A 55308-nucleotide genomic window follows, 5' to 3' on the forward strand; every position below is an offset into this window, starting at 1 on the left:
TATTAGGAGTGGCTTTTTTATTTGTTTTTATAACTAAAAAAGTTATGAAAAACATGAAAAATATGGCTTAGCTTTACTCACATGCTTGGAACCCTATATAATCTCCAACTTAAATTTATACATAAAATTTTTGTTATCAGTTGAGAAAAAAGACTAACAAAAAATTGTGCTTATATTTGTAATTTTTTAAATATATAGATTATATAGTAGTTAGATTGCATAATTAAAATTTGTAAAGAAGGAAAGTTATCCAAAGGGTTAGTCCCATCTAGAAGTTACTTTTTAATAAGTGAGAAAAATAAAAATATAAAATTAATGAATTTTACCAATGAAATATTCACTAAAAACTTATAATGCCTTGAAAATACTAAGTTTAAAAGGTATTTTACTTATTAACTTTAAAAAATAAAAATCACTGGTAAAAAAACAATAAAACCTAGTAAAATCAATAGTTTGGATGTATAATGGAAAATGAAGAATGGCTATTTTTCAATGGTTGAACCTTAACATAAGATGTATTTAAATATTATCTATAAAAAATAAATAGTTGTATTTTAGGTAGTTGAACCTTAACATAAGATGTATTTAAATATAGCCATTCTTCATTTTCATTATACACCTTAACCATGTTGAACCTTAACATAAGATGTATTTAAATTTGAATTAGGAGGTAATCATTATGAAAATAGGTGAGTTGAACCTTAACATAAGATGTATTTAAATACATCTAAAAATGAAATTATTAATATGAGCTATGATGTTGAACCTTAACATAAGATGTATTTAAATATCTAAAAAAGTAGAAGATTTAAGAAAAAGGTACGAGTTGAACCTTAACATAAGATGTATTTAAATGAAGATGTTGAGAAAGTAATGAATGATATGCTTGGTTGAACCTTAACATAAGATGTATTTAAATTAAAAAAGTTCTAAGTATTCTACTTCTCGTAGAACAGTTGAACCTTAACATAAGATGTATTTAAATTAATGATGATAGTCTTTTTAACTATAAAGTTGACCCGTTGAACCTTAACATAAGATGTATTTAAATGCATCATATCTAAAAAGATTATCTCCCCTATCTAATGTTGAACCTTAACATAAGATGTATTTAAATACATTATTATTTTCCATACTTGTTTACCCTCTTTCGTTGAACCTTAACATAAGATGTATTTAAATTTCATAGACTTTTCCACTATAGGTATGAAGTAACATGTTGAACCTTAACATAAGATGTATTTAAATTAATAAAATATGTTAACAATATTGCTCCAATCCTGTTGAACCTTAACATAAGATGTATTTAAATATTTAGTGTAGATGAATCAGGTGGAGACATCGGGACAGTTGAACCTTAACATAAGATGTATTTAAATCAATCTAAAATACAATTGCAAATCCTGCTATACTTAATGTTGAACCTTAACATAAGATGTATTTAAATATTGACCCATCCCATGAACCATATGCTCTAAATGGGTTGAACCTTAACATGGGATGTATTTAAATCACAAAAACATTTGACATTCATCATAAAAGATGATATGTTAAATGTTAACATGAGATGTATTTAAACATTATTACGTTTATTATTAGATTTGAACTTTAACATAAGATGTAAATACTGTTTTAAAAATGATGGCTTTTTAGCAGTATTTGTACAAAAAACAGAATAGTATATTAATTTAGTTTTAGAAGAATTATTGTTATAACTAAAAAAGATAGTTTAAATTTTACAAAATTTAAACTATCTTTTTTATATTAAAAATAAAAGCTGAAATTTAAATTAAAATTGTATTAGTAGGTTAGGTGGATATTTTAGCATTTTGGAAATATTAAACATGATAAATATTTACATTAAATCATTTATATGGTAATATATTTATAGGTATAAATCAATTATAACGTTAATTAAAGGGGAAATAAATTTGGGAGAAACAATTATTAAATTTATTGAATTTATTGAAAATAATAAACTTATGCTACTTACAGTAATGTTATTAATTTTTTCTATTTTTAATAGAAAAAAAGATATAACTTTAGTAAAAGAAGATAGAAAAGGATCTTTTCTTTTAGTTATATCTAATAACGAAAACATATAAAAGAGTTTACTTTTATATGTTTTGAAAATAGTTTATATAAGGTGAAAGTACTATTGGCGTTAAATTCACCTTATATGTTTTTATTATAACAAAATTATATACAATAAACTATATTAAATGATATTAAATGGTAAAAATGAAGAGGATGGAGGTGAGGCAATGAACGTATATGAATTAACACTAAAGATATTTCTTCTTAAGGATTTAACTGTGGACAAGTCTTATGAAAAATTAACAGAATTAATTGATAAATCTCTATGTAAAGATGATGAATTATTGGCTTTACATAATGAAAATAAGTATAAATACTATACTTTTTCATTACCTTATAAATTAGAAAAAGATAAAGTATATAAAGCCGGAAATATATATTCGGTAAAAATAAGGACTATAGATGAGAAAGTATTAAAAAATTTCAAAACTGAATTAATAAATATATACACTTCATTCATTAAAGCATTAACTATTGATGTAAAGGTTATTCCCCAAAAATATATTTCAACTATATATTCATTAACACCAGTAGTAATAAAAACAGATAAAGGATATTGGAGAGGGAAAGGTAATTTATCATTAAATGAGTATGAAAAAAGAGTAAAAGAAAATCTTATAAAAAAATATAATCAATTTTTCGGTGAAAAAATTAATGAGGATTTTCCATTATACGATTTCATAAGATTTGATAATAGAAAGCCTATTGGAATAAAGTACAAGAATATTATTATATTAGGAGACAAAGTCACATTAAATATAGCTAATGATGAAGTATCTCAAAAAATAGCTTATTTAGCATTAGGTGCAGGTCTTGGTGAAATGGGATCAAGGGGTATGGGATTTGTTAACTACAAATGGATGTAAGGGGGTGAGTATTATATGCTTAAAGATGCCATTGATACTTTTAAAAATATATATGAAAGAAAGGGAGAGTCTTTTATAACAGATTCTTATATACCAGTAGATGGAGATTATGTAATAGTTGAGCCTCATGAAAATACATTTAGACAATTAGATATAGTAAAAATAAAACAAGATAAAAAAACAAAAGAAATAGATAGAAGTAGTGAACACTTTAAATTTATTTGTAATGCTGATTATTTAAGTAAACTTATAGATATGAATAAGCCAATTGATGGTAAAAAAATAATACACAGTAATAATTATTTAAGCTTTTTTGTAAAAAAGGAAAATGTGAATAATGGAAAACTCAATGATGAAGTAATAGACTCTTATTATGAAATTTTAAAAAATCCTGAAATAAAATATTCTAAAGAAAAGCTTAGATTATATAAAGAAGTAGAGGATAAATATGGTAAGGTTAATGAAAATTTTATAGAAAATGTGAAGACATGGATTAAACATAATATTAAAGACTATGTTGATGAGGATAGCAAAGATAAATCATATTTAAAGATATTTTTTAAATATGAATTAGAAGAATATAAAAAGGAAAATGAGAAATATTTAATACCTAATATATTTAACAGTGTAGAGTTTAATGTGAAAATAGAAGAAGAAACATATGGACTTTCTAATGATAATATGGGGTTAAATTCTAAAAAGCCATATTTAGAGAATAAATCAAGAAAGACTAAGGTTCCTTACTTAATATCATTAGAAGAAGTATTATTACAAAAAAAGTTTTTTGATTATCTTTTAAATCAAGTTTCAATAGGAAAGACAAATATATATATAAATAAGAAAGGAATATATCCTAAAAGTGATAAAGAATCAATAGATAATGATTTTAATGGAATATATTTTAGAATAAAAAAAGGTAAAGAAGTAGAAGTACATGATTTTGATACAATAAACCATTACAAAGCAAATATAAAACCTATAAAGCTTAAAAATGTAATAGATATAGATTTAAATAAAAGTAATCTTACTTATAATATAAGCATTACAAAGCGTAATACTATTAAAGATTTAATAAATAAAGTATTTTTTAATAAATTTTTAAGTTCTAATTATTTTACAGAATCAAAAGATATGAATATAAATGATAATAGTTTAAAAAGAAACATATTACTTTCTAGAAAAAGTTTATTTAATTGGTTTTATAAGGGGAATGAACTTACTGTATGGAAAGTTTTTGGACATAGTAGCTTAAACTTAATAAAAGGCTCTATAGAAAATGGATATATATTTAAAGCAGGAGAACAATTCAATTTAAGATGTGCTTTAAAAGAATATTTTGTAGGAGGGGAAAGTATGGCTGATGTGTTACTAGATGTTAAGGCATCACTAAGAGATAAAATATCTCAAGAAAAGACAGCATCAATAGACAATAACAAAGAATATTATTTTGCAGTAGGTCAAGTTGCAAATTATTTAATATCACTAAGTAAAGCGGCTAAAAAGACTCATTCTTTAGCTAATCCAATTATTAATGCTAAAAGTGATGAGAGAATCAAAGTAGAATTAAAAAAATTATTTATGAAATATAATTATGCAATAGATAAAAAAATAAGTAGAAGATTTGATAATCTCATGTATATGGTTTCTGCTTATATACCAGAAGGCAAGGTTAATGATGATTTAATAATAGCAGGATATCTTCATAGTAGTTTAATATATGAAAAATCAAGCAAGGAGGAAAATAAAAATGAACAGTAGAGTTTACGGAGTTTTAGGTATAGTTTCAAGAATGAGTAATTGGAATGCTGACTTTACAGGATACCCAAAAACAACATCCTCAGGAGATATATTTGGCAGCGATAAGGCTTTTAAGTATCCAATTAAAAAAATGTGGAATGAACAAGGTGAAAAAGTTATATATATAAAATCTATGAAATTGCAAGAAGACAAAAAGGGAGAAATAGAGTTTATTCCAAGATCTTTAAAGGAAAGATATGAATACTTATTTAAGGGAGAAGATTTAAAAAAGGATAAGAATAGTAAAAAGGTTTTGACAAATTTATTTTCAGCAATAGATGTAAAAAATTTTGGAGCTACCTTTGCAGAAGAAGGAAATAATATATCAATAACAGGGGCAGTTCAAATTGGACAAGGATTTAATAAATATTCAGATAGTTTTGCAGAAGAACAACAAATATTATCTCCTTTTAGAGATCCTAATAATAAGAAGAATAATAAAAAAGAAGAAGAAGAGAAAGAAGCAAAATCCTCAACTTTAGGAACAAAAATAGTGAGTAATGAAGCGCATTATTTTTATCCAGTAACAATAAATCCTAAAGCATATGATGGATTTAAAGAGCTTGGTATTACAGAAGGATATACTGAGAAAGATTATAAAAAATTTAAGGAAGCATCTATGATAGCAGCGACATCTTTTTCAACAAATGCTAAAATAGGCTGTGAAAATGAATTTGCTATGTTTGTAGAAACTGATGAAGATTTATATTTGCCAGATTTATCTCAATATATTATATTTGAAAAGTATGCTGATAAGGGGAAAATAGAAATAAAATGTAATAATTTACTTAAAGATTTACAAAATAGAATAAAATCAATTGAGATTTATTATAATCCATATACAACAAATATAGATAAAAATATAGAAAATGCTAAATACTTCAATATTTTTACCAAAGAGGAAATATAAAAATGGATACTTTAAAATTTAGTTTAAAAGGAAGGACTGCATTTTTTAAAAAACCAGATGTTAACACATATTTTTATTTTACTTATGGGAATATTCATAAGGTAGCACTTTTAGGCATTTTAGGAAGTGTTCTTGGATTAAGAGGTTATAATGACCAAAATGAGAATGATAAATATCCAGAATTTTATGAAAAACTTAAAGGATTAAGAATAGGTATAGTACCAATTAATAAAGAAGGATATATTCCTAAAAAAATTCAGACATTCAACAATTCAGTGGGATATGCTTCAAAGGAACAGGGCGGAAATTTAATTATTAAAGAGCAGTGGCTTGAAGATCCTGAATGGGAGATTTATATTCTTTTAGAAGGAAATATAGAAGACAAATTAAAAGATAATATATTAGATAGAAATTTTAAATTTATTCCTTACTTAGGAAAGAATGATCATATGGCTACTATAGAAAATATAGAGATTATAAAAGATGTACAAAAAATAGATAATATAAAAAGAATAGATAGTTTATATATTAAAGACTATTTCTCTTTTAAAAATAGTAAATATGACTTTGATGAAGAGGATGATTTAGAAGATACTTGGAAATATGAGGAAATGCTTCCGATGTCGTTAGAAGAAAACACTAATAAATATAATCTTAAATCCTTTGTTTATACAAATTCATTAGTTGAGAGTGCATCTTACGAATCAATATATGAATGCAATAATAAAAATATATTTTTCTTTTAGAGGGTAACTATATAGGAATTTAAAATTTGATTTATCCGATGACTATTTGATTTAGTAATTTTATTTTTAAAAAAATTAGAATGAAAATCTTACATGTCATTGGATAATCCTTTTTTAGTTTTTAAGGAAGTAAAGGTACCATCTAAATGTAAAGATTCTATTCATGAAATCAATTAAAAAAATGGGGGGATTAATATATGTATTTTCTTGATGTAAAAAAATTCCCAATAGATAAATTTATAAAAAAGAATTCAAATATATATGCTCATAAGAGCGAAAATAATAGTAGATTTGAAACTTTAAAAGAGCACTTAGAACTCTCAGAAGACTATTTATATAAAATAATTAAAGCTAAAAATTTGGACAATGTATTGATGAACTTTCAGAATTATTTGTTTGAAGAAAATTGTAGCAAAGGAACAAAAATTTTTAAAGAAATGATATTTAATATAATTTATATGCATGATATAGGTAAAATTAATTGTTGCTTCCAATATAAAAAAATGGATAATGAGTTTTTTAAGGATTACGATGGGATAAACTTTAATTACTCAAATCATTCAATGTTATCATCTCTTATTTATATTAATTACTATTTTAAAAGAATAAAAGAGTTGAAAAATGTAACATCTGATATAAAAGACAAATTAAGATTTTTCATGATGATAAATTCATATATAATATCTAGACATCACAGTCATTTAGATTCTTTTAATGAATATAAAAATAAGTTTTTAGAGGATGATGGTGAGGGAAAAAAACTTTACTTTGAGCAATTATCCATATTCAAATATTCTTATGATGATGATATAGTGTTTGAAAAAAAGCCCAAGCTTATGAAAAGACTCTTTGAATTAACAGAAGAATATTTAAATAACGAGTTAGTTAGTAGTAAGAAAAAAATATATCTTTACATATATGAAAGATTTTTTGCATCATTATTACTTGGTTGTGATTATTATTCAACATCACAATTTATGAATAATTGTAAACTTAGTTATTTTGGAGAAATAACGGATATAAATAAATTCTATGATGGTTTAAAGAAAACTGAAATATATAATAAAATAAGAGATTATGAAAAAGAAAAATATTTAAAATATGATAATTTCAATGATGTAAAGGATATTAATATTTTGCGAAATGAAATGTTTTTAGATGCAGAAAAAATGTTAGAAGAAAATATTGAAAGTAATATATATTATTTAGAAGCTCCAACTGGAAGTGGAAAAAGCACTGTGTCATTAAACTTAAGCTTTAAATTAATAGAACAAGATAAAAATTTAAATAAAATATTTAATGTATATCCTTTTAATACATTAGTTGAGCAAAATATAGCTAGCTTAAATAAAATATTTGATTATGATAAAGAATTACTTGATGAAATAGCTGTTATAAATTCATTAGTACCAATAAAGGAAGTAAAGAAAAAAGAAATAGAAGATGAAGAAAATGAAGAAGTTAATTATGATAAATCGTTACTTAACAGACAGTTTTTAAATTATCCTATAGTATTGAATACTCATGTAAGTATGTTTAATTATTTATTTGGTACAGCTAAGGATGATTTATTTCCTCTTATACAATTAGCAAATAGTGTAGTAGTCTTGGATGAAATACAAAGTTATAAAAATAATATATGGAAAGAAATAATTATTTTTTTAAATTGCTATGCTGAAGTTTTGAATATAAAAATAATAATTATGTCTGCTACATTGCCGAGTTTAAATAAACTTATAGATTATGATGATTTTAATACAATAAATTTAATTAAAAATAGAGATAAATATTTTAAGAATCCTTTATTTAAAGATAGAGTATCAATAGATTTTTCTCTTTTAGGAAAAGAAGATAATACCTATGAAGATTTAAAGGAGCATGTCTTAGATACATCAAAAAATACAGAACATAATATACTTATTGAATTTATAAATAAAAAGCGTGCTTCAGAATTTTATAATGATTTAATTGTGGAATTAGGCAATAAAAAGAAGGTAATGCTTATAACTGGTGATGATAATAGTATAGAAAGAAGTGACATAATAAAAAAATTAAAGAGTGAAAAAAATATTGTGTTAGTAGCTACTCAAGTTATTGAGGCTGGTGTGGATATAGATATGGATATAGGATATAAGGACATATCTATGTTAGACAGTGATGAGCAATTTTTAGGAAGAATAAATAGATCATGCAAAAAGCCTAAGAGTATCGTATATTTTTTTGATTTAGATTCAGCATCAAGTATTTATAAGGGTGATTATAGAAAAGAAAAAAATGTAACTCTTAAATCAGATGATATACGAGATATTTTAATAGAAAAGGATTTTCAAAAATATTATGATTTAATTCTTAAAAGAATTAATGATGAAAGTTCAAGTTATAATGAAAATAATATAGAAGATTTTATAAATGAGAAAATAGGTAAATTAAGTTTTCTAGAAGGAGAGAAGAAGATGAAATTAATAGATGATGATAAAGATGAAGTAACAGTATTCTTATGCAGAAATATAATATTGGAAAATGGACAAGAATTAAGTGGAAAAAAAGTATGGAAGGATTATAAAGAATTACTTAAAGATGGAGAACTAAGGTATTCTGAGAAGAAGGTAAAACTTTCAAAAGTATCAAGTAATCTTAACTATTTTATATATAAGGTTAAAAGTAGAGATTTTCCTTACAATGATAGACTAGGAGAATTTTATTGCATATATGATGGAGAAGATTATTTTACTAATGGTAAGTTTGATAGAAAAAATTTTACCACAGGGGCATCTAATTTTATATAAATAGATAAGCAGCCTTTTATTCATATTAAGATTTGGGAAATACGTATCTTATATATCCTCTTTGCTCTCATTTTTAAGAAGATGGAAACATTAAATTAGGTAAGTTCTTAGATGAATTATATTAGTAAAGTTTATAAATAGTATTATAGGACTAGTTGAAATAGTTGGAATATTATAAAAGTGTTTATATAGAAGTTCCTTTTAAATATTTAATAGTTATAGAAAAGGAGTATATTATGAAGGTTAATGGCACATTAATTAACTATTATTTTCATTGCAAGAGACAATGTTATCTGCATGGTAACAGGCTAAATTTAGAAGATAATAGTGAAACTGTAAAAATAGGAAAAGCTATTCATGAGGAAAAAAGTAAAAGAGGTAAAAATAGAGAAATTGCAATAGATAATATAAGAATAGATATGTTAACAGAGGAATACTTAACAGAAATAAAAAAATCAGATGCAGATATTGAGGCTAGTAAATGGCAACTTATATATTATTTAAAGGTTTTAAATGATAAAGGTGTGAAGCGTAAAGGAAAGCTAGAATTTGTTGAAAAGAATAAGGGTGATAAAAAGGTACTTTATTTTGATTTAGATGAAAAAATTTTAAAACAGCTAGATTTACATGTAAAGGATATAGAAAACTTGATAAGTAATGATATAGTACCAAATGTTTTAAATAAACCGAAATGTAAAAAATGTTCTTATTATGAATATTGTTATATATAAAGGGAGAATAGAATGGGAAGTACAAGATATATAACTTCTATGGGGGAGTTAACAAGAAAAGATAATTCATTATGTTTTAGAAAAAATAATAAAAATGTATATATACCAGTAGAAAATACAAAAGAGATATATTGTTTAAATGAGATTAGTATAAATTCAAAACTATTAGATTTTTTATCATCTAATAATATAATAGTACATTTTTTTAATTATTATGAAGGGTATAGTGGAACGTATTATCCTAAGAATCAGTATAATAGCGGTAAGCTTTTAGTAAAGCAAGTAGAAACTTTTCAAACTAAAAGATTGGAAGTATCAAAGGCTATTGTAAGCGGAATAGGAAATAACATACATGAAGTTTTATATCATTATTATAAGCATGATATAAAAGAGGTAAAGAAAACTTTAAATTGGATAAAAGATATTTTTTATCAAAGAGTTAATAATTCAGAAACAATAGAGGAACTAATGGCAACTGAAGGGGAATTATGGCAGAGATTTTACAGTGAGTTTGAAAATATTTTACCAGAAGATTTTGTAATGAACAAAAGAGTAAAGAGACCACCGGATAACCCTATAAATGCATTAATATCTTTTGGAAATACATTATTATATACCAAAACTATATCAGCTATATATAGAACACATCTTGATCAGCGAATAAGTTTTTTACATGAACCATCTGAGGGAAGATTTTCTTTAAGTTTAGATATAAGTGAAGTATTTAAACCAGTAATTGTATATAAAACAATATTTGAATTAGTAAATAAGAGAAAGTTAAAAGTTTCTAAACATTTTGATAAAAAAGTTAATTATTGTTTGCTGAATGAAGAAGGAAGAAATATATTTATACAAGCATTTGAAGAAAGATTAGAATCTGTTTTTAATCATAAAAAATTAAAAAGAAAAGTTAGCTATAGAACTGCTATAAAGTTAGATTGTTATAAACTGATAAAATTTATAATGGAAGATAAGAAGTTTGTACCATTTAATATAAAGGAGAATATGTAAAATGGGTAAGAACATTAATTTTAATTATGCATTTGTTTTTTATGATGTTAACGAGAAACGAGTACAAAGAGTTTTTAAAGTATGCAAGAAATATCTATCTCATTTCCAAAAATCAGTATTTAGAGGAGAAATAACACCATCAAAGCTAATAGCTTTAAGAAAAGACTTAAATAGGGTTATAAATAAAGAGGAAGATTTTATTTGTATAATAAAACTTATGAACGAAAATGTATTTGAAGAAGAAATATTAGGCATTCAACTTAATAACACTGGTGAAGATTTGATTATTTAGTTGTAAAGATAAGAAATTAAAATGAATTTTACCAGCAAAATATTCATTAAAAACTTGCAGTACTTTGAAATTACTGAGTTTAAAAGGTGTTTTGCTGGTTTGCTTTAAAAAATAAAAATCACTGGTAAAAAAACAATGAAACCTAGCAAAATCAATGGTTAAGGTGTATAATGAAAATGAAGAATGGCTATTTTTCAATGGTTGAACCTTAACATAAGATGTATTTAAATGGTAATAAAGGAATAGCTTGCGGACTTGGTAATGTACAGTTGAACCTTAACATAAGATGTATTTAAATTGCGTTGTATATGCATAAATACTCGATGGCGTTGCGTTGAACCTTAACATAAGATGTATTTAAATGCTTCATATATATGCTCTATGCTACCAATCTTCTCAGTTGAACCTTAACATAAGATGTATTTAAATAATCTGCTCTAAATATTACTGGTGGATTTATATTTGTTGAACCTTAACATAAGATGTATTTAAATGATAAAAGCATAATACTTGAAGAATTAGTTGATTGTAGTTGAACCTTAACATAAGATGTATTTAAATGATGAAAGAATTTATTGAAGAAGAAAAAGAGGTTGTTGAACCTTAACATAAGATGTATTTAAATCATAATCACCACCTTTAGAACGGTATCCTGTGTTGTTGAACCTTAACATAAGATGTATTTAAATCACAAATAGCTAGGGTTCTTATATGCATAAATTTTGTTGAACCTTAACATAAGATGTATTTAAATGATTCAATTCCATCATCTATTTCAGGAACTACATGTTGAACCTTAACATAAGATGTATTTAAATAATGTTAAGTTCAAGTCCTCCATTGCATCTAAAGGGTTGAACCTTAACATAAGATGTATTTAAATAAGGTTTGGGGGTAAAAGTTGGTACTGGGTTAAATGTTGAACCTTAACATAAGATGTATTTAAATAAAATCATTTTGCTTTCTAAAATATGAATAAGCTCTGTTGAACCTTAACATAAGATGTATTTAAATCTCGTAAACTTTTTAAATTATAACCTAATAAAATAGTTGAACCTTAACATAAGATGTATTTAAATTTTGATAGAATAGAAATAACTTCTTCATTTCTGTTGTTGAACCTTAACATAAGATGTATTTAAATGGAAAAACAACAGAACTACAAAGACAAGGAGAAAGGGTTGAACCTTAACATAAGATGTATTTAAATTAACTTCTTCTCCACGTGATGAAGGAAAGTATGTTGTAGTTGAACCTTAACATAAGATGTATTTAAATTTTCTTGTTAACATATAAATCCACCTCTTAAACAGTTGAACCTTAACATAAGATGTATTTAAATGCTTTTCCAGTTTGCTTATTCTCTATTTTTGATTCGGTTAAACCTTAACATAAGATGTATTTAAATGTTGACTTTACAGTTAAGTCTGCACTTAATGCTCTCAGTTGAACCTTAACATAAGATGTATTTAAATAATGGTATCAAAATGAAAATAGTAACAATGTTAGAGTTGAACCTTAACATAGGATGTATTGAAGTTTCATTTTCTTATCACCATGTAATTGTAAACATTTAAGAAAGGTTATTAAATTTTAATACATATATAAATTTTCAAGTTGACTTCTAAATTTATTCATTTGAAAACGTGGATATCCAAAACAGTTAAAATGCCATACTACATTATATATAAAAAATATTTTAATGATATTAAACAAATTTAAATGATGATTGTATCTTTATAAAATTAAAGTCTAATTAAAATTTAAAAATTAAATAGAAAATATAATTTAAATCACTGTTTAATCAGTGGTTTTTTTATTATAAAATTCATCACATTTATGGTATAATATTCATAAATTAGTAAAAAATGAGGTGTTGTGTTGAATTTTGTAGAGTTAACGGTTACAGTTATGTTGAATAAAGATATTTACTTTGCTGACTGTGGATATGTAATTGGAAAAAATATAAATAAAGCAATGTTATTGGATGAAAGTTTAAAGGAACTTCATCCTAAGAAAGAGTATAAAAATTATGTATTTAATCATTTCTATCCATTAGAAAAAGATAAAATATATAAAAAAGATAGATTATACATATTTAAAATTAGAGGATTAGATTACAACTTTATAGATAAGATAGCAGAAGTGTTACCATTTCTTAAAAGTTATGATTTTAAGATTATAGCCGTTGAAAAAAGAGAAATTAAGAATACAAATATAAAAAATTTATATACAGTTATACCAACCATAGTAACAATAGATAACAAACCATGGTTACAAGGTGATGATATAGAATTATTTAAACAACGATTAGAAGCAAACTTAGAGAAAAAGTATAAAGTTTTTTACAATGAAGATATAAATATTGTAGGCAATTTTATAGAAACTATAGAATTTAAAAATAAAGTAGTTATGTATTTTAATTATAAAGGAGTAAAGCTTTTAGGAAACAAAATAAATATAAAAATTTATGCTAATGAAGAAGCACAAAAAGGAGCATTTTTAGCAATGGCAACAGGCCTGGGTGAAAAAAATTCAATAGTAGGTGCTGGATTTTGTGAATAGAAGATGAGGTGAGCCTTAAGAAGTTTTGTATGAAATTTTAAGGGGGAGTATTTATGTCTGAAGGAAATAGTAAGATATACAAGTTAAAAAACATAACAGATTTATGTTCTAATAATGGATTAAATAAACCAGAATTTAGACTTACTGAGATAAAATCATTAATGAGATTCTGGTGGAGAGCATTAAATTTTTATACAAATGCTAGTACAATGAGAAAAGAAGAAGAAAATATATTTGGGAATTCAGATACCCATAATTCACCAATTATATTTAAGACAGAGTCTAATGGATTTAAATATAATGATGGAATCCATGAAGTACGTAAGAATAATAAACCAATAAATTGTTTTAAATCAGGAAAAATAGTTGAAGTAAAATTAAGTGTATATAAAAGGAAAATAAGTCAGAAAGAATATATAAATAAGGAATTATATTTTTATGATAATTTATTAAAAATATCATTAATTTTAGGTGGCATTGGTAAAAGAAGTAGAAGAGGCTGTGGAGTTTTTATGCTTGAAGAAAATGATAAAGAATGTAATTTAAAAAATCAAATAAAAAGTTATATGGAAAATTTAAATGTTAATAAGTACTATGAATTTTCTAAAGAGAATAATAAATACCTTGAGATAGTGAGAAAAGATGAATATAGAAATAAAGAATTTAGATATCCTTACATAGAGGAAATTATTATTTCTAAAGAAGCTGTAAGTGAAGAATACTTTTATATTAAGATAAAAGAAAGCATAGATGCCACAAGAAATGAAAAGTTTCAGTATAAGGACTACAAATGCGGAAAGCTTGCATGCCCAGTATATGTTACTTGTTATGGTGATCCAAATGAATTATACCCTATAATAGTAAAATTATATAATACAAATCCACATGAAACTTACGATAATTATTACAAAAAATTCAAAGAGGTGATATTATGCAGCAAAGAATAATATTATTTTCTATAGGTTCAATACAAAGTTTTATAATAAATTCAAGAAAAGTGTCTGATTTATTTAATAGTAGTAAAATATTATCTAAATTAATAAGCAATGGAATGGAGTTTATAAAAGTTAAAGGAAATGGCAAATTGTTATTGCCTCAATTATTGGACAAAAGTGAAGGGTTACCTAATTATTTTATTATGAAATATGAAAGTAATAAGCATTTAGGGAAAGAACTTGAAGAATATATAAGACAAAATTATATTGATATGCTTATGAATGGTAGCATTAAGACTAGTTTAGAAAAATATAAAAATCAAATAGAAAGGCAGTTAAACTCATCATTAGACATTTATTGGGTTGAATACGATTTAGAGGAAAGCTTTGATTTAAATGATTCTCATAAATATGTGCAAGTATATTATGAGATTTATAAATATTTTGAAGCTGTTAAAAATGTAAAGAAATTTAATAATATTTGGGAGGAAGGGAAAAAATGTTCTATATGTGGAAGTAGAAATGCAATAGTGGTTAGTTCTAAGAATAAAAAAGAGCCTTTCGGAATTCAAAAAATATATAAGTATCAAAATTTTGAAGAATATAGTCTTTTTGAACTGGTAGAAAAATTAAAAAATAAAGATATCAATTTACAGCTGGATGAAATTAAAAAAGTTAAAAGATATGCTAAAAAAAATAACTTGGAATCAAAAGATATAGATATAAAATTAAAAGAAAATGAAACGCTTTGTGGAGTTTGTTTATTAAAAAGAATTTATAAAGGAGAAAAAATACCTTCGCTTGCACAAATAACTTTATCTAGTTGGGTTGAAAATGAAAAAAAACATAGAAGATATAATCAATATAAAGAAGTTATAGATAGATTGAATAAAGAAGATAGTAATTTCGATGATTATGAGTGTATGTATAAAGAAAATTGGGACAAGATATTAAAAAATTTAAAGGTAAATAATAAAGGTGAATTAAAAGAAGAACTTATTCAAAAGTTAAGTAATAAAAATTTGCCTAAATATTATTGTATGTATCGCATGGACATTGATAATTTAGGAGAATGGATGAGTGGTAAATATAAGAATAATGATAAAAACCTATATGAACATCAAATTGATTTATCACAAAGAATATATAAATTTTTTAATAAACTAAGGGAAAATTATTTTAAAGAAAATTCAAAAGGTATTTTAGTATATGCTGGTGGAGATGATTTATTAGCATTAATACCTGTAGATGAAATATTTAAATTAGAACAAAATGTAAGAGCTTGTTTTAAGGAAGAAGTGCAAGTTGAAGAGTATAAAAACATTACATATTCAAAAGGAATATTTGTTGCGCACTATAAAACACCATTAGGAGAAATTACTAGAGTTTCTAAAGAAGAACTTGAAAAGGTTAAAGAGAAGTTTAAGGAAAAAGCAAATGACTTTGATAAAGAAAAAAACGCTACGGTTATATCTATAATGACGGAAGGATATAGTAACAGGAATGTATATTTTAAAAATAATTTGAATGGGGAGGAAACAGTTGAATTTATCTTTGAAGAATTAGTAAATTACTTTAATAAAGGTGGATCAACTTATTTTCATGAGCAATTGCAAAGTGAATTTTGGAATTTAGGCAGAAATATTGATAAAGGTTATCAAAGGGACATACTGATAAATATGTTTGAAGTAGAACAAAAAAGATTAATGAAAAGAAGCATTTAAAAAAATAGTATTGCAGAAGAGAAAATAGATGAGGTAAATAAAAAACTTATAAATTTTTTAGAAGTAAACTCATCAAAGGAATTAGAAATAGATTTTGAAAATTACTTTAACTTATTTCATATAATTAGAAGTTTAAAACAGAATATGGAGGTGAAGTAATATGAATTTTGATAATATTATGCAAATAAAGCCTAATGATAATTTGTTTTTAGGAAGTGGGAAAAACTTTTCTAAAGGAGAAAATACTTGGTTAGGTACAAGAATGATACCATATCCTTCTGTTTTTTATGGGGCAATATGTTCTACTATGCTAGTTCAAGATGAAGAAAGAAGAAAGAAGTATATAGATAATAAGGATTTAGATTCAGATCCGAGAAAATATCTAAGTTTAGGAAATGTGTATTTGTATAATGAAGAAGATGATGAAGTTTATATGAATGCACCTTTAGATTTATATTTAGATGAATATAAAGAGTGTCATTACGCAATCATAAAAAAGATAAAAAATAATATTAATTGTTCAGAAGAAAGAATGTCACATTTATTTTTTTATGATATAGAAGGAAAAAGTCAAAGAGCAGATAAGAGGTTTATAGAACTTGATATTTTTTATGATTCTTACTATGAATTTGATGGAAGTATTGAATTAAGAGAATATTCTGATATCGTAGCTAATTCTTATAAAGTTGGAATTGAAAGAGATAAAAACTACATAGCTAGAGAAAAACATCTATATAGGATAGATTTAACTGAATTCAAAAAAGAAAAGTGGAGCTACTTAGTTGAATATAATATAAAAGATTCTTGGTGGAATGGAGAAGCTAAAAATATTAAAGATGGATATTTAAAACTTGGGGGAGAAAATAAAGTTTGTAGATTTTATACCTATGAGAAAAATAAAAAATTGATGGTATATAATAATCTTTATAATCAAATAAATGATACGGAATATGTCAAAATGATAATCACATCTCCATGCATATTTGAAGGAAATGATTATATTCCAAAATTTAAAAATACAGAAGTGATAGCAGCATCCACTGGAAAGCCTTATGATATTGGGGGATTTGATATGGCATTTAATATTCCAAAACCTATGAGCAAAGCAGTACCTGAAGGTTCAGTATATATTTTGAAAAATAAGGATTTTAATAACACATCACTAAAAGAAATAAGAAAAATTATTGATGATGAGGTTTTAATAGATAAAACATATAAAAAACAAGGTTTTGGCATGTTTGAATTAGTTCCATTAGATAAATCACAATTTGAGGGAGAGGAAATGCATGGATAAAAAAATAAAATTTGATTCAATGGTTATTTGTTCTACTTTAAATCAAATGGTAAATTATATTGTTATAAAAGAGCATAACATAAATATTAATGATATCTATAATATAAGATTAAAAAATGGAAGTGAAAAGTTTAATTATGATAAGTGGGATGAAAATCTAACAAGTTCTTTAAGTGGAAAATTTGATAAGGATAGAATAATTGAATATAGTGAAAAACAGATCTCAAATCATAAAAACATTGTTAAAAAACTAATAAAAAAGTTTGGAAGTGCTAGTTCTGAATTTGGAAGCTATCCATTAAAAGAAGAAAAAATATTGTGGAATATAACAGGTGGACAAAGACACTTTGTTATGGCTATAACTGAATATGTATATAATCATAGACCAGAAGATGTAATAGTGTATTTTGAAGGTGATAAAGAAAAAATGTACTATTTTGCTAAAAATAAAAATATTCAACAGGAAGATATACTAGGATATAATATGACTATTCCAATAGCATTAAGACTTATGGGATTTGAGGTTTCACAAAGGGAGGTTAATAAAGTTTCTGAGTATTATAATTTTCTAATATCAAATAATGCAAATGAGTTTCGAGAAAAGTGTATATTACAGGATAGAAGGAAAATTAACGATAAGAAACCAGAAGACTTTTACGAACAACTAGAGTCGGAGCTTAAATGGTATAAAAAGTTTTATGATATATATTGCAATAGTGAAATATTAAGAAAGATTCTTATAAATTCAAATAGATTTAAAACAGATAGTACAAATGAAAAAACTAAGTTTGACATGATAACAGAAGATATTGAAGCATATATAAAGGAAATTGATAATGAAATAAAATCAAAAAATGATACTAATGTTAATATTAATGATATTTTTGATGAAAAAGGTTTTGATATATTAAAGAAAAGTATAGAGAATCACTTAAATGGAAAGGTATTTGGTTACATATTAGAGCATATGACACTTTATAAAGTATTAGACGTAATAAAAAGTAATAAGAGATTGTTAGAAAATATAGCAGATATAGACACAAGCGTAAAAATAAAATATGGAACTGATAAAAGTAAAGACAAGCTTGGATTGATTGATGAATTTGATATTTTAATTGTAACTAAAAAAGGTAAGGTTATTATGCTTGAATGTAAATCTGGAGGAATGTCAAGTGATAATGCTAAAAGCCATAATTATTCTATTTATGCGGTAGCAGGAGTTTATGGTGCGCCTATATTAGTGTGCCCCATAAAGGATGGTGACGTTGGTAAAAAAGAAACATTTGATACAAAAGCGATTGTATCAGGTAAAAAAGCATGTGAAGAAAATACTGATGTTTATGAACATGTTAGAAGTGCTAAATATGCTGCAGATAAAGCAAAATTAAGTATCTTTTATATAGATAAGATAGCAGAGGATATAAAAATAATAAAAAGATAGAAGGAGGAAGATTTAAGTGTTTAAAGGAGTAAATAAAATATTAATAAAGGCAATAACACCTATACATGCAGGAGTAGGTAGAGCTTTAGGACTTATAGATATGCCTATTCAAAAAGAAAAGCATACAGGAATACCTAAGATAGAAGGTTCAACAATGAAAGGATCTATGAGAGAAAGCTATAGGTTAAAAAAGTATAAAGAAAAAAATAATGAAGATATAGTAAGAAAAGAAGTAGATAAACTTTTTGGACCAGAAGATGGACATGAGAGTGCTGGAATAATAGGATTTACTGATGCTAAACTAATATTTTATCCAGTAATAACACTAGATGGGATATTTGCTTATGTTACCTGTTCTTATTTATTAAATAGATATTTTGAAGATAAAGCCCTGATAAATAATACAGAGTTTAATAATAAATTTAAAGATTTATTAGAAGGAGAATGCAAAATATTAAATAATAAATGTGAGAATGTAAAAGATGAAATAATACTTGATGAATATTGCTTTCAAGAAACTGATAAATCAAATAAAGTATATGAGGACTTAGACTTAAGAGAATTTAATTTAGATTCCCAAAAACATGTTGTTGTTATATCAGATAATGATTTTATAGAAATTATTAGCTTATGTAAGGAAATAGTTACAAGAAATAAAATAAATCCAGAAACAGGAGTAGTCGATAAAGACGCAGGATCATTATTTACAGAAGAGTATTTACCAGCAGAATCTATTTTATATGCTTTAGTATTGCAAAATGGTATAGAAGATAATGAAAATTTATATGATACATATATAGAAAATGACCTACCTAAATATGCTCAAATAGGTGGAAATGCTACAATAGGAAAAGGAATAGTAAAAATAACTAACAATTCACAAGGTGGTGAAAGCAATGTGTCAAACAATTAATATTAAAGATTTAAAAAGAAAAAAAGCAAGTTTTGCATTTAATTCAATAGAACATATACAGTCGATAGGAGATAAGGAGTTTAAACGTCAATTTAAAAGTCATTTAGGAAATATACCTATGTATATATATACTAATGGACTTATAGCCACCATAGCTTTTATTCTTAAAAAAATGGGGACTGAGTGTGAAAGAGAAAAAGGAAAAGATAAACAAAGCTATTATGAAATAGGTAAAATATTAAGAGATTATTTTAATAAGGATTTTATAGAATATGGTGATAGATTCAAGGAGAAATTATTAGAGGATATAATGAAAGAACTTATAAAATGCGATTCTAAATCATATAGGAGAATTACATTAGATATTTTATCAATTTTAGAATGGCTAGTTAGATTTTCAGATGCTATGCTTGAAGGTGAAGGTGACAGTAATGAGCCAAAATAAATTAAATAGAAGTTGTATTAAGCATAATGAAAATATTAATATAGAAGACAAGTATCCGATTGAAGTTAGCAAAAATGTATATAGAAAAGGTACGGAGAAGTTTATTTTTTATAGAAATCTGGATATAAGTAACTTCAAGAGATCAAAAGAAGATGAATGTAATTTAAGATATTCTTTACAAAAAAATGTTGTAAGAGAAAGTGGTAAAAAAGAAAGAAGATATTTAGGAAAAATAAAAACTAATAATGAAAAAATAAAATGTATTGGAGAATTAGAAAGATTAAAGCCTAACTATCACCAATCAATAGTTAAGGAATATATAGAATCAATTAAAAAATATTGTAGTGAATTAAATTTTTCAGTGAATAAAATAGAAGGTATTACTTCATATAGGCTTGTGGTAGGACTAGGAAACCCAAGTGTTACAGAAACGTCAATGACTCTTCATAATATATATGGAATACCTTATATTCCTGGACAAGCATTAAAAGGTATAATAAGAAGTTATTTTTTACAAAAATATTTTGATATAGAAAAAAAGGAATTTGGTATAATTAAAATTAATGCTGCTGAATTTAAAGCGAAAGAATTATATAAAATTATTTTTGGTGATGACTATTATGGAGAAGCCAACGAAAAAGGAAGTATAATCTTTTTTGATGCATTTCCAGTCAGTAATGAAATAATAATAGAAAAAGATGTAATGACTCCACATTATAGTAATTATTATGGGAAGGGATGGAACCCTACAGATGAATTTAGTACTAATCCAATACCATTTTACACAGTAAAAAATACTAAATTTAATTTTATATTTGCATTGAGTAGGCAAAAAATTAATGTAAGTGAAGATAAACTTATTTATGCTCAAGATTTAAAGGAGTTTATTTCAAAATTAATGAAAGAAGCTCTTCAAGAACATGGAGTAGGATCAAAAACTTCTGTAGGATATGGATACTTTAATGATGTTAAAGCGATTGAGGATAAAAAAAGTAAAAAAGAATCTTTCCCAAATGATATTCAAATTGAACTTGATCAAATAAATAAAATTTTAGATAAAAACAAGAAACATGAGACTATCATGAATTTTTATGGTAATAATGATGTAAGCAAACTAGGAAAAGAACAAAAAAGGCAATTAGCTAAATACATGAAAGAATGTTTATAGAACCTGCATTAGGAAAATAAAAATGATGTAAACATTAATTAAATATTTATTAGAGTTAATATAAGATATAGCAGACTTGAATTTATTAGTTATTAGGGGGAATTATTATAGATATAAATAGTATAAAAAGTTCATTATTTATTGGAATGAAAATTCAAAGACCAAAGAAAGAAACAGAAATAATAAAAATTATAGATGATGGATTTTATTATAAAATCGGAGAAAAAAACAAAAAGAAAGTTACTTACGATGAAATAGAAGAAGCTATTAAAGAGATAAGTGAAAAAGGAATAATAACTAGACAATGGTATAAAGACAAATTCCCCAAAACATCTAAAAATAATCCATGCAATTTTACTACTATTGGTGGAATATTAGTTAAAGTTGAATTAGCTGAATATACAGTGGGAAAATATTTATATAAAAAGAATAAAAGTAATAATTAATATGTAGACTGTACTAAAAATACGGTTATGGAAACTTTATTAAAATATCAAAGAGAGAAATTCCTTCAAAATATGAGACAAGCTTTTGTTTATGAAGTGAAATGAAGCTATAGATAAACAAGTTGGCATTTAAATTTATTCAATGACTTTAAAATACTTTTATATGAAATAGATTATTGAATTTTAAGTGTTTTCAAGCATGCCTCACTATTTTGGATATACAAATTTGGAATAAGTAAATTTAACAGTGAATTTAAAGTTTCATATATATTTCCAAGTACTACTAAGTTATAATATCTCCATAAGTGATATAGCCCAAGGATTAAAAATAGGAAAAGTAACAAAAATAAATTAATTGTAAATGTATTAAATTTTATTTGAAGGATGATTACAAGTAACGTAATGATATTTCAACAATAAAGTTAAACTTATACTATTAATGAACTAATTTATAAATAAAGTGAATTAAAAATTCCAACCTATTCTAACTGATGAAATAAAAGACTTAGAGTAGGTTTTTATTGTGAATGAAATATATTTTACTTATAAAAGAATAGTGGTTTTGAATTGAAAAAGTATAAAAAATAATGAATTTTACCAGCAAAATATTCATTAAAAACTTGTAATGCGTTGAAGATACTAAGTTTAAAAGGTATTTTATTTATTAAGCTTAAAAAATAAAAATCACTGGTAAAAAAACAATAAAACCTAGCAAAATCAATGGTTTAGATGTATAATAAGAAATAAAGAATGGCTATTTTTCAATGGTTGAACCTTAACATAAGATGTATTTAAATTTAACCATATTTGCTCCAACCGGAAAAGGTATTAATGTTGAACCTTAACATAAGATGTATTTAAATGACTATACATTAGGAGTTGAAACTGGTAGCTCTAAGTTGAACCTTAACATAAGATGTATTTAAATCCAGTAGATACATCTTCAATTATTGTACTACGTGTAGTTGAACCTTAACATAAGATGTATTTAAATTCTATAGAATGATAAAAAAGCCTTACTGGTTGATTAGGTTGAACCTTAACATAAGATGTATTTAAATTCATTACAAGGCATAATTTTAAAGGTCACAAACAAAGTTGAACCTTAACATAAGATGTATTTAAATTATGATATTGCTTTAACACCATCATAATTATTTCTGTTGAACCTTAACATAAGATGTATTTAAATTCGAATATAGCTGAATAATTTCCATCTGATAATGTTGTTGAACCTTAACATAAGATGTATTTAAATTAAGTTATTTGCATGTATTTCTCATCTATATATTTTGTTGAACCTTAACATAAGATGTATTTAAATAAGAATATTCCAGCAAGTGTTATACCTTGAATTAAAGTTGAACCTTAACATAAGATGTATTTAAATTCAAATTCATACATATAACTAAAATCTGGAGGTTCGTTGAACCTTAACATAAGATGTATTTAAATTTAATCTCTTTGAGTTTTTGATTCTTAAATAAAACTGTTGAACCTTAACATAAGATGTATTTAAATAGGTTTAAAGGTTCGGAATATGTTGACAGTATTGAAGTTAAACCTTAACATAAGATGTATTTAAATCAAACCACAACTTTATCACAATCTTTACACATTTTAGTTGAACCTTAACATAACTTAAATACATAAACTAATCAAGCAAATTGATAATTTATGTATTTAATTTATTTTAAAAAGGACTCTTATTTTTTAGGATAAGGGTTTTTATTTTAACATTAATTTAAATTTGAGCTTGTTTCCCTATATATATCAAAGATACGTTAAAAGTAACTTAATTTTTTATATGTTTAAATATATTATTCTATGATAATGTAATAGAATAAGGAGCGTGAAAGTTATATGAAAAAGAGATTTAATGTAACTGGAACCTGTATACCAGAGAGACATTATATGGTTGATATATCTAAAAAATTAGATAGTATATTAAGTTTAATAGATAATCAAGAATATTTTATTATAAATAGACCAAGACAATACGGTAAAACTACTACTTTATATTTATTAAATAGATATTTAAAAACATCTATCGAGTATATTCCTATAAAAATAAGCTTTGAAGGAATTGGAGATTTGATCTTTGAAGATAAAAAAATATTTTCAAAAGAATTTTTACAGATAATATCTGATGCACTTTTTATGAATAATCTAAAATTATCTAAATATTTAGAGGAGCAAAAGAAAGATGTAGAGAGCTTTATTGATTTATCAAGAGCCATAACTAAGTTTATTATAAAAGCTAATAAAAAAGTGGTATTAATGATAGATGAAGTTGATAAGAGTAGCAATAATCAATTATTTTTAAGCTTTTTAGGAATGTTGAGAAATAAATATTTATTAAGAAATGAGGGCGAAGATTACACCTTTTATAGTGTGATTTTAGCAGGAGTACATGATGTTAAGACTTTAAAATTGAAGATTAGATCAAATGAAGAACATAAATATAATAGTCATTGGAACATAGCTTCGGATTTTGATGTAGATATGAGTTTCTCTATAAGTGAAATAAAAACTATGTTGAATGATTATGTAGAAAATAAAAAGGTAGCTTTAGACAAAGATTATTTTGCAGAAAAGATTTATTTTTATACCTCAGGTTATCCTTTTTTAGTAAGTAAACTTTGCAAAATTATAGATGAAAAAGTGATGGATATAAATAAATTAGAGTGGAAAAAAGAATATTTAGAAAGTGCTATAAAGGAACTTTTAAAAGATAGCAATACTAATTTTGATAGTTTAATTAAAAATATAGAAAATAATCAAGGATTATCTCAATTAGTAGATAATCTTTTAATAAAGGCAATAAAAATAAATTTTAACATTCATAATCCAGATATAAATTTAGGATGTCTATATGGAATATTTAAAGAGGATAAAGGAAACTTAAAAATAAATAACAGAATATATGAGCAACTTATATATGATTATAGAATATCAAAAATTCAAACATCTTCTAATTTTTATAATTATAATAATAAAGAAGCCTTTATAGACACCAATGGAGATTTAAATATAGAAAAAATTTTATTAAAGTTTCAAGAATTTATGCAGCATGAATATTCCCAAAAAAGAAAAGGTTTTTTAGAAGAAGATGGTAGATTGGTATTTTTAGCATTTTTAAGTCCAATTATAAATGGTAGCGGATTTGCATTTAAAAAGGTAAAGGGTGGAGAAGAGAAAAGATTTGATATAGTAATAGCATATAATAAAAAAATGTATATTTTAGAACTTAAAATATGGAGAGGTGAAGAATATCATAAAAAGGGGTTAATACAGTTAGCAGAATATTTAGAGCAATATAAACTGGATAAAGGATACCTTTTAATATTTGATTTAAGAAAATCTGCAAATTCAATAAAAGAATTAGAAGAAGATTATATAGATATAAAAAGTAATAGTAAAAAAATAATACAGGTTTATTGTTAAAAAGTATAAAACCATTAAAATTTATTTCCAATATAAAAAAAACTATTCTAACTGATGAAATAAAAGGCTTAGAGTGGGTTTTTATTGTGAATGAAATATATTTTTATTTTAAAAGGATAGTGGTTTTGAATTAAAAAGGTATAAAAAATAATGAATTTTACCAATGAAATATTCATTAAAAACTTGTAATGCTTTGAAATTACTGAGTTTAAAAGGTGTTTTGCTGGTTTTCTTTAAAAAATAAAAATCACTGGTAAAAAAACAATAAAACCTAGCAAAATCAATGGTTAAGGTGTATAATGGAAAATGAAGAATGGCTATTTTTCAATGGTTGAACCTTAACATAAGATGTATTTAAATTTAAAAAAAATATTATCTATTTCTTCTGGATTTAAGTTGAACCTTAACATAAGATGTATTTAAATTTGTAAGTCTTCTTATAATATTCTAATTTGTTATCAAGTTGAACCTTAACATAAGATGTATTTAAATTCAAAAGTTAATTTTTCAACTACATCTTTAGATACTCGTTGAACCTTAACATAAGATGTATTTAAATGACTACCAATCCTAACAAAATCCGTATAGTGCCAAGTTGAACCTTAACATAAGATGTATTTAAATTTATATTTATTTTATACTTATTCAAGACTTTCATAAGTTGAACCTTAACATAAGATGTATTTAAATCTTCTACTTTTAAACCAAGCTCAACGCATTTTTTTGTTGAACCTTAACATAAGATGTATTTAAATAGACTGTGCTTTGCCTATTTCTAAACTCTATAGCCGTTGAACCTTAACATAAGATGTATTTAAATGAGAATTCTTTGAACACCCAACAATCTTTCATCGTACGTTGAACCTTAACATAAGATGTATTTAAATGATAAATCATGTCTTCGCAGTTCGAGTTGATTTTGGTTGAACCTTAACATAAGATGTATTTAAATAAAGGAACAGGAGCAATAAAGAGTGTTAAAGGTAAAGTTGAACCTTAACATAAGATGTATTTAAATTATATATTCTCTATTAAAGGTAATATATAAGCTTCAGTTGAACCTTAACATAAGATGTATTTAAATGAAAGAATATGCTATAAATGCAGCACAAGGTATGCAGTTGAACCTTAACATAAGATGTATTTAAATATTATGTATTTACATTTCCATAATTTTCATGTATGTTAACCTTAACATAAGATGTATTTTAAATTACATTAATTTTATGAAGTAATTATAGATTTAAATTTTATTAACTAATAGAATATGCCTATCCTAAAGTGTTATATTTAATACTTAGGATAGGTTTTTATTTTAAAAAGATTTTAATATATGATGGATATTAAATGTATAATTAAAGTAGTAAAAAATATAAAAATTTTACCGATAAATACCTAAAGTTGCTTTATGCAGAAAGGGGTAAATTATGAAATATAGTATTACAGATTTAGCAGAAATTCTTGGATGTACTACAAGTGCTATTCACTATTTTGAGAAAGAGCATTTAATTGAAGTGGAAAAAGGAAAAAACGGTCATCGTTATTATAATGTTGTAGATGTATTTCGATTGCTTTCCTATACAAAGTATCGTTCAATGGAAATGCCTATGAAAACCATCATTACACAATTTGGTGGGAAGGAAAATAATTATAAGTTGATAGAAGAAAGAGAGACAATGTATCAATTAGAAGCTTTAAAAAAGGCTGAATATTATATGAATTTAGCAGATGCTATTGGAGAACATCTTATTAGTATAAGAAGAATTAAAGAACTATTAAATAAATATGAGTTTGCAAAATCACCTGAAATAACAATTATATGTGATGATGAATGTGGATGGCTTTCAAAAAAACGTAACTCCCAAAAGATAATTCATCAATGGGTAAAAGCAATGCCTACAGTTCAATTAGGGGTATTTGATTCAAGAATGGGAATGAGCAGTTTTGGATATTTAGTGAAGACAGAAAAGAGGAAGGAACTGAACTTACCATTAGGATTACATACCAAGGAATTGAAAAGTACATCTTGTATACATACAATTGTAATGGCAGATGAGGATTTTACACAATATCCTCAAAAAGTATTTAAAGAAGCCTCTGAATTTATAATGAAAAAGGGGTTGGAATTAGGTGAAATAGCCTGGGGGAAGATATTATTAGTTGAGGTTGAGAAAGGCTCAAAGTTACATCCTTATATAGAATTATGGATTTCGATAAAAATATAACAATATCCTCTTGAAAGTAAAGTTCCTTTATGCTCTATACTGAAATTAACAGGAAAACATTAAAAATATAAATGTGAATTCAGAAAGGAGAAAGAAAATGAAAGATAAATATAAGGTGCTTTATGACCCAATTAAAATTGGAAAATTGGAGATTAAAAATAGATATGTTTTAGCTCCAATGGGACCAGGTGGAATGTGTAACGCTGATGGTAGTTTTAATAAAAGAGGAATTGAGTTTTATGTAGAACGTGCAAAAGGTGGAACTGGATTAATTATGACAGGTGTAACTATGGTGGAGAATGCCATTGAAAAATGCGCATTACCATCTATGCCATGCCCAACAATTAACCCTTTAAATTTTATTACAACAGGTAATGAGATGACAGAAAGAGTTCATTCATATGGAGCTAAAATCTTTTTACAATTATCAGCAGGCTTTGGTAGAGTCAGTATACCATCTATTGTAGGAAAGGTAGCTGTAGCACCTTCTAAAATTCCACATAGATTTTTACCAGGAGTGACATGTCGTGAATTAACTACAGAAGAAGTAAAAGAATATGTAAAAGCTTTTGGAGATTCAGCAGAAATTGCAAAAAAAGCTGGATTTGATGGAGTTGAAATTCATGCAGTACATGAAGGGTATTTATTAGATCAATTTGCAATTTCTTTCTTTAATCATCGTACTGATGAATATGGTGGGTCACTTGAAAATCGTTTAAGATTTGCATGTGAAATTGTGGAAGAGATTAAGCAAAGATGTGGACAAGACTTCCCAGTATCTCTTAGATACAGTATAAAAAGTTTCATTAAAGATTGGTGTAAAGGTGGATTACCAGGGGAAGAGTTTGAAGAAAAAGGAAGAGATATTCCAGAAGGAATTGAAGCTGCAAAGATACTTGTTGCAGCAGGATATGATGCCTTAAACGGAGATGTTGGATCTTACGATTCTTGGTATTGGAGTCATCCACCAATGTATCAAGAGAAAGGGCTATACCTTCCATATAATGAAATACTTAAAAAAGCAGTAGATGTACCTATTATTACAGCAGGAAGAATGGAAGATCCAGAATTATCAAGTGATGCTATATTATCAGGAAAAACAGATATGATAGCTTTAGGAAGACCACTTCTTGCAGATGCAGAAATTCCAAATAAGATTTTTGAAGGTAAATATGATAAAGTTAGACCATGTTTATCTTGTCAAGAAGGATGTATGGGAAGATTACAAAACTTTGCAACGGTATCTTGTGCTGTAAATCCTGCCTGTGGACGTGAAAAAGAATATGGATTAGAAAAAGCTGAATGTATTAAAAAGGTACTTGTTGTAGGTGGCGGTGTTGCAGGAATGGAAGCAGCAAGAGTTGCAGCTATTCGTGGACATAAAGTTACATTACTTGAGAAAAATGGTTACCTTGGAGGCAACATTGTACCAGGAGGAGTTCCAGATTTTAAAGATGATGATCGTGCACTTGTTAAGTGGTATGAAGGTACACTTAAAGAGTTAGGTGTTGAAATAAAATTAAACGTGAATGTATCAAAAGACAGTATTAGAGAGTTTGAAGGTTATGAGATACTTTTAGCAACAGGTTCTACTCCAAGAACACTTTCTATTGAAGGTGCTGATAATGTTTATTCAGCAGAAGATGTTTTAATGGAAAGAAAGAATGTTGGAAAAAAGGTTGTTGTAATTGGTGGAGGTCTTGTTGGATGTGAAACAGCTCTTTGGTTAAAACAACATGGAAAAGATGTTACAATTGTAGAAATGCAAAAGGATGTTCTACAAGTAGGTGGCCCTTTATGTCATGCAAATCACGATATGCTTAATGATTTAATTAAATTTAATAATATTAATGTTAAGACAAATTCTTATATAAGCAAGAAAACAGATAAAGGTTTTGTGTTAAATACAAATGGAGAAGAATCAATTATTAAGGCTGATAGTGCTGTTGTAGCTATTGGATATTTATCTGAAAAAGATTTATATAATGAAGTTAGATTTGATATTCCTAATGCAAGGCTAATTGGAGATGCTAATAAGGTTCAAAATATTATGTATGCTATTTGGAGTGCATATGAAGTAGCTAAAAATATTTAAGATGTCTTTATGAAAACTAGATATGGATATATGTCCATATCTAGTTTTCATTTTTAAGGATTATTATTATAACTTTTGTTTTTTTATATTTATTATTTAAATAAAATTCTTGTTTGAATAATTTTTAGTATATTAGATATAGCATATGAATTTTTACACATGTTCTAACTATTGAAATAAAAATTCAAAGTAGGTTTTTATTGTGAATGAAATATATTTTACTTATAAAAGAATAGTGGTTTTGAATTGAAAAAGTATAAAAAATAATGAATTTTACCAATAAAATATTCATTAAAAACTTGTAATGCCTTGAAAATACTAAGTTTGAAAGGTATTTTGTTTATTAATTTTAAAAAATAGAAATCACTGGTAAAAAACAATAAAACCTAGTAAAATCAATAGTTTGGATGTATAATAGAAAATAAAGAATGGCTATTTTTCAATGGTTGAACCTTAACATAGGATGTATTTAAATTATCATCTTCGGTTAATCTATTTCGAGGCATTATTAAGTTGAACCTTAACATAGGATGTATTTAAATTACACACTCAGGAATAGTTGTTTCTATATGTAAAACGTTGAACCTTAACATAGGATGTATTTAAATTCTTCAATGTAAGAGCCAAGCTCTGCATTTTTTTTGGTTGAACCTTAACATAGGATGTATTTAAATTTTATTAATTGTAGGGGAAAGTGGGTCAGGTAAGGTTGAACCTTAACATAAGATGTATTTAAATAATTTAAGGTTATTGTATTTAAAAAACATATTAATGTTGAACCTTAACATAAGATGTATTTAAATTCTTTATTGTAAAGCATACATTTAGTATCTTTATGTTGAACCTTAACATAGGATGTATTTAAATATTTTTGAGTTAGGAGGGGTAAAAAATGTTTAGTAGTTGAACCTTAACATAAGATGTATCATGAAATATATTGAATTTTATTTACTTAGAAATTCTTTTTTATAAAAACTAATATTTTAGGTAAGAATAAACTCAGGATTATGGAATAGTGGATAGTTATAATAAGGAGTGAGTTTATGCCATTAATAACATTTGAAGATATAAAAAATAATAAAGAATTTAAAACTTACATAGAAATAGGTGATAGACACTTAGGTGTAAAAGGATATACAAAACACGATTTTGGGCATGTAATAAAAGTTGCAGAAACTGCAGGTAATATATTAGAGCATTTAGGATTTAGTAAGAGAGAAGTCGAACTTGCAAAGATTGCAGGATATATACATGATATTGGAAATATGGTAAATAGACAAGAGCATGCTCAAACAGGAGCATGTATTTGTTTTAATATTTTAACTAGATTAGGTATGAGTCCAGAAGAAATAGGTATTATAGTATCTTCAGTTGGAAATCATGATGAAGAAGTCGGAATTCCTATAAATCCAGTAGCTGCAGCATTAATATTAGCTGATAAAGTTGATGTAAGACGATCAAGGGTAAGAAATACTGATTTTGCCACATTTGATATACATGATAGAGTAAATTATGCTGTAGAAAAAGCAGATGTAAAAGTTCATAAAATAAGCAGAAAAATAGAGTTAGCATTAACAATAGATACTACTATATGTCCGCTGATAGAATATTTTGAAATATTTCTTACTCGTATGTTACTTTGTAAAAAGGCAGCAGACTTTTTAAAGGCTGAATTTAACTTAATAATCAATGAAACTAAAATGTTATAGGGTTCCAAGTTGACTTTTAAAATTATTCATTCCAAAACTTGGATACCTAAAATAGTGAGACATGCTCCAAATCATTTAGAATTCAATGCTGAATCTTGCACGAAAATATTTTAAAGTTATTGAATAAATTTAAATTTGAGCTTGTTTCCCTATATGATTAAAAGAATTAATATTAGAGTTATATAATGATAATCTTATAAAATTACCATTATATAGCTCTTTTTTATGTAATGAAAATAAAATTTACTAAGAATAAATTTCAAAATATAAAAAAATACAAATATAGTGGTTTTGAAAGTAATGGTTCTAAGATGGGGTTTTAGGAAGTTTAAGACAAAATTGTTACATTTAATGAATAAAGTATACTATTTTGTTTAAATATGTATTAAAATACATATATAAGAATTTATATAAAACTATAAAAATAAAATAATTATAGGGTTCCAAGTTGACTTTTAAAATTATCCATTCCAAAACTTGGACACCCGAAATAGTGAGACATGCTCTGAATCGCTTAGAATTCAACACTACATTTTGTATAAAAATATTTTAAAGTTATTGAATAGATTTGAATTTGAGCTTGTTTCCCTATATATAACAATAACTAATAATTATGTTAAATTTATATTAAAAGATGGGAGAATATTATGGGAGATTTTAAAGTTAAAGAAGTAATTAATAAATGTTTTGTTTTTGGAACTTTAACATTGTCTTTTGCTAATTCTATATGGCTATATTTTATGTCTCAACATAATGCTATAAGTGAGTTTTTAGCATGGATAGCAATAGCGATAGCAGCTATCTCTACAGCTATAATGTTTTGTTTTTATATTAAAGATAAGGGGAATGAAAAGGTAAGGCAATTAGTAAGTATACCTTATGCTATAATTTATGCTATCGGCTTATTTGGAAGTAGAAGTACGTTGTCACCAATACCTATACTTTTACTAGTTGTCATTTGTATGGTTTATTTAGAAGAAAAATTTTTATTAAGGATTTTAATAGGTGCATCAATATTTAATATTATTTGGATTATATTAAATATTGGAAATGTAGCTATACAATCAAAGGTTATTTTTTTAGAAGTAATTATATTTTTATTCTTTATATTATCATATGTGGTAACAAAAATTTCTAATAAAGTTAGAAAAGCAGGATTACAGGAAAAAGAAAGGACTATTAAACTAGTAAGTGAACAAAAAGAAATAATAGAGCAAATGAAAAAGGCAACAGAGCTTTTAAATACTAATAGTAATTCTATTGAAAATACATTTAATATAATAGAAAAATCTTCTGATACTATTCAAGTTGCAATAGAGGAAATTTTAAATGGTTGTGAGGTAACAGCAGTAAGTATAGAGGATCAAAATGTTGCATCAAATAATATAAAAAATGATATTGAAAGTACAGTAAAAGAATCTATTGAAATGGGTAATCATTTTACTGAAAGTAAAAATACTTTTATAAACACTTTTAATATAGTTGAAGAGTTAGGCAATAAATCAAAAATAATAAAAAGCAAAAATGATAATGTTCACAATATATCTAAGGATTTAGTATCAAAAACCAATAAAGTTATTTCTATAATTAATATTATTGAAGATATATCAGATAAAACTAATTTATTAGCGTTAAATGCTGCTATAGAATCAGCTAGAGCAGGTGAATATGGAAAAGGTTTTTCTGTTGTTGCAGAAGAAATAAGAAAGCTTGCAGAGCAAAGTAAAGAATCTTCTCAAGAGATAAGTAACATTATAGGAAGTTTAGAAAGTGAGGTTTTAAATGTTTCTCAATCCATAACAGATGTTTCAAATATAATGGGTGAGGAAGATACTTTAGTAAAGACAACTACTGAAAATTTAGAGGCATTAAAAACAGAAATGATTACTTTGGAAGGAAAAGTTATAAAAGTTAATGGAAGAATAAATCAAATAAATGATGATAACTTAAAAATTAATGACAGAATAGAAAATATGGCATCGATTTCAGAAGAAACCTTAGCTAACTCTCAAAGCACCAAATCAGAAGTAGATATGCTTTTTGAAGAGGTGAAGAATGCTAAAAAATATTTAGAGGAATTATTAGTTTTAGCGGAACAGATGACAACTTACATTTAACATTCTAAGTTAGAATTTTAATTTATAAATTTGGCAAATTAGAAAATTGAAAACTATCCATTTCAGTAAGTGGATAGTTAAAAAGCTACTGTTAGCAATGCTTTTTAACTGTCCACTTTTACTTAAGATTATTAATTTAAAATAAAAGTTATATTATTATTCTCTTGTAAGTTTTTCTATGATATTCTCATGTTCTGGATATTTACTCATTAAATCACTTCTTGAGAAAAGTTTAAAATCATCAAAGTGGAATCCAGGAGATACCATACATCCTACTAAAGCAAATCCATCTTCATTCATGCTTGAACCAAATATGTATCCTTTAGGAACTAAAACCTGTGGTGATTCGCCTTTTTCTATATTTAAACCTAATTGTTTTGTTATTAGTTCACCGCTAGGAGAAATCATGTATATTGTTAAAGGGGAACCACTGTGGTAGTACCACATTTCATCGGATTCAAGAATATGAAAATTAGAAACTTCTCCAGTTCTTAATAAAAAATATATACTGGTCCAAAGGTGTCTAGAGTCATTAGTATGATTAACTTTTATGTTTTCATCAGATTGGAAACATTCTTTAAAATAGCCTCCTTCAGGATGAGCAATCATATCTAAAGATTTTATAAAATAGTCTGCGTTTCTTATCATTTTTGCAATCTCCTTTATCAATTAAAATATTTATAAACAATATTAATACATTTGTTATGAATTTACAAGAAAAAAATATAACTAATAAATAAAAACTTATTTCAGTAATGGTTTTGTGTAAAATAAGAACTTTATGTAATTTAAAACATATTATGTATATAGAGTATTGAAAAGGGAGTTTTGTTTATGTTAAGAGAAATTTGTATTGATAAAAGATATTTAGAAAATATATCTGGAGGAAATGACAGGTATAAATCTAATGATTATATTATTCAAAAACATAATGGTCTTGAGATTTGGAATAGTTTTTATAGGCAAACATCAGGAAATATGGTTCAAATGGATTTAGTTAAACAAGCAGTAAAGGGAACTTTTGAAAAAGCTTTTTTTGAACTTGCAAAAATTTCAGGAAGGTTAAGTAATGATGAGGTTTTAAAATTTCATGTAAACTTTTTTGAAAATATGTTTATGCAACATGCAAATAACATACCATGCTTTAAAAAAGTAAAAGAAAAATCACCGGATAAAATGGAGTTTCAAAGAATAGTAGAAACTCATGTAAATAGATTCAGAAAGACATTTCAATTTCATGTTGAAAAGTTTCAGTGTAATAAAACTATGAATCCTTCAGAAAATATGGATTTAACCAATGAACTAAATAAATGGTTTGATGATTTTAATAGTAAGCTTAATGAGTTTATGGCATTGAGTAAGGATTTAACTTTAGACCAATCTATGGAGTTACATGATACAATGGTGGAAACCATAATTAGATTACATGTTGAAAATTTAGAATGTTTTAAAAATCTTAAAACAGGTGCTGTAGATGGTATGAATTTAAAAGATATAATAACTAATCATCAAAAGAGATGTAGAAATGTATTTAATATGCATGTAAATATGTTTAATTGTGAATAATATAGGGATGCAATCTATAACTTAAATTTAAAAATACGTTGAGAATTACTAGGAACAAAGTGAGTAGAATAACCTCAACTGTTCACTATTCACTATTAACTCTTAACTAAAATAATCTGTTAGTTATTGAAAAAATATTAATTTAAGTTTTCTCATTTGATAAATGAATAAGTTTAAGATTTAATTTGGGAACTCTATATAAATATATTTAAAATGTAAAATTTTAATAAAAATCTATTGACACTTTTCTTTAAACCATTTATAATCACTAAAAAGTAGTAACTTCGTATAACTCCAATAATATGGTTTGGGGGTCTCTACCAGGTACCGTAAATTCCTGATTACGAAGAAGAGAGTGTAACATTATCTTCTTCGTAATCAGGAATTTTTTTGTTATGCTACATAAAATATTTTATATAATAGGGGGAATTTATTAATGAAAAATTGTTTGCCAAAAATAGATTTACATTGTCATTTAGATGGAAGTGTTAGACCAGAAACAATACTAGATTTAGCTAAAAAGGAAGATGTTAAACTATTTTCATATGATATAGATGATATAAAAAAGGCACTTATAGCACCATTTGATTGTGAGTCTTTAAATGAATATTTAGAAAGATTTAAAATACCAAATGATATAATGCAGTCAAAAGAAAGTTTAAAAAGAATAACCTTTGAATTATTAGAGGATGCAGCAAAGGAAAATGTTAAATATATAGAAATAAGATTTGCACCATTACTTCACACATTAAAAGGGTTATCAGTAGATGAGATTATACAAAGTGTAATTGATGGTATAAAACTTGGGGAAGAAAAGTATGAGATAAAAGGAAATTTAATATTAAGTTGTATGAGAAATATGGGCGAGGATGCAGCTATAAAAGTTATTGAAGAAGGAAAAAAATTCTTAGGAAATTATGTTGTTGCCATAGATTTATGTGGACCAGAAGAAAAGGGATTTGTACATGATTTTGTAAAAGCCATAAGACTTGCTAGAGAATATGGATATAGAGTAACTATTCACGCTGGTGAAACAGGATTTGGTATAAATGTTTTAGATGCAGTAAAACTTTTAGGTGCAGAAAGAATAGGTCATGGAATATTTATAACTAACTGTGATGAAGCTTATAAAATAGTAAAAGAAAAAGGGATAACTCTTGAAACATGCCCAACAAGTAACGTTCAAACTAAGGCTGTAAAATCTTTTGATAGCCATCCGTTTTATGATTTTTACAAAGATGGAATCAACGTTACAATAAATACAGACAATAGAACAGTTTCTAATATAGATATGACAAATGAATGTAATATTGCCTTTGAGAAATTTAAAATAAATAATGATGATTATAAGAATATATATTTAAAAACAGTGGAAGCAACATTTGCAGACGAAGACACTAAAGAGTGGTTAAAACAGTTTATTTAGTTAAATGAATTGTTTAACTTAGAAAAATTAAAAATAATAATGAAAAGCCTGTGTTTAAAATAAAATTTAAATTTTTAAACACAGGCTTTTTCTATATAAAATTATAGGTTAAGAGTTATTTATTACATTTAAATTTTTACAAAATGCTAAAATAAAAACAGAATATTATGAAAATTATATATATTAATATAGTATATATTTACCAAATGAACTATAATATATATTATATATTCTAAAGCGAGATGAAAGGAGGAAAAGTTTTGGAACTTTTAAGAACTGAATATTTAACTAAAAGTTATGGATTTAAAGAAACGGAAGTTAAAGCTTTAAAACCTACAGATTTTAGTATAAATGAAGGTGAATTTACTGCCATTATCGGTCCAAGTGGTTCAGGAAAAAGTACACTACTACATCTTTTAGCAGGTCTTGATAAACCATCAAGTGGTAAAGTGTATATTAATGGAAAAGAAATATATTCTATGAGTGAAAAGGAGCTTTCTAAGTTTAGAAGAACTAATATAGGATTTATATTTCAGTTTTTTAATCTTATTCCTATACTTTCTATAGAAGAAAATATTAAATTACCAATTTTAATGGATGGAAGAAAAGTTGATGAAGATTATTTTAATGAAATAATAGAAACTTTAGGACTTACCGATAGAAAAAGACACCTTCCTGGAGAAGTATCAGGAGGACAACAGCAAAGAGCATCAATAGCACGAGCGTTAATTACAAAACCTTCAATAATATTTGCCGATGAACCTACTGGAAATTTAGATAGTAAAAATAGTGAAGAAGTAATGGACCTACTTACAATGTCAATTAAAAAATATAATCAAACTTTAGTTATGATAACACATGATCCTAAAATAGCAGAAAGAGCAGATAGAATAATAACTATATCTGATGGCGAGATAAGTGGAGATAGGAGGACTCATTAATGAAAAGTTTTTGGGGGCTTATTCCACGTAATATATTAAAAAATAAGAAAAGAAATTTTTTAATAGGAGTATCAATTATGCTAGCAGCAGCCCTTATTACCTCTTTAAGCATAATTGAAAGCTCTATAATTAAAAATGCAAAACAGGGATATATAGATGCTTCTGGCGGAATTTATGATGTTCTGGCATATGAAAATGGATGTAAAGATATAAGTAAATTCAAAGAAGATGAAATTTTTAAAAAAGCAACGATGGTTACTAATGTTGGTATTCATAAAGTTAAACATTCCAAAACAGAAATATCAATAGATGGTTATGATGAAAATGCAAAGTATATTTTAAACTTTAAACTTTTAAAAGGTAAATATCCAGAAAAAGAAAATGAAATAGCAATTGAATCTTGGATTTTAGATGAAATTCTTCCAAACTATAAATTAGGTGACAAGATAAATTTAAGTTATGAAAATAATAGTTCACAAAACAAGAAATTAACCGGTGAAAATGAGTTTACCTTAGTAGGTGTTATAAAGTACACAAGAGAAGAAGATTCATTAAAAAATAGAGGTAAGGCATATATAACTGATGATTATGCTAAAAAAATAGTTAAGTATTTTCCCGTAAAATATAGTGCATATGGAATAAAAAAAGATAAATATTCTTTAGAAGATATTGATATTATATTAGGCGTTACTAAGGATTATGAACAAATGTCTATATACCATAATTATTTTAAAGAATTTGCCTTAGATGGAATAAAGGTTTTAAATGGAACATTTAAAATGATATTTTGGATTGTGGGAGTAGTAGCAGCAATTGTTATTTATAATATCTTTAACATAATGGTTACAGAAAGAACTAAAGATTTTGGTATATTTAGGGCTTTAGGTACATCACCAGGAAAAATTAAGGTTTTAGTTATTTTAGAAGGTATTGCTTTAGGGGTGATATTTATACCTATAGGTATATTAATTGGAGGAGCTTTTATTACATTACTTATAAATAATGTTAATTTATCTAATTTTTATATACCTAGAGATGGATTAAAATGGTCTTGCATAGTGGGATTCTTATCTATAATAGGTGGTTCGTATTTCCCTGCTAAAAAAGCTTCAAAAATAACACCTATGGAAGCTATTTTTTCAAATAATAATTTAGAGTTGAAAGGTCATATGTTAAAACCAGGATTGGAACCAGAAGAAAAATTTAGAAAAAATTTTTCATTTATATCTAATATGGCCTATTTAAATTTAATTAGAAATAAAAAACGTTTTATAACAACAGTCATATCTTTTAATATAACAATAATAATGTTCTTTGCAGTCAATTATATAATAACTACTATAAATCCTGTCAAATCTTTCAAAAAAGATTTTTCGTCAGATTTTATTATAACAACGTCTACAGATAAAAGAATAAGTGAAACTTTTATAGATGATATATCAAATTTATCATCAGTAAATGTAGTTTCAAAAGACAAGGTATTAAGTTGTAATGTACAGATTCCTAAAAGAGCTTTAACTAAATCAGGATATAATTATTTAAAAGCTGAATCTAAATCAAATAAATCTGAACTTGATAATTTAAATAATGGAATATATAAATTTATTAGTGATATCCATGGATATGATAAAAATGAAATAGAAAGGTTCAAGGAGTTTGTTATAGATGGAGAAATTAATTTAGATGATATGCAAGAAAAACCATATGCAATATTAATCCAAAATCAATATAGTAAAGTTAAAGTAGGAGACCTTGTAGAAATCATGGCTCCAACATACGATAATGACGGTAACATTAAGGGAAATAAAATTATTGATTTTGTAGTTGTAGCATTGTTAGATGAAAATAAGGTAAAAATAGGTGAACGTTCAATAATGCCTATAATATCTAATAAAGCAATGACGAAATATTTGAATTTATCAAATTATAATAATATAAAAATAAATATAGATTATAAAGATAAATATGAAGATATAAAATCACAATTAAATGAAAAAATAAAAAATAAAAAGGAACTATCATTGTTAGATTATAAATCTGAATTAGAAAAGATAAAAAAAGATAGCAAGGCTAGAGTATTTATACTATATAGTTTTATAATAACTGTTTGTATAGTTGTAGTAATAAACATTGTAAATGTAATGAATATGAGCGTGATTTTAAGAAAAAAAGATATAAGTATGCTAAGAGCTATAGGAATAAGTAATAAAGGTGTAAAAGAAATGATATTAAAAGAAGGATTTTTTTATGGTATTTTTTCAGGGGTATCAGGTTCTATATTAGGAACTATAGTTTCATTTTTTATGTATAGTATAATAAAAAAACATATAAATGCAACAGTATCATGGAATATACCAATTATATCTATCATGGTTGCAATAGTTGTATCATTGATAATATGTTTATTAGCATCATTATTACCATTAAGAACTTTGTTTAAAGATAGCATTATACAATCTATAAGAGATATAGAATAGATTTATTAAAAATATTATATATATTTTAAAAGGGGATGAGTTTTTGGAACTTTTAAGAACTGAATATTTAACTAAAAGTTATGGATTTAAAGAAACGGAAGTTAAAGCTTTAAAACCTACGGATCTTAGTATAAATGAAGGTGAATTTACTGCCATTATAGGTCCAAGTGGTTCAGGAAAAAGTACACTACTACATCTTTTAGCAGGACTTGATAAACCATCAAGTGGTAAGGTGTATATTAATGGAAAAGAAATATATTCTATGAGTGAAAAAGAGCTTTCTAAGTTTAGAAGAACTAATATAGGATTCATATTTCAGTTTTTTAATCTTATTCCTATACTTTCTATAGAAGAAAATATTAAATTACCAATTTTAATGGATGGAAGAAAAGTTGATGAAGATTATTTTAAGGAAATAATAGAAACTTTAGGACTTACTGATAGAAAAAGACACCTTCCTGGAGAAGTATCAGGAGGGCAACAACAAAGAGCATCAATAGCACGAGCATTAATTACAAAACCTTCAATAATATTTGCAGATGAACCTACTGGAAACTTAGATAGTAAAAATAGTAAAGAAGTAATGGACCTACTTACAATGTCAATTAAGAAATATAATCAAACTTTAGTTATGATAACCCACGATCCTAAAATAGCAGAAAGAGCAGATAGAATAATAACTATATCTGATGGCGAGATAAGTGGAGATAGGAGGACTCATTAATGAAAAGTTTTTGGGGACTTATTCCACGTAATATATTGAAAAATAAAAAAAGAAATTTTCTAATAGGAGTATCAATTATGCTAGCAGCAGCTCTTATTACATCTTTGAGCATAATTGAAAGCTCTATAATTAAAAATGCAGAACAGGGATATATAGATGCTTCCGGTGGAATTTATGATGTTATGGCATATCAAAATGGATATAAAGGTATGAGTAAATTCAAAGAAGATGAAATTTTTAAAAAAGCAACAATAGTTACTAATGTTGGTATTCATAAAGTTAAAAATTCTAAAACAGAAATATCAATAGATGGTTATGATGAAAATGCAAAATATATTTTAAACTTTAAACTTTTAAAAGGTAAATACCCAGAAAAAGAAAATGAAATAGCAATTGAATCTTGGATTTTAGATGAAATAGTTCCAAACTATAAATTAGGTGATAAGATAAGTTTAAGTTATGAAAATAACAAAAAATTAACTGGTGAAAATGAGTTTACCTTAGTGGGTGTTATAAAGTATACAAGAGAAGATTATTTACTTAAAAATGAAGGTAAGGCATATATAACTAATGATTATGCTAAAAAAATAGTTAAAGATATTCCAGTAGAATATAGTGCATATGGAATAAAAAAAGATAAATATTCTTTAAAAGATGTTGATATTATATTAAAACTTACTAAGGATTATGAGCAAATGTTTATAAGGCCAAATGATATTAAAGAATTTATGTTAGATGGAATAAAAGTTTTAAATGGAACATTTAAAATGATATTTTGGGTTGTAGGAGTAGTAGCGGCAATTGTTATTTATAATATCTTTAATATAATGGTTACAGAACGAACCAAAGATTTTGGTATATTTAGGGCATTAGGTATATCACCAGAAAAAATTAAAATTTTAGTTATTTTAGAAGGTATTGCTTTAGGGGTAATATTTATACCTATAGGAATATTAATTGGAGGAGCTTTTATAACATTACTTATAAATAATGCAAATATATCAAATTTTTATATACCTAAAGATGGATTAAAATGGTCTTGTATAGTAGGATTTTTCTCTATAATAGGTGGTTCATATTTCCCAGCTAAAAGAGCTTCAAAAATAACACCTATGGAAGCTATTTTTTCAAATAATAATTTAGAGTTAAAAGGTCATATGTTAAAACCAGGATTGGAACCAGAAGAAAAATTTAGAAAGAATTTCTCATTCATATCTAATATGGCCTATTTAAATTTAATTAGAAATAAAAAACGTTTTATAACAACAGTTATATCTTTTAATATAACAATAATAATGTTTTTTGGAGTGAATTTCTTAATAGGAACAATGGACCCTATTAAAGATTTTAAAAATAAATTTGGTGGAGATTTCATAATTCAATCTTCTTCAATAGAAGGTAATCAAGGAATAAGCAAAGAGAACATTGAAAATATAGCTAAAATGCCTTCTGTTAATATAAAAGGTAAAGAGAAATATATAAGTAATGGATTAGAAGTACCTAAGGATAATGTAACTAGTGCAGGATGTGAATACTTAAAGGCTTCCTGTGGAGGTAATAAGTTATTATTAGATAATTTAAATAAAGGAATTTATAGATTTTATTCTGATTCATATGGATATGAAAAAGATGAAATAGAAAAGCTTAAGGAGTTTGTTAGACTTGGAGAGATTGATTATGAAAAAATGAGAGAAAATCCATATGTAATTTTAATACAAGACAAATATAGTAAAGTAAGTGAAGATGATTTTGTAAAGTTTAAAATTCCTTTATATGATGAGAATGGAGAGTTTAAAGATGAGGATACTGTGGAATTTAAAGTTATAGCAGTTTTAGATAAAAGTAAAGTAAATTTAGGTCAAAGAAGTATAACAGCTATAATGTCTAATGAGGCTATGGAAAGGTATTTAAATATAAAAAACTATAGAGAGTTAAAAGTAAGCTTGAGTGATGAAAACCAGTATGGTAATGTAAAAACATTAATCAATAAAGAAATAAAAAATTCAAAGGAAATAACTCTTCTAGATTATAAAAGTGAGCTAGAAAAACTGAAAAAAGATAGCAAAGACCAGTTGACGATATTATATAGCTTTATAGCTATTGTTTTTATAGTTGTAATAATAAACATTATAAATGTTATGAATATGAGTGTTATTTTACGAAAAAAAGATATAGGTATGCTAAGAGCTATAGGAATAGGCAACAAAGGAGTAAAAGAAATGATATTAAAAGAAGGATTGTTTTATGGCATAGTTTCAGGACTCTCAGGGTCAATTTTAGGTACAATACTAGTGTATATATTATTTGATATAGTAAAGAAAAGTGAAAATCAAATTATAGCATTTCATATTCCAATAGTCTCAATAGTACTTTCCTTAATTATATCTATAACAGTATGTGCAATATCAGCATTATTACCATTAAGAAAAGTGTTTAAAGATAGTATTATAGATTCATTAAGAAGTATAGAGTAATTAATTTGTTTTTTACAGATAAGGCTTTTGAAAATAATTTAAAAGTCTTATCTGTTTATTTTAACTTTTAACTATAGGGTTCCAAGTTGACTTTTAAAATTATCCATTACAAAACTTGGATACCTAAAATAGTGAGACATGCTCAGAATCACTTAGAATTTAACACTGCATCTTGTATGAAAATATTTTAAGGTTATTGAATAAATTTAAGTTGGAGCTTGTTTCCCTATAAATATAATTTGATGTTAAAGTTATACAAAAGTTATAAAAATTAAGTATAACTTTAATTTCACTATGTGTTAAAAGGAGATGAGTTAGTAAATGAATAGTTTTTTTTCCATAATTCCTAAAAACATATTGAAAAATAAAAAACGAAATTTTATTATAGGAGTTTCTATAATATTAGCTGTTTCATTGGTTATGGCTTTAAGTATTATAAAAGATTTAACTATAAAAGAATTAAATAATGAAGTGATAAATTTTTCAGGTGGAGTATATGATATTCAAGGAGCATCTAATGATTATAAAGATATAAGCAAATTTAAAAATGATCCTCTTTTTGGCAAGGTTACATTAGTAAATGATGTTGGAGTTTATAAAATGCCTAACTCTAAAACTGAGTTACAAATAAGTGGATATGATGATAATTTAGAGGAATTATTAAATTTTAATTTAATAGAAGGAAGATATCCTAAGAATGATAGTGAGATAGCAATACAAGATTGGGTATTAGAACAATTTCCTATAAGTTATAAAATAGGAGATAAAATTAAATTAGAGTATTCTTCAACGTATATGTCTAAAAATGGAATGAATATATTTAAAGATGAAAGGGAGTTTATATTAGTTGGAAAAGTAAGTTTTACAAGAGATGAGTTAATAGCTAAAAATAAAGGAGTGGCATGTATTACTAATGAATTTGCTAGAAAAATTTTAGGTGAAATTAATGTACAAACACTAGCATATGCTACAAACTCTAATCGATATTCATTAGATGATTTATTTATTGCTATAGGAATGATAGATGAATATAGAAATATTAATGTAAGAAATAATATGGGTAAATATTTTTTAGGTGGTACAATTAGGCTTGTTACAGTTACTTTTCAAATTTTATTTATAGTTATAGCCATAGTTGCAGGAATAGTAATTTATAACATATTTAATATAATGGTTACAGAGCGGATAAAGGAATTTGGAATATATAGAGCATTAGGTGCATCATCAAATAAGATAAAAATTATAGTTGTTTTAGAAGGTATTATGGTGGGGATAGTATTTATACCTATAGGAATATTAATAGGAACTTTCTTTATAAATATAGTAGTAATAGGATTAAGGAATAGTAGCAATAATTTATTAAACTTATTTAATGCACCTTTAAATGGTATTATTCAATCCTTTTTAATAGGAATTTTAGCTATAATAATTGGATGTTATTTTCCAGCAAAAAAAGCATCAAAAATATCTCCAATAGAAGCAATAGTATCTAATAACAATTTAGAGTTAAAAGGTCATATGTTAAAAGAAGGTTTAAATCCTAAAAAAAGCATAAGAAGAAAACTAAATTTTGAAGGTAATATGGCATATTTAAATTTAGTTAGAAATAAAAGAAGGTTTATAACAACTGTTATTTCTTTTAATATAATAATAGTTTTGTTATTTACAGTAAATTATTTAATAGGAACAATAAATCCTATAAACGATTTTAAAAAATCTTTTAATAGTGATTTTATTTTAAATTCCTATAGTACTAATGGAAAAGATGGTATAACAGAAAAAACTATAAAAGATATAGAAAACATGGGGAATTTATATATAGATAAAAAAAGTAAAATTAAAAGTAGTGGCATGGAAATTCCACCGGATACAATAACATCAAAAGGATATAAATTTTTAGAGTCTGTAGTAAAGGGTGATAGTAATTCTAGAGAAAATTTACAAAAGGGTATATATAATTTTCCTATTAATGTATATGGATGTGATGAAAAAGAATTAAAGGTATTAGAAGAATATACAATTTTCAAAACTGAAGATATTAAAGGAATTAAAGATAAACCTTATGCCATAGTTTTGCAAAATGGGTATACTAATATTCAGGCTGATAATTTTGTTAAATTTAAAATCGATAAATTTAATGAAGATGGAGATTTTTTAGGAAGTGATACAGTACAGTTTAAAGTTGTAGGAATAATTGATGGGAGTAAGGTTGATGTAAGTTTAGATAGGGTTGCTCCATTTATAAGTAATGAAGCTATGAGCACATATTTAAATGAGCAAAAATATAGTGAAGTTAGAGTTAATTTAAGCAATAAAGGCTCTTATGAAACTGTGAAAGAAAAGTTAACAAATCAATTAAGAAATTCAAAGGAAATAGTTTTAAAAGATTATAAAGAAGAATTAGAAAAAGAAAAAGTTAAAAATAGAAATAAAACAGCTATATTGTATGGTTTTTTGGTTGTTATATCGATAATTACAGTAATAAATATTGTTAATGTAATGAAGATGAGCGTTGTTTTAAGAAAAAAAGATATAAGTATGTTACGTTCTATAGGATTGGATAATAAAAAAGTTAAGAAAATGATAATTTATGAAGGCTTATTTTACGGAGTGATATCTTCAATATCTGGATGCATAATTGGAACTTTTACAACTATAATAATTCATTTTATAAGCAAAGATATTATAAACACTACTTTAATATGGAAATTTCCGTTATTTACAATAATATTGGTTTTCTTTAGTTGTATTGTTATATGTTTGTTAGCAGCGTTAATGTCATTAAAAAATATTTACAATGGAACCATAGTTGAAAGTATAAAAAGTATAGAATAATTAAACCCTCATTATAACTAAATGATAAGCTATAATGGGGGTTAAAGCTTATATATTATTCATCTTTAAGTGGTAAGGTTTCATATATATTGTAATATTCGTCACCCCAATACTTATTTATAAATTCATCACGACCAGATCTTTCACGATCTTTTTTATATTCTTTAGAGTTCTTTTTATAAAAATTTTGATGATATTCCTCAGCATTATAAAACGTAGTAGCAGGCAAGATTCTTGTTATTACTGGTTTTTCAAATCGCTTGGAATTGTTAAGGTTTTCTTTTGACTCTTCAGCTATAAGTTTTTGACCTTCAGTTAAATAAAATATTGCAGCTCTATATGAATTTCCCCTATCTTGAAATTGTCCTTCATCATCTGTTGGGTCAATTTGACGCCAAAATACATCTACAAGATCTTTATAAGATATTACTTTAGGGTCGAAGATAACTTCTATAGCTTCATAATGACCAGAACTTTGACTTTTTACATCTTTATAAGTTGGATTATCTAAGGTGCCTCCGATATATCCAGAGGTAACTTTTATGATTCCATCTAAAATATCAAAAGGTGATACCATACACCAAAAACATCCACCAGCAAATATAGCTTTTTCATAATTTTTAGTACACATAATAACACTCCCTTTCATAATAAGTTATAAAAATTTTATCACTTAAATTCAAAAATTTACAGCATAATATATAGGATGCCAAGATTATTTTTAAAATTATATATTCCAAAACTTAGATACTCAAAATAGTGAGACATACTATACTTAAAATCATTTAGAATTCAACACTATATCTTGTATGAAAATATTTTAAAGCTATTGAATAAATTTAAATTGGAGCGTGTTTTCCTATATATTTATAAAAATATAATTTATTTTGTGAAATAAATATAATAGTAAAATTTAAAGTTTTTATTTATAATTGACTTTTAATACAATAATTTGTAAAGTATAAAGATGTATAGGAATATAAGTGCAAATATTAATTTATACATAGAGATTTTTATTTTAGCTTAAAATAAGAATCCAGGATTTAAAGTTTGTATTTAAAATTATGTAAGTCCTTTATTATCAATAAAAATAATAAATATTTTAGGTTAGATAATGAATTAAAAATTGAGGTCTTATATAAAAGATAAAAACAAATTTAAAATATAATTTTAGGAGGAAATATATGTACGTAGTTTTAGGAAATGAAGCTGTAGATAGCAAAGAATTTAAAAATAAAATTGAAAGTGAAACAGATTTTAAGGTTGTAAAAGACATGTGTAAGGGGGCAAAAAGAGAAGATATATTAGCATATAATTTAAGTGTTAGCATAGATATATTAAATGAGATGATAATAGAAGCAGGTTTTAATCCAAAAGAATTAAGTGAAGATGAATTATTTGATGAGTATCTTACAGTAGCTGAAGATTTGGCTTTAGATTTAGAAGAATTAGTAGGTGAGGATTCAGTTTTAGATATAAAAGCTTATAAATGGGACCCATCAAGTAATGATATTAAATTAGTATTAGTTATAGCAGACTATGAACTTCCAGAGGTGAAAGTAAATGATGTAGTTCGTAGACTTTTAAAACAAGTGGAATAAGGCATATAAAAAGAAAGAATAAGCAAAAGAGTTGATTATGACCTAATTTGTATTGACAAATCTTTCTAAATAGCAGTATTATATAGTTGTATTTATTATTCATTTAAATAGAGAGAATTCTTTATTTTTTTGTTTAAATGTATTTAACTGTATTATAAAATTCTAATATAATAAGTAGAGTTTCAATTTTTTATACTTTATAAAATGATGTCTGACAGAAAAGAGAAAATCTAATCTGAAAGAGAAGTAATGATATAAATATAGAATGTATAAAATCATTTGTTAATGGTTTTATAAGAATACATATTGCTTAAAAATATATAGTTTTTAATTTGAAACTATATAAAAATTGAGCAATTTATTTGTAGCTCCATTATAATATAATAGATTTAAAATAATATTATATGGGGTGTATATAAGGTGTATATTTATATGACTAGTTTTCTTTTAGAAGACTAGTCTTTTTGAGTTTTGTTTTAAATATATTAGGCATATTAAAAAAATATAAATAAAAAATTCGAAACATATTTGTTACAAGATAAGAAGATGGAACTAGATTATAGTGTGGCTATATCTGGATTTTATCCATGAAGTATTCGTAATAAATAAGTAAGAATGCTGACTTATTATTTATTTGATTATGTCTTAAATTTATGGAGGAATTATATATGAAAAAAATAGCTGTTATAAGTGCAATACTTGAAGAGCCAATTAGTTGTCAAAATGAGTTTAATGAAGTTATCACAAAATTTAGAGGAAGTATAAAAGGTAGGATGGGTATACCTTTTGAAGAGGGAATTTCAGTTATATCTATAGTTGTTACAGGTGAGTTGAATGAGATAAATAGTCTTACTGGTAAGCTTGGAAATATAGAAGGAGTTACCGTTAAGACGTCAATTTCTAAAGTTGAGATATAATGCATAATCAAATATGCTTCAAATCTTTGGTCTATTATTTCTTTTCACATGCCTAATTAAATTTTATGGAGGAAACATGGCTATAAAAAAACTTTTAGACAAACTATATAGTACTAATAATTTAAATGAAGAGGAACTTTTATATTTACTAAACAATTTAGATGAAGAAGGGATTAACTATCTTACAGAACTAGCTCATAAAACAGCTATACACAATTATAATAACAGTGTGTACATAAGAGGACTTATAGAATTTACTAATTACTGTAGTAGAAACTGTATATATTGTGGAATAAGGGCATGTAATAAAAATGCTCAGAGATATAGGTTAACTAAAGATGAGATTTTAGAGTGTGTAGAAAAAGGAGATAAATTAGGATATAAAACATTTGTATTACAAGGTGGAGAAGATTCATATTTTACTGATGAGAAAATAATAGATATTGTTCAGAGTATAAAAAAGAAGTGTCCAGATTGTGCTGTAACTTTATCTATTGGAGAAAGAAGTTATAAATCATATAAAGATATAAAAAAAGCAGGTGTAGATAGATATTTGTTAAGACATGAAACTGCTAATAAAAATCTTTATGAAAGTCTTCATCCTAATAGTAGTTTTGAAAATAGAGTACAATGTTTGTTGAATTTAAAAGAACTTGGATACCAAATTGGTGCTGGATTTATGGTAGGAATACCAGGTCAAACTAATGAAGATTTAGTTAAAGATTTATTATTTATAAAAAAACTTACACCACATATGTGTGGAATAGGGCCATTTATTCCTCATAAAGACACCATATTTAAAGATGAAAAAAGTGGAACCACTAAAAAAACAATAATAATGTTAGCATTGACAAGGCTGTTAGTTCCAAAAGTCTTATTACCAGCAACTACAGCGTTAGGAACAATAGATTCAAATGGTAGAGAAAAAGGTATAAAAGCAGGAGCTAATGTAGTTATGCCAAATTTATCACCTAATAAGGTGCGAGAAAAATATGCACTTTATAATGGTAAAGTATCAAGTGGTGATGAAGCTGCAGAATGTAAAAAAGAGATAGAGGATAGAATAAATTCTATTGGATTTAAAGTGGAAATATCAAGAGGCGATAGTAAGGTATTATAATATAACTGTACTAAATTGCTAATTATAATTTTAATAACAAGAAATAAAGTTAAAAATAATAAGTTTATTGATAATGGAGGATTTTTATGTTTATAAAACATGATTATATAGAAAGTATTTTAGAAAAGGCTAAAAGTGCATCAAAGGAAGATATACAAAGGGTTTTAGATAAAGCTAAAGAACGTAAAGGATTAAGTCATGAAGATATAGCAATATTACTTCAAATTGAAGATGAAAATCAATTAATGGAAATGTATAAAATTGCAGGAGATATAAAACAATCTATTTATGGAAAAAGAGTAGTTCTTTTTGCACCTCTTTATGTTAGTGATTATTGCGTAAACAACTGTGTTTATTGTGGATATAAAAGATGTAATAAATTTAATAGAAGAAAGTTAACTCAAGCAGAAGTTGCTGAGGAAGTTAGAATTTTAGAAAAAATGGGTCATAAAAGATTGGCATTAGAACTTGGAGAAGATCCAGTGAATGCACCAATTGAGTATGTGCTTGAATGTTTAGATACAATATATAAAACTCAAAATAGTAATGGAGAGATAAGAAGAGTTAATGTAAATATAGCAGCAACTACTGTAGAAAATTATAAAAAATTAAAAGATGCCAATATAGGAACATATATATTATTCCAAGAAACTTATCATAAGCCAAGTTATGAGGCAATGCATCCAAACTCATTAAAATCTGATTATATGTATCACTTAACAGCTTTTGATAGAGCTATGGAATCAGGAATAGAAGATGTTGGTGCTGGGGTATTATTTGGACTTGCTGATTATAAATTTGAAGTATTATCACTTATGATTCATAATGAACATTTGGAAGAAAAATTCAATGTAGGGTTCCATACAATTTCTGTTCCAAGACTTAAAAAAGCTGAAGGTATGACTTTAGAAAACTTTCCTAATTTAGTAGATGATGAAACCTTCAAAAAAATAGTTACTATAATAAGAATAGCTGTACCTTTTACAGGAATAATTCTTTCTACTAGAGAAAGTGCTAGTATGAGAAAAGAACTTTTAAAATATGGGGTATCACAAGTTAGTGCAGGCTCTATAACTGGTGTTGGTGGATACAAAGAGCAAGAGGAAGGTAACAATGTAGATCAGTTTACTGTTTCAGATAATAGAAGTCCTATAGAAGTTTTAAATGAATTATTAGATGACGGTTATATTCCAAGCTATTGTACTGCTTGTTATAGAAAGGGAAGAACTGGGGAAAGGTTTATGACTCTTGCCAAATCAGGACAAATTCAAAATGTATGTGAGCCTAATGCCATGACTACATTAATGGAATATGCATTAGATTATGGTGATGATAAGTTTATTGAAAAAGCAGAAAAAACTATAATAGATAACTTAAAATATATAAAAAGAGAAGATATAAGAGAACTTGTCAAAGAAAATATTAAAAAATTAAAAGAAGGAAAAAGAGATCTTTATATCTAAAGAGAGGTTTATATGAATACTACACCAAATAGTAATAGAAAACATATAGCTATATATGGAAAAGCTAATGCAGGTAAATCCTCATTAATGAATAGATTTTTCAACTCAAAGGTTGCTTTAGTATCAGAAACAAAAGGAACAACCACAGACCCTGTATTAAAACCTATGGAGTTAATTCCTGTAGGACCTGTAGTTTTTATTGATACTGCAGGTATTGATGATATAAGTGAACTTGGAAAATTAAGAGTAAATAAAACTTTAGAAATATTAAAAAGAACAGATATCGCTATATATGTTATGGATATAAATGATATAGATCTAACCTATTATGACAAAATGAAAAGTGAGTTTAAAAGATTTAATATACCACACATATTAGTGTTTAATAAAATAGATATTATAAGTGAAGAAAATTTATTTTTATTAAAAGATAAGTTTAAAGAAGCTGTATTTATATCAAGTGAAACTAAAGAAGGCTACAATAATTTAATTGATGTTTTAATAAAAAAAGTAGGAGAAACTGAAGAAGATTTGCCTATAATTGGGGATTTACTTCCTTATAATAGTAAGGTTATTCTTGTAGTACCAATTGATAGTGAAGCACCAAAAGGAAGACTTATATTACCTCAAGTTCAGTGTATAAGAGATTGTTTAGATAATGGCATAAAAAGTTATGTTGTAAGAGATACAGAGCTTGAATCGGCTCTTGAAGATGTTAAGGATGTTGACTTAGTGATTACTGATTCTCAAGCTTTTAAAAAAGTTGATAAAATTGTTCCAAAGAATATTAATTTAACTAGCTTTTCAATGCTTTTTGCAAGACAAAAGGGTGATTTAAAAGAGTTTTTATATGGGGCAAATAAAGTTGAAGATTTAAATGAGAATTCTAAAATACTTATTTGTGAAAGTTGTTCACACAATGTTTCTCATGAGGATATAGGAAGAGTAAAAATTCCTAAACTTCTTAATAAACATGTTGGGTTTAACTTAACTTATGAGTATAGAGTAGGTCATGATTTTCCAGAGGATATAGAAAAATATGATTTAATTATACATTGTGGTGCATGTATGATTAATAGAAAAACAGTGTTAAATAGAGTTAGATTATGTAAGGAAAAAAATATACCGATAACTAATTATGGGGTTTTAATAGCCTATTTAAACGGAATATTAGATAGAGCTAAAAGTATATTTTAAAAGAATAAATAAAAATAAAAGCTATATAAAAACAAGGATACTGTTTTTATATAGCTTTTAAATTTGTATAATATTTTATAGATAGTTAACAGCTTATTTTAGTTAACTATAGTGCTACTTATTTTTATCAACTGATAACAAAGATTTGATGAATGAACTTTATATAGGATTCCAAGTTGACTTTAAAAATTGTCCATTCCAAAACTTGGATAACTAAAATAGTGAGACATGCTCTGAATCACTTGGAATTCAACACTGTATCTCGTATATAAATAATTTAAAGTTATTGAATAAATTTAAATTGGAGATTGTTTCCCTATAACATATGTTAAATATATTTTATATGTAATAATTTAATGTTAAATAAAAAGGATAAAAATAAGTATTAAATGAAAGTACGTATAAATTAGAGCATCATGGAAACAAAAAAGTAATCATCTATTAATTCTATTTTCGAACCTTTATTTATCCAAATTTTTCTAGATGGTATATTATCTTTTTTTATTTTAGAAGATAAGTGTTTTATTCCTTTTGATTTTGCATAATTCAAAATTTGAGAGAAAGCTTCACTTGTATATCCTTTCTTCCAATATTTACTGCTAATCCAATAACCAATTTCAGCTTTTTTAAGTTTTATATTTTGATGACTTAAAGAGATTGTTCCAATGGCAATTTCTTTATATAAAATAGCGAATATCTCTGCATTATTAACTTTGGACCAGTGATTGTTATAGATAATAAATTCATTATGAGATATATTGCTTTTTTTTGCACCTAAAGAATCCTGTAATTTATTATCTGTATTTAATATTTTAACAAGTTCATTTGCAAAAGTATTATTAATTTTTGCAAGAGTAATATTATTTGTATTATTAACCACAATAAAGACCTACCTTTTATCATTTACCATACTAAACTTTATTTTAAAAATTAGTAATAGGTATATCTATAGTATATACCTATATAGAAATATATGCCAGAATATGCATTATTATAAAGATTTTTGTTTATACATTTAGATAAAAGGTTTTCAAATAATGCTATAGAATATAAGTAATGGAACTGTTTTAAAGGAGATTATAATAATGAATAGAAATAAAAAAATATTTAATGGTATAATTTTATTTACTATATATTTTCTATCAATAGTATATAAATATAATCATGATGTTAAACTTGAAAAATATATTTCTAAATTTAACGAGGTAAAAATAGTATATTCACAAGGATTTAAAAAGAAAGATTATAAAATAACTAATACATTAGAGGTAACTAAGTTTTATGATTATTTGTGCAAACAGAAGGTAAATAGAAGCTTTTGGAAAGGCGTTGATGGAGATATAAAAAAATATCATATAAGTTTTAAAATTGACAAAGATAAAATTAATGAATTAGTTATTTTTGAAAATGGTAAAATATTAATTAATCATATTGAATATGATTTAAATAAAGATATTTTTAATAATGTAGAATTTCAAAATATAGTTTCAGGCAAAGAAATATAACTTGTCCAGTTATTATAATTCATGGGGATAATGATGATGAAGAAGTTCAATTGTGTAAAAGGTCTAAAAATGCAATGAATTACTTAAAAAATAGTGATATTGTAGTTATCCATGGAGAAAATCATAGTTTTATTAATCATTATGACAAATTAGTAGAAATTATTACAAAATGGGTTTTAAAACATTTTAAATAAAATAGAAAAGTATAGTGTTTAAACTCCAAGTATTAGCCTATAATTTAGTATTATATACTAGGAAGAGAAGGTGTGTATTAATGAAAAGTTTAGTAGTGTTTTTTTCATTAGAAAATAATACAAAAACAATAGCTAAGGCTATTAGTGATGAACTTGATTGTGAATTACTAGAGTTAAAATCTAAAAAACAATATCCTACTTCAGGATTTAAAAAATTCTTGTGGGGTGGCAAAAGTGTTTTGTTTAAAGAAAAACCAGAGATTCTACCATTGGATGTAGACCTTGATAAATATGATAATATACTTATTGGAACGCCTATTTGGGTAGGAACTTTCGCACCACCAATAAAGACTTTTATAGAAACTAATGAAATAGAAAATAAAAATATAGCAGTGTTTGTATGTCATGGTGGTGGTGGTATATCAAGATGTTATAAGGATTTAGAAAAACAATTGCCAAACAACAAATTTAAAGGATATGTAGAATTTTTAGAACCTTTAAAAAAAGATACATGTGAAGCTATTAATAAAGCAAAAAAATGGGCAAAATCATTAGATTTAAAATAGAATTTTAAATTTCAAACTAACTTAATATAATTATTAGATGAAATTTTTTATTATATAGTTTAAAAGGGGTATCCAAGTTTTGGAATGAATAAATTTAAAGAGTCAACTTTCAACCCTATATAGGTATGCAATCTATAACTTAAATTTATACATCAAATTTTTGTTATCAGTTGAGAAAATAAGTACAAATATAGTTAGTTAAGAATTATGAATTAAGAATTTAGGATGAAAGTGGCAACCACTTTCTGAAAATGATTTAAAAAAATCTATCAATATAATTTGCTTTGCAAGTTTATAAAAAGATACGGTGAGAATTACTAGGAACGAAGTGAGTAGTAATAACCATAACTGTTAACTATTAACTCTTAACTAAAATAATCTGTTAGTTATTGATAAAATATTAATTTGAGTTTTCTCATTTGATAAATGAATAACTTTAAAACTTAACTTTGAACTCTATAATCATATTAGGGTGTGTCTGAAAACTAATTAGTGCAAAAGATTTAAATTTTAGATATAATAATATCAAAAAAACTATGAGG

Annotated in this window: 40 protein-coding genes, 5 CRISPR repeat arrays and 1 riboswitch; of the genes, 37 read left to right on the plus strand and 3 right to left on the minus strand. The window is 25.3% G+C overall.

Translation table 11 applies throughout. The annotated features are described in order from the left end of the window. The first annotated feature begins 495 nt into the window (after positions 1–495). Positions 496–1579: direct repeats of the CRISPR family, unit length 30 nt; unit sequence GTTGAACCTTAACATAAGATGTATTTAAAT. 352 nt (positions 1580–1931) lie between these two features. The 23 genes from AZI32_RS18420 to AZI32_RS09940 all read left to right on the plus strand — a co-directional run bounded on the left by AZI32_RS18420 (position 1932) and on the right by AZI32_RS09940 (position 33760). Further along, positions 1932–2105, plus strand: coding sequence for a hypothetical protein (locus AZI32_RS18420; RefSeq protein WP_157450885.1), 174 nt, complete (start codon positions 1932–1934; stop codon positions 2103–2105). Positions 2106–2264: 159 nt separating this feature from the next. Next, entirely contained in the window at positions 2265–2963 is a 699-nt protein-coding gene (gene cas6 / locus AZI32_RS09835) for a CRISPR-associated endoribonuclease Cas6 (RefSeq protein WP_061995670.1), read from the plus strand. Between the two features lie 15 nt (positions 2964–2978). Further along, entirely contained in the window at positions 2979–4721 is a 1743-nt protein-coding gene (cas8b, locus tag AZI32_RS09840; RefSeq protein WP_061995671.1) for a type I-B CRISPR-associated protein Cas8b/Csh1, read from the plus strand. Further along, positions 4711–5670: a type I CRISPR-associated protein Cas7 gene (locus AZI32_RS09845; RefSeq protein ID WP_061995672.1), complete on the plus strand. Its 960-nt coding sequence runs from the start codon at positions 4711–4713 to the stop codon at positions 5668–5670. The genes cas8b and AZI32_RS09845 overlap by 11 nt, the downstream gene beginning before the upstream one ends. A gap of 2 nt (positions 5671–5672) precedes the next feature. Further along, the gene (cas5b, locus tag AZI32_RS09850; protein WP_061995673.1) at positions 5673–6416 is read left to right on the plus strand and encodes a type I-B CRISPR-associated protein Cas5b; all 744 of its coding nucleotides are present in this window, start codon (positions 5673–5675) and stop codon (positions 6414–6416) included. A gap of 197 nt (positions 6417–6613) precedes the next feature. Then, positions 6614–9202 carry a CRISPR-associated helicase/endonuclease Cas3 gene (locus AZI32_RS09855; protein WP_061995674.1) on the plus strand — a complete coding sequence of 863 codons (2589 nt, stop codon included), beginning with the start codon at positions 6614–6616 and terminating at the stop codon, positions 9200–9202. Positions 9203–9438: 236 nt separating this feature from the next. After that, positions 9439–9933 carry a CRISPR-associated protein Cas4 gene (gene cas4, locus AZI32_RS09860; protein ID WP_061995699.1) on the plus strand — a complete coding sequence of 165 codons (495 nt, stop codon included), beginning with the start codon at positions 9439–9441 and terminating at the stop codon, positions 9931–9933. 12 nt (positions 9934–9945) lie between these two features. Further along, positions 9946–10944 (plus strand): type I-B CRISPR-associated endonuclease Cas1b, encoded by a 999-nt coding sequence (cas1b, locus tag AZI32_RS09865; protein ID WP_061995675.1) that lies wholly within the window; start codon positions 9946–9948, stop codon positions 10942–10944. 1 nt (position 10945) lies between these two features. Beyond that, positions 10946–11236, plus strand: a complete 291-nt coding sequence (gene cas2, locus AZI32_RS09870) for a CRISPR-associated endonuclease Cas2 (RefSeq protein ID WP_061995676.1) — start codon at positions 10946–10948, stop codon at positions 11234–11236. Between the two features lie 200 nt (positions 11237–11436). Continuing rightward, positions 11437–12776: a CRISPR direct-repeat array (repeat unit 30 nt; unit sequence GTTGAACCTTAACATAAGATGTATTTAAAT). A 338-nt stretch (positions 12777–13114) separates the two neighbouring features. Beyond that, positions 13115–13801 (plus strand): CRISPR-associated endoribonuclease Cas6, encoded by a 687-nt coding sequence (gene cas6 / locus AZI32_RS09875; protein ID WP_242865291.1) that lies wholly within the window; start codon positions 13115–13117, stop codon positions 13799–13801. Between the two features lie 53 nt (positions 13802–13854). Further along, on the plus strand, positions 13855–14748 hold the full coding sequence (gene cmr1, locus AZI32_RS09880; RefSeq protein ID WP_061995678.1) for a type III-B CRISPR module RAMP protein Cmr1: 894 nt from the start codon (positions 13855–13857) through the stop codon (positions 14746–14748). Then, on the plus strand, positions 14733–16460 hold the full coding sequence (gene cas10, locus AZI32_RS09885) for a type III-B CRISPR-associated protein Cas10/Cmr2 (protein ID WP_242865292.1): 1728 nt from the start codon (positions 14733–14735) through the stop codon (positions 16458–16460). Before cmr1 ends, cas10 begins: the two co-directional genes overlap by 16 nt. 160 nt (positions 16461–16620) lie before the next feature. Continuing rightward, complete coding sequence (gene cmr3 / locus AZI32_RS09890) at positions 16621–17754, plus strand: type III-B CRISPR module-associated protein Cmr3 (protein ID WP_061995679.1); 1134 nt, start codon at positions 16621–16623, stop codon at positions 17752–17754. Next, on the plus strand, positions 17747–19195 hold the full coding sequence (locus AZI32_RS09895; RefSeq protein WP_061995680.1) for a hypothetical protein: 1449 nt from the start codon (positions 17747–17749) through the stop codon (positions 19193–19195). Before cmr3 ends, AZI32_RS09895 begins: the two co-directional genes overlap by 8 nt. A 16-nt stretch (positions 19196–19211) precedes the next feature. Further along, entirely contained in the window at positions 19212–20108 is an 897-nt protein-coding gene (gene cmr4, locus AZI32_RS09900) for a type III-B CRISPR module RAMP protein Cmr4 (RefSeq protein ID WP_061995681.1), read from the plus strand. After that, entirely contained in the window at positions 20092–20553 is a 462-nt protein-coding gene (gene cmr5, locus AZI32_RS09905) for a type III-B CRISPR module-associated protein Cmr5 (protein WP_061995682.1), read from the plus strand. Before cmr4 ends, cmr5 begins: the two co-directional genes overlap by 17 nt. After that, positions 20540–21721 carry a type III-B CRISPR module RAMP protein Cmr6 gene (gene cmr6, locus AZI32_RS09910; RefSeq protein WP_082761210.1) on the plus strand — a complete coding sequence of 394 codons (1182 nt, stop codon included), beginning with the start codon at positions 20540–20542 and terminating at the stop codon, positions 21719–21721. The genes cmr5 and cmr6 overlap by 14 nt, the downstream gene beginning before the upstream one ends. A gap of 146 nt (positions 21722–21867) precedes the next feature. After that, positions 21868–22167 carry a hypothetical protein gene (locus tag AZI32_RS09915; protein ID WP_242865293.1) on the plus strand — a complete coding sequence of 100 codons (300 nt, stop codon included), beginning with the start codon at positions 21868–21870 and terminating at the stop codon, positions 22165–22167. Positions 22168–22934: 767 nt separating this feature from the next. After that, a CRISPR array of direct repeats spans positions 22935–23820; the repeat unit is 30 nt; unit sequence GTTGAACCTTAACATAAGATGTATTTAAAT. A 210-nt stretch (positions 23821–24030) separates the two neighbouring features. Beyond that, positions 24031–25614: an AAA family ATPase gene (locus tag AZI32_RS09920; protein WP_061995684.1), complete on the plus strand. Its 1584-nt coding sequence runs from the start codon at positions 24031–24033 to the stop codon at positions 25612–25614. 330 nt (positions 25615–25944) lie between these two features. Further along, a CRISPR array of direct repeats spans positions 25945–26827; the repeat unit is 30 nt; unit sequence GTTGAACCTTAACATAAGATGTATTTAAAT. Between the two features lie 214 nt (positions 26828–27041). Continuing rightward, on the plus strand, positions 27042–27839 hold the full coding sequence (locus tag AZI32_RS09925; protein WP_061995685.1) for a MerR family transcriptional regulator: 798 nt from the start codon (positions 27042–27044) through the stop codon (positions 27837–27839). Between the two features lie 97 nt (positions 27840–27936). Then, positions 27937–29934, plus strand: coding sequence for an FAD-dependent oxidoreductase (locus AZI32_RS09930; protein WP_061995686.1), 1998 nt, complete (start codon positions 27937–27939; stop codon positions 29932–29934). A gap of 389 nt (positions 29935–30323) precedes the next feature. Further along, a CRISPR array of direct repeats spans positions 30324–30866; the repeat unit is 30 nt; unit sequence GTTGAACCTTAACATAGGATGTATTTAAAT. A 111-nt stretch (positions 30867–30977) separates the two neighbouring features. After that, the gene (locus AZI32_RS09935; protein WP_010297494.1) at positions 30978–31643 is read left to right on the plus strand and encodes an HD domain-containing protein; all 666 of its coding nucleotides are present in this window, start codon (positions 30978–30980) and stop codon (positions 31641–31643) included. 647 nt (positions 31644–32290) lie between these two features. After that, entirely contained in the window at positions 32291–33760 is a 1470-nt protein-coding gene (locus AZI32_RS09940) for a methyl-accepting chemotaxis protein (protein WP_061995687.1), read from the plus strand. 156 nt (positions 33761–33916) lie between these two features. Here the strand turns inward: AZI32_RS09940 and AZI32_RS09945 are convergent, their stop codons facing one another. Next, positions 33917–34408, minus strand: coding sequence for a cupin domain-containing protein (locus AZI32_RS09945; RefSeq protein ID WP_010297487.1), 492 nt, complete (start codon positions 34406–34408; stop codon positions 33917–33919). A gap of 186 nt (positions 34409–34594) precedes the next feature. On the opposite strand from AZI32_RS09945, the gene AZI32_RS09950 reads away from it, so the two are divergent. From AZI32_RS09950 to AZI32_RS09980, 7 genes are all read left to right on the plus strand, one after another. After that, positions 34595–35326, plus strand: a complete 732-nt coding sequence (locus AZI32_RS09950) for a hypothetical protein (protein ID WP_010297484.1) — start codon at positions 34595–34597, stop codon at positions 35324–35326. A 264-nt stretch (positions 35327–35590) separates the two neighbouring features. Continuing rightward, a riboswitch (purine riboswitch) is annotated at positions 35591–35690 on the plus strand. A gap of 72 nt (positions 35691–35762) precedes the next feature. Continuing rightward, entirely contained in the window at positions 35763–36752 is a 990-nt protein-coding gene (add, locus tag AZI32_RS09955; RefSeq protein WP_061995688.1) for an adenosine deaminase, read from the plus strand. Between the two features lie 260 nt (positions 36753–37012). Beyond that, a complete protein-coding gene (locus tag AZI32_RS09960) occupies positions 37013–37693 on the plus strand; it encodes an ABC transporter ATP-binding protein (protein WP_010297479.1) in 681 nt (226 codons plus the stop codon). Then, on the plus strand, positions 37693–40170 hold the full coding sequence (locus AZI32_RS09965; protein ID WP_061995689.1) for an FtsX-like permease family protein: 2478 nt from the start codon (positions 37693–37695) through the stop codon (positions 40168–40170). The genes AZI32_RS09960 and AZI32_RS09965 overlap by 1 nt, the downstream gene beginning before the upstream one ends. Positions 40171–40213: 43 nt before the next feature. After that, positions 40214–40894, plus strand: coding sequence for an ABC transporter ATP-binding protein (locus AZI32_RS09970; protein WP_061995690.1), 681 nt, complete (start codon positions 40214–40216; stop codon positions 40892–40894). Continuing rightward, a complete protein-coding gene (locus tag AZI32_RS09975) occupies positions 40894–43368 on the plus strand; it encodes an ABC transporter permease (protein ID WP_061995691.1) in 2475 nt (824 codons plus the stop codon). The genes AZI32_RS09970 and AZI32_RS09975 overlap by 1 nt, the downstream gene beginning before the upstream one ends. 321 nt (positions 43369–43689) lie before the next feature. Next, a complete protein-coding gene (locus AZI32_RS09980; protein ID WP_061995692.1) occupies positions 43690–46203 on the plus strand; it encodes an FtsX-like permease family protein in 2514 nt (837 codons plus the stop codon). Between the two features lie 55 nt (positions 46204–46258). Here AZI32_RS09980 and msrA read toward each other — a convergent pair whose 3' ends face one another. Next, the gene (msrA, locus tag AZI32_RS09985; protein WP_010297455.1) at positions 46259–46834 is read right to left on the minus strand and encodes a peptide-methionine (S)-S-oxide reductase MsrA; all 576 of its coding nucleotides are present in this window, start codon (positions 46832–46834) and stop codon (positions 46259–46261) included. A 553-nt stretch (positions 46835–47387) separates the two neighbouring features. On the opposite strand from msrA, the gene AZI32_RS09990 reads away from it, so the two are divergent. The 5 genes from AZI32_RS09990 to hydF all read left to right on the plus strand — a co-directional run bounded on the left by AZI32_RS09990 (position 47388) and on the right by hydF (position 52501). Continuing rightward, a complete protein-coding gene (locus AZI32_RS09990; protein WP_061995693.1) occupies positions 47388–47804 on the plus strand; it encodes a hypothetical protein in 417 nt (138 codons plus the stop codon). 668 nt (positions 47805–48472) lie between these two features. Then, positions 48473–48721: a TM1266 family iron-only hydrogenase system putative regulator gene (locus tag AZI32_RS09995; RefSeq protein WP_010297449.1), complete on the plus strand. Its 249-nt coding sequence runs from the start codon at positions 48473–48475 to the stop codon at positions 48719–48721. Positions 48722–48803: 82 nt separating this feature from the next. After that, positions 48804–49841 (plus strand): [FeFe] hydrogenase H-cluster radical SAM maturase HydE, encoded by a 1038-nt coding sequence (gene hydE / locus AZI32_RS10000; protein ID WP_061995701.1) that lies wholly within the window; start codon positions 48804–48806, stop codon positions 49839–49841. An 86-nt stretch (positions 49842–49927) separates the two neighbouring features. Continuing rightward, on the plus strand, positions 49928–51304 hold the full coding sequence (hydG, locus tag AZI32_RS10005; RefSeq protein WP_061995694.1) for a [FeFe] hydrogenase H-cluster radical SAM maturase HydG: 1377 nt from the start codon (positions 49928–49930) through the stop codon (positions 51302–51304). 12 nt (positions 51305–51316) lie between these two features. Next, positions 51317–52501 carry a [FeFe] hydrogenase H-cluster maturation GTPase HydF gene (gene hydF / locus AZI32_RS10010; RefSeq protein ID WP_061995695.1) on the plus strand — a complete coding sequence of 395 codons (1185 nt, stop codon included), beginning with the start codon at positions 51317–51319 and terminating at the stop codon, positions 52499–52501. Between the two features lie 406 nt (positions 52502–52907). Here the strand turns inward: hydF and AZI32_RS10015 are convergent, their stop codons facing one another. Next, a complete protein-coding gene (locus AZI32_RS10015) occupies positions 52908–53381 on the minus strand; it encodes a GNAT family N-acetyltransferase (protein ID WP_061995696.1) in 474 nt (157 codons plus the stop codon). A gap of 205 nt (positions 53382–53586) precedes the next feature. Between AZI32_RS10015 and AZI32_RS10020 the strand changes: the two genes are divergently transcribed. Continuing rightward, a complete protein-coding gene (locus AZI32_RS10020) occupies positions 53587–54006 on the plus strand; it encodes a hypothetical protein (protein ID WP_061995697.1) in 420 nt (139 codons plus the stop codon). Positions 54007–54280: 274 nt separating this feature from the next. Further along, positions 54281–54766 (plus strand): flavodoxin, encoded by a 486-nt coding sequence (locus AZI32_RS10025; RefSeq protein WP_061995698.1) that lies wholly within the window; start codon positions 54281–54283, stop codon positions 54764–54766. Positions 54767–55308: the final 542 nt, after the last annotated feature.

Source organism: Clostridium sp. ATCC 25772, from assembly GCF_001573875.1.
In the GTDB taxonomy this organism is placed as follows: domain Bacteria; phylum Bacillota; class Clostridia; order Clostridiales; family Clostridiaceae; genus Clostridium_J; species Clostridium_J senegalense.

Coding starts and splice junctions, on each gene's coding strand:
- AZI32_RS09895 (WP_061995680.1), top strand. CDS start 17,747: ATGGATAAAAAAATAAAATTTGATTCAATGGTTATTTGTTCTACTTTA.
- hydF (WP_061995695.1), top strand. CDS start 51,317: ATGAATACTACACCAAATAGTAATAGAAAACATATAGCTATATATGGA.
- AZI32_RS09920 (WP_061995684.1), top strand. CDS start 24,031: ATGAAAAAGAGATTTAATGTAACTGGAACCTGTATACCAGAGAGACAT.
- cas10 (WP_242865292.1), top strand. CDS start 14,733: ATGCAGCAAAGAATAATATTATTTTCTATAGGTTCAATACAAAGTTTT.
- AZI32_RS10025 (WP_061995698.1), top strand. CDS start 54,281: ATGAAAAGTTTAGTAGTGTTTTTTTCATTAGAAAATAATACAAAAACA.
- AZI32_RS09965 (WP_061995689.1), top strand. CDS start 37,693: ATGAAAAGTTTTTGGGGGCTTATTCCACGTAATATATTAAAAAATAAG.
- cmr1 (WP_061995678.1), top strand. CDS start 13,855: ATGTCTGAAGGAAATAGTAAGATATACAAGTTAAAAAACATAACAGAT.
- AZI32_RS09995 (WP_010297449.1), top strand. CDS start 48,473: ATGAAAAAAATAGCTGTTATAAGTGCAATACTTGAAGAGCCAATTAGT.
- cas4 (WP_061995699.1), top strand. CDS start 9,439: ATGAAGGTTAATGGCACATTAATTAACTATTATTTTCATTGCAAGAGA.
- AZI32_RS10020 (WP_061995697.1), top strand. CDS start 53,587: ATGAATAGAAATAAAAAAATATTTAATGGTATAATTTTATTTACTATA.
- cmr6 (WP_082761210.1), top strand. CDS start 20,540: ATGAGCCAAAATAAATTAAATAGAAGTTGTATTAAGCATAATGAAAAT.
- cas6 (WP_061995670.1), top strand. CDS start 2,265: ATGAACGTATATGAATTAACACTAAAGATATTTCTTCTTAAGGATTTA.
- AZI32_RS09945 (WP_010297487.1), bottom strand. CDS start 34,408: ATGATAAGAAACGCAGACTATTTTATAAAATCTTTAGATATGATTGCT.
- cmr5 (WP_061995682.1), top strand. CDS start 20,092: ATGTGTCAAACAATTAATATTAAAGATTTAAAAAGAAAAAAAGCAAGT.
- cas5b (WP_061995673.1), top strand. CDS start 5,673: ATGGATACTTTAAAATTTAGTTTAAAAGGAAGGACTGCATTTTTTAAA.
- AZI32_RS09990 (WP_061995693.1), top strand. CDS start 47,388: ATGTACGTAGTTTTAGGAAATGAAGCTGTAGATAGCAAAGAATTTAAA.
- hydG (WP_061995694.1), top strand. CDS start 49,928: ATGTTTATAAAACATGATTATATAGAAAGTATTTTAGAAAAGGCTAAA.
- add (WP_061995688.1), top strand. CDS start 35,763: ATGAAAAATTGTTTGCCAAAAATAGATTTACATTGTCATTTAGATGGA.
- AZI32_RS09950 (WP_010297484.1), top strand. CDS start 34,595: ATGTTAAGAGAAATTTGTATTGATAAAAGATATTTAGAAAATATATCT.
- AZI32_RS09940 (WP_061995687.1), top strand. CDS start 32,291: ATGGGAGATTTTAAAGTTAAAGAAGTAATTAATAAATGTTTTGTTTTT.
- cas8b (WP_061995671.1), top strand. CDS start 2,979: ATGCTTAAAGATGCCATTGATACTTTTAAAAATATATATGAAAGAAAG.
- AZI32_RS09845 (WP_061995672.1), top strand. CDS start 4,711: ATGAACAGTAGAGTTTACGGAGTTTTAGGTATAGTTTCAAGAATGAGT.
- cmr3 (WP_061995679.1), top strand. CDS start 16,621: ATGAATTTTGATAATATTATGCAAATAAAGCCTAATGATAATTTGTTT.
- AZI32_RS09935 (WP_010297494.1), top strand. CDS start 30,978: ATGCCATTAATAACATTTGAAGATATAAAAAATAATAAAGAATTTAAA.
- AZI32_RS09925 (WP_061995685.1), top strand. CDS start 27,042: ATGAAATATAGTATTACAGATTTAGCAGAAATTCTTGGATGTACTACA.
- AZI32_RS09980 (WP_061995692.1), top strand. CDS start 43,690: ATGAATAGTTTTTTTTCCATAATTCCTAAAAACATATTGAAAAATAAA.
- AZI32_RS09915 (WP_242865293.1), top strand. CDS start 21,868: ATGAAAATTCAAAGACCAAAGAAAGAAACAGAAATAATAAAAATTATA.
- msrA (WP_010297455.1), bottom strand. CDS start 46,834: ATGTGTACTAAAAATTATGAAAAAGCTATATTTGCTGGTGGATGTTTT.
- AZI32_RS09930 (WP_061995686.1), top strand. CDS start 27,937: ATGAAAGATAAATATAAGGTGCTTTATGACCCAATTAAAATTGGAAAA.
- cas1b (WP_061995675.1), top strand. CDS start 9,946: ATGGGAAGTACAAGATATATAACTTCTATGGGGGAGTTAACAAGAAAA.
- cas2 (WP_061995676.1), top strand. CDS start 10,946: ATGGGTAAGAACATTAATTTTAATTATGCATTTGTTTTTTATGATGTT.
- AZI32_RS09975 (WP_061995691.1), top strand. CDS start 40,894: ATGAAAAGTTTTTGGGGACTTATTCCACGTAATATATTGAAAAATAAA.
- AZI32_RS09855 (WP_061995674.1), top strand. CDS start 6,614: ATGTATTTTCTTGATGTAAAAAAATTCCCAATAGATAAATTTATAAAA.